Source organism: Streptomyces sp. URMC 129, assembly GCF_051386415.1.
In the GTDB taxonomy this organism is placed as follows: domain Bacteria; phylum Actinomycetota; class Actinomycetes; order Streptomycetales; family Streptomycetaceae; genus Streptomyces.
In genome coordinates this window covers 1-42,574 of record NZ_JBPQTQ010000039.1, presented here as the reverse complement: position 1 = coordinate 42,574, position 42,574 = coordinate 1, and the positions used below count along the sequence as shown (strand labels likewise).

Sequence of the window (42,574 nt, the reverse complement as noted above, 5' to 3'; positions counted from 1 at the left end):
CACCACCCCCACCGAACTCCTCACCGCACTCGACGCACTGGCGCGCGGCGAACTCCCGCACGGCGCCGCCACCGGCCACGCCACCGGCGGCCGGACCGCGTTCCTCTTCCCGGGCCAGGGTTCGCAGCGTCCCGGGATGGGCCACGAACTCGCCGCCGCCCACCCGCGCTTCGCGGAGGCGCTGGACGAGATCTGCGCCCATCTGGATCCGGCTCTCGAACGGCCTCTGCGCGACGTGATGTTCGCCGCCGAGGGCACGCCGGAGGCGGCGCTGCTGGACCGGACCGGCTTCGCCCAGCCCGCGTTGTTCGCGATCGAGGTCGCCCTGTTCCGGCTGCTGGCGTCCTGGGGGTTCCGGCCGGACGTGCTGCTGGGCCACTCGGTCGGGGAGATCGCCGCCGCGCACGTCGCGGGCGCCCTCTCCCTGCCGGACGCCGCCGCGCTGGTCGCGGCGCGCGGCGGGCTGATGCAGGCGCTGCCGCCCGGTGGCGGGATGCTCGCCGTCGAGGCGACCGAGGAGGAGATGCGCGCGGCCCTGGCCGACGCCGACGACGAGTTGGGCATCGCCGCCGTCAACGGCCCCCGCGCGGTGGTCGTCTCCGGTCCGCTCGACGCGCTGACCGGCTTCGAGCCGCTGTGGCGCGCACGGGGCCGGCGCACCCGGCGGCTGCGCGTCAGCCACGCCTTCCACTCCCCCCGCCTGCTGGGCCCGATGCTCCCCGGCCTCGCCGCCGTCGCCCGTGAACTGACGCCGGGGCAGCTCCGGATCCCGGTCGTCTCCAACCTCACCGGCCGGCCGCTGGACGCGCACACCCTCGCCTCGCCCGACTACTGGGTACGCCACGCCGAGCAGCCGGTCCGCTTCCTCGACGGCGTGCGGGCGCTGGAGGCCATGGGCGTCACGGCCTTCGCGGAGATCGGCCCCGGCGGCGTCCTCACCGCCATGGCCCGCGACTGCCTCGCCGCGCCCTCGGCGGCCCTGCTGACGCCGACGCTCGACGCCCACCGCCCCGAACCGCGCGCGCTGCTCGGCGCGCTGGCCGAGCTGCACACGCGCGGCGCGGCCGGTGACCTCGCCGGGCTCTCCGACCCGGCCGCCGCGCGCCGCGTCACGCTCCCCACCTACGCCTTCCGGCGGCGCCGCTTCTGGCTCGACGCCGCGCCCCCGCCCGCGACGGCCGCGCGCACCGCCGCGGCACCCGAAGCCCCCGCAGCACCCGAAGCCCTCCAGGCACCCGTGGCCGCCGAAGCACCCGGCACCGAAGAACCCGCCGACGCGCCCCGCGACATGCTCGGCCTGGTCACCGCCGAGGCAGCCGCGATCCTCGGCTACGACCCCGGCGAGGCCGTCGACCCCGACCGCACCCTGCTGGAGCTGGGCATCGACTCCATGGGCGCGGTCAGGCTCCAGCAGCGGCTGACCGCCCGCACCGGCCTCGACCTGCCGCCCACCCTCCTGGTCGACCACCCCACCCCCGCCGCGCTCGCCGCCCATCTGCGCACCCTCCTCGGCCAGGAGGCGCCCGGGGAGCCGACGGCGCCGCACCCCCGGCCGGCGGGCGGCGGCGGCACGTTCACCGAGCTGCTGCGCGCCGCCCACGCGCGCGGCGAACTCGCCGGTGCCCTCCCGCTGCTGACCGCCGCCGCGGCGTACCGCCCGGCGTTCACCGACCCGGCCCAGCTGCCGGAGCCGCCCGCCGCCGTCCTGGTCTCCGACGGACCGGCCGCGCCCGCCGTCGTCTGCGTGCCGTCGTTCCTCGCCGGCTCGGGCCCGCACCAATTCGCCCGCCTCGCCGCCGCGTTCGAACCCAGGCTCCGCATGTCCGCGCTGACCCTGCCCGGTTACGGCGGCCCCGGCGGCCCACCGCCGCCCGCGACCTGGCGGGCCGCGATCGACGCGCTCGCCGCCGGGGCCCTGGCCGCCGCCGAGGGCCAACCCCTCCTGCTCGCGGGCCACTCCATCGGCGGCGTCCTCGCCCACGCCGTCGCCGCCACGCTGGAGCGCGCCGGGCACCGGGTCGCCGGGGTCGTGCTGATCGACACCTACGAGCCCGATCCCGCGCAGCGCGCCGAGGTGTTCGGGTGGGCGATGGGCCACATCCTGGCCCGCGACCACGCCTACATCGACGTCAACGACGACAACGTCCTCGCCATGGGCGGCTATCTGCGGCTGTTCGACGGGCGGGCCACGGGCGCGGACGGGCGGCTCGACGCCCCGGCGCTGCTGCTGGCCGCCGCCCGCCGCCCGGACGCCCCCGGCGCCGGGCGATGGACCCTGTGGCGCGCGGCGGACACGGTCGAGTCCGTGCCGGGCGACCACTTCTCGCTCCTGGAGGACGACGCGGCGCCGACGGCGCGCACGGTCGAGGACTGGCTTCGAAAGGAAACACCATGCGACCCCTGGGACTGACCGACGTCGGGAGCTACCTGCCCGAGAACGTCGTGGCCCCCGAGTTCTTCCAGGACGAGGACGCCCCGCAGGACCCGCTCGCGTCCCTGCCGCTGTTCAAGGTGCCCGCGACCCGGCGCCACGTCGGCCCCGGCGACTCGGCCGCCGAGATGATCGCCCGGGCCGCCCGCCCGATCTTCGAACGCCTCGGCCGCGAGCCCGCCGGCCAGGTCGACGTGCTGCTCACCAACGTCCTGCTGCCGGACGAGCCGTTCATGGGCGTCGGCGCCCAGGCCGCCCACCGCCTCGGCATCAGCCCCGAGTGGATCGTCGACCTGCACAACGCCGGCTGCGCCTCGTTCATGTACATGGTGTCGCTGGCGCGGAAGATCATGGCGGACGGCTCGGCCCGCACCGCGCTCATCGCCAACGTGCAGAACACGGCGGGCCAGATGTTCGCCCAGCCCGGGGTGCGGAAGAAGCCGCACGCCGCCGTCCCGGGCGACGGCTGCGGCGTCGCCTACCTCGAACTCGGCGGCCCCACCCCGGTGCTGGGCGTGCGGACCCGGTCCGTGCCCGCCTGGTCCGTGGACCTCGGCGTCACCACCCCGGACGGCCGCAAGTACTGGGAGCCGGGTGCGGGCGAGATGGACATCCGGTTCGACGAGACCAGGACGACGGAGATCCTGGAGCGCGGCAACAGCCTCGTTCCCGAACTCGTCACCGAACTCCTCGACGAGCTGGGCGAGTCGCCGTCCGCGATCGACGTCCTGATCACCAACCAGCCGAACCGCGTCTTCCTCAAGAACTGGCGGGAGGAGCTGGGCCTCGACGCCAAGCGGCACCTCGACACGTTCGACACCCTGGGCAACCTCTACGGCGCGGCCGTGCCCGTCACCCTCGACCAGGCGGCCCGCGCCGGGGAGTTGCCCGACGGCGCCCTCGTCGTGATGGCGGGCTTCGCCCACGCCGGGGACTTCGCCGCCGCCGCGGCCGTCCGCTGGAACGCCGCGTGAGCGCCCCCGGAAACGCCGCACACGCCGGAGGCGGCGGAGCCCGGGAGGACTTCGACGTGGTGGTGGTCGGCGCGCGCTGCGCGGGCTCCTCCCTCGGCGCGCTGCTCGCCCGGCGCGGCCTGCGCGTCGCCGTGCTGGACCGGGCGGCCACCATCGGCTTCACCCTGTCCTCCAACATCCTCCAGGCCGACTCCCTCGCGTTCCTCGACCGGCTCGGGCTGACCGGCCGGTTGCGCGCGGCCGGGGTGCGGCCCATGGAGCGCGTCGACATGCGCCTCCAGGACGTCCGCTGCGTGGTCGGCTTCCCGCACCGCGCGGGCGATGTCGGCGGCGCGGCCTGCGTCCGCCGCGAGGTCCTCGACCCGCTGCTGGTGGACGCCGCCCGCGAGGCCGGCGCCGACGTCCGCCTCGGCACCAGGGTCACCGGCCTGCTGCGGGCGACGGACGGCCGCGTCACGGGGGTCGAGGTCGCGGAGCACGGCGGCGGCCGGGCCGTGCTGACGGCCCGGCTGGTGGTCGGCGCGGACGGCCGCGGCTCGGCCGTCGCCCGCCTGGCCGGGTCCCGGCAGTACCACGTCACCCGCAACGAACGGGACTACTACTGGACGTACTTCGAGGGCGCGGACACGGGCGACGTCCCGACGTTCGTCTTCCACCGCTGGGGCGACCGGCACATGCTCGGCGGGCCCGCCGACAACGGCCTCTACATCGTGGGCGTCTCGCCCGAGCGGCACGAACGGGACACGTTCCGCGACGACCTGGAGGGCTCGGTCACCGCGCACGCGATGAGCTGCGAGCCCATCGCCAAGGCCATCGCCAGCGCCCGCCGCGCGACCCGCGTCTACGGCATCCGCCGCTTCTCCGGCTACTTCCGCGAGGCGTCCGGGCCCGGCTGGGTCCTGCTCGGCGACGCCGGGCACTTCAAGGACCCGGCGGGCGGGCGCGGCATCGGGGACTCCTTCCACCAGGCGGAACGGCTCGCGCCCGCCGTCGGGTCGGCGCTCGCCGGGAGCCGTCCCGAGGCCGGACTCGACGCCGCCACGGCCGCGTTCGGCCGCTGGCGGGACCGCACCTACGCCGAGTACTACGGGCTGGCCGCCGACCTGGGCGTGGCCGGGCCGATCGCCGCCGTCGTCCCCGAGGTCGTCCGCCGGCTCCACGCGCGCGGCCGGGCCGATCAGGTGCTGGACCTGCTCAGCCACCGCGTCACCGTTCTCGGCGTCCTCACGCCCGCCCGGGTGCTGGCGGCCACCGGCCGGATGCTGCTGGACGGCAACGCCGCCGGTGGCGGCCGGCGGGCGCTGCTGGCCGAACTCGGCGGCCTCGGCGCCACCGAGATCCGCCGCCGCCGCGCGATGCGCAGGCCCGCCTACGCACCCGTGCCGCCGCACGCAGAAACGGAGTTGAGCGCATGACCACGACACCCGCACACCGGCTGCTGCCGCCCGGCGTCCAGCTGGCGTTCGAGCAGACCGTGCCGCGGGCCCTGGCGCACCGCCGCCAGATCGGTGAGGTGTTCGTCGCGGACTCCGCACAGGTGGGGGCCGACGACTTCTACCTGTCCTTCCAGATCCCCCGCGCGCACAGCCTCTGGTCCGACCGGCACCCCGCGTTCCACGACCCGTTCGCCTCGGCCGAGGCCGCCCGCCAGGCCATCTTCGTGTTCCTGCACCGGCACGTGGGCATCGCGGTCGGGCTGCCGTTCAGTCTCCAGCGGATCAGCTTCCGCGTCGAGGACCCGGACGCCTACCGCGACGACGGCCGCACCGCGCTGGAGGGCCATCTGCACTACCGCGTCGCGGAACGCGCCCACCGCGGCGCGGACGTGACGGGCATGACGCTGCGCGGCGCGATGGAGATCGGCGGCCGGCGCGCGATGACGCTCACCGCCCACCTGGCGTTCATGTCGAAGGCCGACTACGACGTGTTCCGCGCCTTCCAGCGGGCGCGGAAGCCGATCGCCACCGCGCGCCTCACCCCGGCCCGCCGCCTCGTGCCCGAGCTGGTCGGCCGGACCGTCCCGCGCAACGTCGTGATCGGCGTGCCCGAAACGGCCACCGGCGACGGGCCGTTCCTGCTCGCCGCCGACACCACGCACCCCGCGTTCTTCGACCACGACTACGACCACGTGCCCGGCCCGCTGATGGCCGAGGCCATGCGGCAGGCAGCGGTCGCCGCCGCGCACGCCGCCGGGGCCGTGCCCACGCCGCACGCCCTGCCGGTCGGCTGCGAGGCCGCGTTCCTGGACTTCGCGGAGTTCGAGGCGGACCTGGTGTGCGAGGCGAAGGTCGGCCGGGCCGCGGACGGCGACGGACGGCTCCCGGTCGAGGTGGTCCTGCGCCAGTTCGGCGCACCGGTGGTCGAGGGGCGCGTGGACGTGCTTCCCGACCCGCAATCCCCAGCAGCAGCACATGCCTCACAGGCGCCACGAGCGTGAGTAGGGAGAACTGACGGATGCCCATGGACGCAACACGAAATCGGCGGCGCGTCGCCGTGGTCGGGGCCGGGATCTCCGGGCTCACCGCCGCCCTCCGGCTCCACCTCTCCGGCCACGACGTGGAGTTGATCGAGGCGGACGAGACGCTGGGCGGCCGGTTCGGCGTCGGGCGGCTCGGTGACCGGCCGGTGATGACGGGCGGCAAGAACATCGGCCGCCGCTACCGCACGTTCCGCTGGTTCACCTCCGCACTCGGCGTCGACTCCTACGAGTCGTTCGGCTACAACGCCTCCCGCGTCAAGGACGGCCGGGTCCTGACGCTGGACAGCGAGAAGCGCGGCCAGACCCTGCGGAACATCCGCCGCATGGGCTCGGCCCGCGACGTCGCCCGGCTGGCGGCCATGGCGGCCCGCATCCGCATGGACGAGTCCAACCGCTTCCTCGGCTCCCGCTACTTCGGCACGATCTCCCGCCGCCACGACGACGCCCCGCTCGCCGCGTACTTCGGCCGCGAGATGACCGAGTCGCTGATCCGCCCGATGGTGATCCGCAACAACGGCGCCGAGCCCGACGAGGTGTACCCCGGCACGTTCGGCACCAACCTGGCGATGCTGCTCGACCACTACGACCAGCTCGCCGGCGGCATCCAGCCCGCGCTGGACGCGATGGCCCGGCGGGTCACCGTCCGCGCCGGAGCCCGCGCCGAAAGCCTCGTCGTCAACCGCCTCGGCCGCGTCACCGGGCTGCGGATCTCCGAGCGCGGCGCGCCCGCGCAGGTCAGCGAGTACGACGGCGTGGTGCTCGCCACCCCGGCCCACGCCGCCGCCGGGATCGTCGCCGGGGCCCGGCCCACCATGGCCGAACGGCTGCGGCGCGTGCGGTACTTCCCGTCCACGGTGGTCCTGGTCGAGTACGACCGGCCGGTCTTCACCAGCGAGGTCCGGGCGCTGGCCATGGACGACGGCCCGTGCAGCAACGCCGGCTCCTACGGCAAGGAGGAGCGGCACATCGTCCGTTACACCTACAGCGGGCGCGCGGGCCGCCTGACCGACCCCACTCCGGAGCTGATCGACAAACTGACCTCCGAGAGCGAGGACTTGCTCGTCACGTACCTCGGGGCGCCGCGTGCCACCCGCCTCAACATCCTGGTCAAGCACTGGCCCGCCGCCTACAGCGGCTATCTGCCCCACCACCCGGCCTTCCTGCGCGAACTGCGCGCCGACGTCGAGACGCTGCCGGGTCTGGAGCTGGCCGGTGACTACATCCAGGGCGTCTCCATCGAGGGGTGCGCCCGCACCGGCAGCGCGGCGGCGAGCCGCCTCGCCGCCCGGCTCGCCGGGGCCCCGGCATGAGCTGGGCGGTCGTCACCGGCGCCTCCTCCGGCATCGGGGAGTGGCTGGCCCGCGGCCTGGCCCGGCGCGGCCACAGCCTGTGGCTGGTGGCCCGCACCACCGACGCGCTGGACCGCCTCGCCAAGGAGCTGACCCGCGACCACCCGGGCGTCGAGGTCCGGGTCCGCCCCTGCGACCTCGCGGACCCGGTCGCCCGCCGCGAACTGGCCGGGGAGCTGGCCGGGTTCCCGGTCGAGGTGCTGTGCGCCAACGCGGGCTTCCCGACCTGCGGCGCGCTCACCGAGAACGACCCGGCCCGCGAACTGGCCGAGATCCAGGTCAATGTGGTGGCCCTGCACCACCTGACGCTCGCCGTGCTGCCCGGCATGCTGGCCCGCCGCTCCGGCCGCGTCCTGGTCACCGGCTCGACGGCCGGGCTCCAGCCCGTCCCCACCGCCGCCACCTACGCCGCCACCAAGGCGTTCGCCAACACCTTCGCCGAGTCGCTCCACGCCGAGCTGCGCGGCACCGGCGTCACCTGCACGCTGCTGTCGCCGGGCCCGGTGCGCACCAACTTCTACGAGACCGGCGGGATTCCGCGCCTCACCGAACAGCGGATCCTCGCCTGGCTGACGCCCCGGCGCGTCGCCGAAGCCGGACTGGACGCCATGGCGCGCGGACGCCGCGTCGTCGTGCCCGGTCCGGTCGCCAGAGTCCAGGCATTCGCCGGACGCAACACCCCGCGGGCGCTGCTCTTCCCTCTGCTGCGCACCGCGTTCCTGCCCCGTCTCAGAAAAGCGAGGAGCAATGGACGGTAGAAAGCACCGCTGGTTCATCCTGGGCGCGTCGGTGATACCGCTGATCGCGGTCTTCGGCGCCATGATCCTGCTGTGGAACTCGGTGTTCGGCTGGTCCGACATCGTGGTCCTGGTCATCATGTACGCCATCTCCGGCTTCGGCATCTCCACCGGCTACCACCGGATGCTGACCCACCGGTCGTTCGAGACGTACAAGCCGATCCGTGTCGCGCTCGCCACGGCGGGCGTCACGGCCGGTCAGGGCCCGCCCATCATCTGGGCCGCCCACCACCGCAAGCACCACCGCGTCGCCGACAAGGAAGGCGACCCGCACAGCCCGCACCTGGACTTCGAGCCCGGCTTCAAGGGCACGATGGCCGGTCTGTGGCACGCGCACCTCGGCTGGCTGTTCGACACCAAGCTCACCTCGGACCCGATCCGCTACTGCCCCGACCTGGTGCGCGAGAAGTCGATGCGCTGGCTGAGCGAGAACCTGCTGCTCGTCACCGCCGCCAGCGTGGTCTTCCCCGGCCTCCTCGCCTTCGCCATCACCGGCGGCGACTGGAAGGCGGGCCTCACCGGCATGCTGTGGGGCGGCCTGGTCCGCATCTTCCTGATCAACCACATGACCTACGCGGTGAACTCGATCGGCCACGTCTTCGGCCGCCGCCGCTTCTCCACCACCGACGAGTCGCGGAACGTCGCCTGGCTGGCCATCCCGTCGTTCGGCGAGGCCTGGCACAACAACCACCACGCGTTCCCGCGTTCGGCCCGGCACGGCATGAAGTGGTACGAGATCGACCTGAGCGCCATCCTCATCTGGTCCATGGAGAAGACCGGCCTGGCCTGGAAGGTCATCCGCATCGACCCCGAGCGCCTGACCATGCGCGAGGCCAACGTCAGCCGTGTCACCGGCTCTTCGCTCGACCGGCAGGAACTGCTCGCGAGCCAGCAGACGCTGGCCCCGATGGCGGAGCGGTCCAGGGAGAACGCCACCGCCTCCGTCGTCGACGTCGAGTAGTCCCCGCCGCCCGGGCACTTCTTCAGAAAACGGGGAAACCTCCATGCAGTTGTGGAACGCACTGACCAACGGCTCCTCGCACGGCACGCTGCACGTCTGGGCCGGCGAGGACTTCGAGCACACCCCCTGGCGGGACGTGGCCGCCGACGCCCACGGCATGGCCGCCGCCCTGCGCACCGCCGGGGTGCGCCCCGGCACGCGGGTGGCGACCATCCTGACCAACACGCCCGCCACCGTCCGCGGGCTCCTCGCCATCTGGCTGGCCGGCGGCGCGGTCGCGTCGCTGCCGCTGCCCACGCGCGGCCAGAGCACCGAGGAGTACGGGCGCCAGCTGACGGCGCTCTGCGCCCGCCTCGACCCGGCGCTGCTCCTCGTGGACGACTGGATCGCCCCGATGATCCCCGAGGAGCTGGCCCGCGAACTGCCCGTCCGCCCCTGGACGCCGGACGGCCTGCCCGCCCCCTCCGGCCCGTTCGAGCCGAGCCCGCCCGGCCCGGACGACCTGGCGTTCATCCAGTACTCCTCCGGCAGCACCAGCACGCCCAAGGGCTGCGCGCTCACCACGCGGTCCGTCGAGGAGCAGATGCGGATCATCCTGCACCTGACGGGAGGGCGGCCCGGCAACGACACCGTCACCTCCTGGCTGCCCCTCTCGCACGACATGGGCATGTTCGGCTGCCTGCTCTACGCCTGGTCCTACGACTTCGACTTCGTCCTTTCCACACCGGACCGCTTCGGCATGGCGCCCCGCACGTGGTTCCGGGACATGTCCGAGTACGGCTCGACGATGACCGCGGGCACCAGCACCGCCGTGTACCTCGCGGCACGCGCCCAGGGCCGGGCCGAACTCCCGCGCGGCCTCGCCTCGTTGCGGGCCGCCGTGATCGGTGCCGAGCGCGTCGACTGGGACACGCTGGCCGCGGCGACCGAGAAGTTCCGCCCCTACGGCCTGTCGGACACGGCGTTCCAGCCGGCGTACGGCATGGCCGAGGCGACGCTCGCGGTCACCGGCAAGCCGTGGGCGCAGGCCCCGCGTTCGGCGGTATTCGACGGCTCGGCGCTGGTCGACGGCACGGTGACCGAGGTGGACCCGGCCCACCCGCGCGCCACCCGCCTGGTGTCCAACGGCCTGGCGCTGCCCGGCGTCTCGGTCGACACCGGCACCCCGGGCACGGTGGCCGAGATCGTCGTCGGCTCCCCCAGCCTCGCCCGCGGCTACTACGGGGACCCCGAACGCACAGCCGCCCGCTTCCCGGACGGGCGGCTGCGCACCGGGGACCTCGGCTTCACGCACGACGGCGAACTGTACGTGGTGGGCCGGGCGGACGACATGCTGTCGATCGGCGGCCGGAAGATCTACGCCTCCGAGATCGAGTCGGCCGTCGACACCCACGCCCAGGTCCGCAAGGGCTGCGTGGCCGTGGTGGACGCCGGCACCGCCGGGCTGCCCCGGCTCGTCCTGATGCTCGAACCCCAGGGCAGGCCGCGGGACTTCCGGCCCATCGCCGACCACGCCGCGGCGGTGGCGCTGGAGAAGTCCGGGGTCGCGCTGTCCGAGTGCCTGTTCCTGCCGCGCGGGGTGCTGCCGAAGACCCCGAGCGGGAAGATCCAGCGGTTCCGCTGCCGCGCGCTGCTGGACGAGGGCCGGTTCGACCCGCTGGCCCGCGTCACGTTCGCCTGAGGAGGCACCGTCACATGAAGGCGCGGATCACCCCCGCCCCCGGCCCGGCGGCGGCCGGCGCCCCGCACGCCCGCATCCTCGGCGTGGGCGGCTACCGCCCGCGCCGGGTGGTGACCAACGACGAGGTGTGTGCACGGATCGACTCCACCGACGAGTGGATCCGCACCCGCACCGGCATCGTCACCCGGGCGTGGGCGGGGCCCGACGAGACCCTCGCCGACATGGGCGTGGCCGCCTCGGGCAAGGCCCTGGCGGCGGCGGGGATCACGGCGGACGCCCTGGACTGCGTCATCGTGGCCACGTTCACCCACCTGAAGCAGACCCCGGCCGTCGCCACCGGGATCGCCCACCGGCTCGGCGCCCACGCCGCCGCCGCGTTCGACATCTCGGCCGGCTGCGCCGGGTTCGTGCACGCGCTCGCCCTGGCCGCGGACACCGTCCGCGGCCGGGGCGGGCACGTCCTGGTCATCGGCGCGGAACGGATGTCGGACCTGCTCGACCTCGACGACCGTTCCACGGCCGTCATCTTCGGCGACGGCGCGGGCGCGGCCGTCGTCGGCCCGTCCCCGACTCCCGCCATCGGCCCGGTGATCTGGGGCGCGGACGGCTCCCAGTCGGACGCGGTCACCCAGACCGTGCCGTGGGACGCCCTGCGCCTGGACCGCGACCAGCGCTGGCCCGCCCTCACGCAGAAGGGTCAACAGGTCTTCCGCTGGGCCGTGTACGAGGTGTCCAAGGTCGCGCGCCGGGCGCTGGACGCGGCCGGTGTCGCCGTGGACGACCTCGACGTGTTCATCCCGCACCAGGCCAACGTCCGCATCATCGACGCGATGGCGCGGAACCTCGGCCTGCCGGAGCGCACGGTCGTCGCCCGCGACGTCAGCACCGCGGGCAACACCTCGGGCGCCTCCATCCCGCTGGCGATGGACGCGCTGATGGCCACCAACGACGTCGGCCCCGGCGACCTGGCGCTCCTCATCGGCTTCGGGGCGGGCCTGTCGTACGCCGCCACCGTCGTGGCGCTGCCGTGACGCCGCCGCCCGCCCCCGGCGCGAGGAGGCGCCAACGGGCGGCGGGCGCGGCCGTCTTGCGCCCTGGAGCGAAGATCGTCCCCGCGGTTACGCTGGCGAGATGGCCGACATGACAAGCACCGCGGCGCCGCCCGGCGGCGACCCGCCCCCCTGGCGGGTCCTGCTCGGGTATGTCCGGCCGCACCGCGGCGCGATGCTCCTGGGGGCGCTCCTCTCGCTCGCCACCGGCGCCACCGGGCTCGCACTGCCGCTGGTGGCCCAGGAGTTGATCCAGAGCCTGTCCGAGGACCGTTCCATATCGGGCGCGTTGCTCCTCATGTCCCTGCTCGTCGCGGGGAACGCGGGGATCGGCGCGCTCGGCGCGTATGTCCTCCAGCGCACCGCCGAGTCGGTGGTGCTGACCGCCCGCCGCACCCTGACGTCGTACCTGCTGCGGCTGCGGATCTCCGCAGTGGACGCCACCGAGCCCGGCGACCTGCTGTCCCGCGCCACGTCCGACACCACCCTGCTGCGCGCGATGACCACCGAGTCGCTGATCGGGTTCTCCACCGGCGGGCTCACGCTGCTGGGCACCCTGGTGATGATGGGCACCGTGGACCTGGTGCTGCTGGGCGTCACGCTCGGCGTCATCGCCCTCGCGGCCACCGTCATGGGCATCATCGTGCCGCTCATCCACAAGGCCAGCAAACGCGCCCAGGAGTCCATCGGGCAGATGGGCGCCGCGCTGGAGCGGGTGATCGGCGCGCTCCGCACGGTCAAGGCGTCCGGCGCCGAGGACCGCGAGCGGCGGACCGTGCACGCCGCCGCCGAGGAGTCCTGGCGGCAGAGCGTCCAGGCCGCCAAGTGGCAGGCCATCGCGGGGAACACCGCCGGGCTGTCGATGCAGGTCGCGTTCATCACCGTGCTCGCGGTCGGCGGCGCCCGGGTCGCCACCGGCGCCATCGGCATCGGCGCGCTCGTCGCGTTCCTGCTGTACGTCTTCTACTTGATGTCGCCCATCCAGCAAGTGGTCAGCGCCATCACGCAGTACCAGATCGGCGCCGCGGCCATCGGCCGCATCCAGGAGGTGCGGCGGCTGCCCAGCGAGCCCGCCGTCGTCCCCGCCCCGCTCCCGGCGCCCGGCGCGCGCCCCGCGACCGTCACGTTCGACAACGTCCGCTTCCGCTACGGGCCCGACCTGCCGTACGTGCACCACGGGGTGAGCTTCACGATCCCGGCGCGCGGCATGACCGCGTTCGTCGGCCCGTCCGGCGCGGGCAAGACCACCGTCTTCTCGCTCGTCGAAAGGTTCTACGACGCCACCGACGGGCGGGTACTGCTCGACGGAAAGGACGTCCTCGACTGGGACTTCGCCGAGCTCCGCGCCGCCATCGGCTACGTGGAGCAGGACGCGCCCGTGCTGTCCGGCTCACTGCGGGAGAACCTGCTGTTCGGCGCGCCCGGCGCGGACGACGACGCGGTGCGCGACGTGCTGCGCACCACGCGACTGGAGAGCCTGGTGGCCCGGCTGCCGGACGGCCTCGACACGCTCGTCGGCCACCGCGGCACCAAGCTGTCCGGCGGCGAGCGGCAGCGGGTCGCGATCGCCCGCGCCCTGCTGCGCCGCCCCCGGCTGCTGCTGCTGGACGAGGCGACGTCGCAGCTCGACGCGGTCAACGAGGCGGCGCTGCGCGAGACGGTGGCCGAGGCGGCGCGCGAGACGACGGTGCTGGTGGTGGCCCACCGGCTGTCCACGGTCACCACGGCCGACCGGATCGTGGTGATGGACGCGGGCCGCGTCCAGGCGGTGGGCACACACGCCGAGTTGGTCGCGGCCAACGCGCTGTACGCCGAGCTGGCCGCCACGCAGTTCCTGGCCGCGAGCGTGGAGTGAGGCGCGCCACGGGACCGGAGGGGCGAAGCGCTCTTCCTCCGTAGCCCCGTCCGTCACATGCTGGTTACATGCGTATTGGCACGCTTGCTCACGCCGCCGGCGTGACGACGAAGACGGTCAGGTTCTACGAACAGGCCGGCCTGCTGCCAGAGCCGCCGCGCACCCCGTCCGGATACCGGGACTATCCGCCGGAGTTCGCGGACCGGCTGGTGTTCATCCGGGGCGCCCAGGCCGCCGGACTGACTCTCGCCGAGATCCGCGACGTCCTCGCCGTCGGCGACAGCGGCCAGACCCCCCACGGCCCGGCGGCCGAGCTGATCGCGACCCGGCTCCGCGCCGTCGAGTCCCGGCTGGCCGACCTGGTCCGCACCCGCGACACCCTCCGCGCCCTCGCCCGCCCCGCGGAGACACCGGAACTGCCGGAAGGCGACCGCGTGACCTAGGCCTACCGGACCGTGCCGGGCGCGGACTCCGGCCCGCCGTCCGGGCGCAGCACCGGCACCCCGGCCGCCCGCGCGGTCTCCACCAGCGCGTGCGACACGTCGGGCCGCAGCGCCAGGAACGCCGTGGTGTACAGGCACGCGCGCACCGTCCGCTCCCGCCCCAGCAGGCCGCGCGCGGTGAACTCGCAGGCGATGTCCGGCCCGTCCGCCGCCGGCCGCTCGCCGGACGACCCGGCCGCCGCGCGCTCCCGGAGCTTCGCCACGAGCGTCTTCAGCCCGTCCGCGCCCTTGCCCAGCGCCCACTTGCGGCCCGGCACGGGCGGCAGCAGCCCCCGCAGCCGCTCGCTCTCGGCGTCGATGGAGTGCGCGGCCACGGCCGTGAACCCGTGGTGCAGGCGGACGTTGACGATCTTCTCCCAGGGAACGTCGTCCTCGCCGTCGAACCCCAGCTCCCCGGGCCCGATCCGGACCGAGCCCAGCGCGTCGAGCGCGCCCAGCGGCCTGGCCAGCGGACCGGGCACGCGCGGATGACGGGCGATCAGCGCGCCCACGCCGAACTCCCAGGGCTCGCCCACCGGTACGGCCACCGGCCCGGGGTAGGACGTCATCCGCTCCACCATCCACGCGCCCGAAGCGGCGGCGGCGGACCGGGCCGAAGCGCCCAGTCCGCCGATCCGTCTGCCGATCTCCACGCCACGGCCCCCGGTTACGGGGCGGGCGTCGTCACGGTGAACGGCACGCCGTCGCCCAGGTGCAGGATCGCCCGGCCCGGCGTCGGCTGCTCACTGGCCGCGCTGCGCGGCAGCTTGGCGCCGATCAGCTCGCCGTAGCGGTGGCTCGACGGCGACAGCAGCACGCCCCGGCGGCACTTCTTCGCGTCGACCTGCCAGCCGGAGAACCCGCCGCAGATGTCGCCCTCGTCACCGGCCAGCACCAGGTACCGGCCCAGCTCGGAGCCCTGCGTGATGATGTTCTTCAGCTCGTCGCCGCCGTCCGCGCGCCGCAGGTCCTCACCGTCGTCCACCAGGAAGACGATCGGCCGGTCCGGCGACGACGTGCTCACCGCCTCCCGCACCTCGGCCTCCGAGATGTCGTCCCCGGTGAACACCTGGATGACGCCCTCCTGCCCGGCCAGGTCGCGCAGCGGCGACGGCCGGGGCGCGGCGACGACCAGCCGGACACCCTGCCGCAGATACGACTTGGCGAGCATCAGCAGCACCGTGGACCGGCCCGACTTCGCCGGCCCGGCGATGATGAACGCCGGGGTGCCCTGCGCCAGGTCGGGGCCGTAGCCCATCAGCTCGTCGCCGCCGACGCCGACCAGGCCCCACAGCCGGGACTCCGACGCCTCCGGGTCGCGCATCTCCCAGGCGTCCGCGAACGTCAGGCGGCTCGGCAGCACATCCACCCGGAACGGCCGCTTGGCGCGCGGCACGGCCGCGTCCCGCTGGGTAGCCCAGTCCCCGATGGCCGTCAGCGCCGCCGCCTGCGCCTGGCCGGACAACTCCTCGGCCAGCACTGCTACCTGAATCTCCGTCAGGGCCTGGTTGCGGAACATCCGGCCGTCCGGGATCTCCTCCGGCACCTTGCGGGCGGGCATCCCGATGTTGGAGTAGTCGGCGCGGTCGGACAGGCGCAGCGTGTACCGCTCCTCCGTCAGGGCGCTGATGCGGCCCGACAGCACGGTCCGGTCACCGGTGATGACGAGGTGGATGCCGACGCTCGCGCCCTCGCGGAGGATCACGAACAGCTCGTCCGTCAGCGCCCCGTGGTCGATCTCGCCCAGGGTGCTGACCCAGCCCTCCCAGCGGTCGAGCAGCACCACGATGTGCGGCAGCCGCTTGTCCGGCTCGGCCGCCGCGCGCTGCTCCCCGATGTCGGCCAGCGCGTCCTGCGCCAGGATCTCCTGGCGGCGGTCGACCTCCGAACGCAGCCGCTTGATGAGGCGGCGCACGCGCTCGGTCTGGTTGCGGGAGACGACCGCGCCGCAGTTCGGCAGCTTCGTCAGGGCGTTGAGCGCGCCGTTGCCGCAGTCGATGCCGTAGAGGTGGACGTCGGCGGTGGAGTGGATCCACGCCAGCGAGCCGGCGATGGTCCGCAGCAGCTGCGAGCGTCCGCTGCGCGGCGCGCCGCCGACGATCATGTGGCCGAAGACCTTGAAGTCGATGGCGACCGACCGCCGCGCCTGCTGCTCCGGCAGGTCCTCCACACCGTACGGCGCGGCGGGCAACGGACCGGCCGGGACCGGGTGTTCGAGGTCGCGCAGCAGCACCTTGTCGCCGAGCGCGGGCAGCCACGGGCTGTGCTGCTTGGCGAAGCCGAGCTGCCGGTCGGCCTCGATGACGGCGTCCACCAGCACCTTGAGGTCGGTGATCTCCTCCTCGGCCGCCTTGGCGCCCGCCGGGCGCTTCAGCCGCGCCCGGCCCAGGTCGTTCCACTCCAGGCGCCCGGCCCACGGGCGGGCCACCGCCGGGTCGACGGCGCCGGGCCGGCGCCCGCCGACGCGGCCGGACTGGAACGGCACCAGCGACGCGTGGCCCAGCCGCACGTAGGCGCGTCCCGGCGTGGACTTGGCGATGAACCCGGCGTCCGGCGCGTCGATCACGTCCGACGACTCGCTCGCGTCGGTGACGCGCAGCGCGATGCGGAGGTTGGTGTTGGCGCGGATCTCCGGGGACACCACGCCGCTCGGCCGCTGGGTGGCCAGCAGCAGGTGGATGCCGAGGGACCGGCCGCGCTGCGCGATGTTGACCAGACCCTTCACGAAGTCCGGCAGTTCACGGACCATCGACGCGAACTCGTCGATGACGATGAGCAGGCGCGGCATCGGGACCAGCTGCCCCGGCGAGCGGCGCATCAAATCCTGGTAGTCCTCGATGTCCTTGGCGCCGACCCCGGCGAGGATGTGCTCGCGGCGGGTCAGCTCGGCGCCGAGGGAGGCCAGGGCGCGTTCCACCAGGTGGTTGTCGAGGTCGGTGACCATGCCGACGGTGTGCGGCAGTTGGACACAGTCCTTGAACGCGGAGCCGCCCTTGTAGTCGACCAGGACGAACGTCATGTTCTCCGGGGTGTTGGCCACCGCCAGCGACGCGACGATCGTCTGGAGCAGCTCGGACTTGCCGGAGCCGGTGGTGCCCGCGATCAGGCCGTGCGGGCCGTCGCGGCGGATGTCGATGGCGAACGCGCCGTCGTACGACTCACCGATGACCGCCTCGGTCGACTGGCCGCCCAGCCGCCAGCGGGCCGCGATCGCGCCCGCCGTCGGCGGCTCCATCTCGATGACGTCGAGGAGCCGGCTGGACGACGGCAGCGCCGCGTCCTCGGACTCGCCGCTGATGTCGCGGATCGGGGCGAGCGAACGGGCCAGCAGCTCGCACCACTCGGGCAGCACCCAGTCCGGCCGCACGCCCCGGATGCGCCAGGCGCCGGTCTGCTCCACGCGCAGCCGGTCCGCGACCTGCGCCGGCGCCGGGCCGGTGAACTGGCCCGGTCCGGGCGGGCCCCCGGGCACGGCGAGGAAGGTGTGGAAGCCGGTCGCGTAGCCGGGCTGCCGGGTGCCGCCCTGCCCGCCCGCGCGGTCCGGGTTGGGCTCGGCGATGACCACGGCCTGGCACTCGCCGGGCAGGAAGCGCTCCTCGTCGTCCAGGCAGAGCGCGAAGATCGAGGCGTCCGGCCCCTCGCGCAGCAGCCGGATCACGCCGGGCAGCGACCGCATCCGGCGCGAGCCGTCGAAGATGACGACGATGTCCGGGTCCTTGAACGTGGTGGTGCCCTGCGAACGGGCCTGCTTCGCGGCCTTCTGCCGGGCGTCGAGCAGCCCGGTCAGCTCCGCGATGCGCGCGCCGATGGTCTCCGCGTCGGTGCCGATCAGCGCGTTGATCTCGTGCTCGGGGGTGGGCCTGGCGTGCGGCAGCCACCGCATCCAGTTCCAGCTGTGCTGTCCCGAACCGTCGGTCAGCAGGAAGAACTGCACGTCGACCGGGCTGTGCAGGACGGCGATCTGGCCGACCGCCCAACGGGCCAGCGCGCGGGCCGAGTCACCGGGCCCGGCGAAACCGATGACGCCGAGCGTGCGGAGCGGCAGCGTGACGGGCGCGTCCGCGATCTTCCAGAACACCTGCCGCTTGTGCTCGTCCTGTTCCGGGTCGGTCAGCACGACCTCGGAGTCGAGCTCGGTGGTGCCGACGCGGAGGAGAAGGTGGTCGTTGTCGGTGCGCCTGCGCTCCCACAGCCGGGTGCGCGGGCCGGTCGCCTGCGCCAGCACGGTCGCCGGGTCGGGCGCGGCGTGCCGCCGGGCGAAGCGCTCCGCGATCAGCGCGTCCCGGGCGTCCTTCTCGATGCGGGCCTTGCGCTCCTCGTACTCCTCGACCTTCTTCGCGTGGGATATGCGCCCGCGCTTCTTGTCCATCATGTAGTTGGACAGCATCATGACCGGGCTCATGAACGCCATCATCAGGAACAGCCAGCGGCCGGTGATGCTGGCCATCGCGACGGCGCCGACGACCGGCAGGATCGCCATCAGCCAGGGCAGCGGGCGCTTCTCGCGCTCGCCGGGCGGTCTGGGCAGGATGAACTTCGTCTGCCGCTCGGGCGGCAGCAGCCGCGGCGGCCGGTTGTAGTCCAGCCCGGCGCCGTCCTCGGACACCTTCAGCGCGGCGTCCGGCGGGAAGTACGGCGTCAGCTCGAACAGGGAGTCACCGATGGCGAGTTGCTTGCCGAGCTTCCAGTCGCCGCGGTCGCCGTCGTTGTGCGTGAACGGTTCGCCGTCGAGCAGCGGCTGCGTCTCGCTGTAGACGGTGACCTTGCAGGTGCCCTCGGCGGCGACGCGCAGCGTCATCGCGTGCTCGGGGAGCGTCGGGTCGTCCACCCGGATGTGGACGTTCTGCCCGCTGCCGATCTCCACGCGCCCCACGCCCATGCGGTGCACGGCACCGGCGGCCGGCCCGCCGACGACGCGCAGCTCCACGATGCCGTTGGGCTCGCCGGGCCAGCAGCCGCTGGGGTTGTGCAGGCTGACGACGCTGCCCTCGCGCAGCGGGGACTGGGCGATCGTGAGGGAGGGGTCGATGTACTCGCCGTCGACGAAGAGGTGCGCGCCGCCTGTGGGTACGGACTCGGTGGGCATGCCCTGCCCGGCCATTGCGGCGGGCTGGCCGAAACGGCTCCCCACCAGCCGCGTGAACTCCGGCGCCAGGTCCCCGACCAGCGTCTCAGGCGCGGCATCGATCACGGTGTCGGCACTGAGACCCCCGACCGGGTCGACGACTGTCAGCGTCAGGCGCACGCTGTTCCTCCCGTTGTGACACAGCAAAGTGCTTCGCTGGACATGACCATAATCGCATCTTGCGCGGGTGTGACAATGGGTGCTGGGAGTTGGTGCAACCGCAACGTGACCACCGGCGTCCTAGGGTCTGCCGAGGCAGGCGGGAAGGGGGTATCGCCCTCCCCCGCCACGGCCGTAGTCTGAGTGCGCGTGGCCACTGTGCCGGTTCACGAGGGCCACGCCCACACGGAATCCAGCGGGGGGACCGGCCCTCCGCCCCACATCAGAAGGGGGATTCGTCATGGCCGATATCAATGTGACATATGACGACATGCGGGAGGCGGGCGACCGGCTCATCTCCGAGTACGAGACCATGGATGCGAAGCTCGAAGAGCTTCAGAGCTACATCGATGGTCTGGTGGCGGACGGCTATGTGACCTCGCGGTCGTCGCGTGCCTTCGACGAGTCCTACCGGGAGTTCACCCAGGGTGCCAAGAAGGTGCTCGAGGGTCTCCAGGGCATGGGCCAGTTCCTGAAGACCGCGGCCGACACGATGGAAGAGACCGACACCGGCCTCGAAAGCGCCATCCGCGGCGGCTGACCCCCGCCCGCACAGCGCGGGGCGGTGCCCGGTGGGCACCGCCCCGCGTCTGTTTCCGGCCATGTGCGGATCCGGCAAAGGTTCCGCGCCCTTTGCGTCAGCGCATCAACCCACGCACGAACGCGTCCCACGCCCCCGCCGGGACAGCCAACGCCGGACCGGCAGGATCCTTCGAGTCCCGGACCGCCACAACGGTCCCCGGCCGCCACTCGACGCAATGACCGCCGTCCCCGTTGCTGTAACTGGACTTGACCCACTCCATAGCGTCAGCCCTTGATGTAGTGGACGAACGCGTCCCAGGCGCCGGCCGGGACAGCCAACGCGGGCCCGGCAGGATCCTTCGAGTCCCGGACCGGAACGACACCGGACGCAGCGGCCATGCCAGGTGCCCACTCAAGGCAGAGACCGCCGTCTCCGCTGCTGTAACTCGACTTGACCCACTCCATGTGTCATCCCTTGATGTAGTGGACGAACGTCTCCCAGGCCCCCACTGGGACAGCCAACGCGGGCCCGGCCGAGTCCTTGGAGTCCCGGACCGGAACGACACCGGACGCCACGGCCATCCCCGGCGCCCACTCGACGCAACCGCCGCCGGCCCCGTTGCTGTAACTGGATTTGACCCACTCCGCGCCGGAGAGGTCAGGGGTGTTCCTCATGCGGGCAGTGCCTCCATGACGTTGCGGATGAACGTCGCCGTCTCGCTCGGTGGCAGAGCGTGCGACCTGAGCTGATCGTATGCGCGGATCCGGGCATTGACACCCGCCGGATCCTCCAGCAACGTCCCAGTCGTGATGCTCTCCTCATAGGCGTAGGTCGCACCGTCCTCCAGGCCCATCAGGGTCAGCGTCCCGCCCAGCAGACCGTGCTCCCCATGCCCGAACGGCAGCACCTGCACCAGCGTAGAGGGCGTGTCCACCACATCGAGCAGGGCGGCCAACTGCTCCCGCATCACCTTCGGCCCGCCGATCGGTCGCCGGATCGATGCCTCGTCGAGGACCACCGAGTAGTCCAGTGGCGAGCCGGGCCGCAGCAGTTGCTGTCGGCTGAGCCGGGCCTCGACCTTCTGCTTGATCTCGTCCTCGGTCGCCTTCGGCATGCTGACCCGGAACAACGCGGCGGCATAGGCCCTGGTCTGCAACAAGCCGGGCACGATCAGCCCCGCGTACTCCCGGATCACATGGGAGAGGGCCTCCAGCTCCATCCGCCGCCGGAACTGCTCCGGATGGATCTCTTTACGTACCAGTCGATACAGCCGGGAAAAGTGCCCGTCCGTCCCGAAGACCCGGTCGAAGTGCTCCGACAGTCCCGGCGGGGGCATCGACTCGGCCGTCTCGATCCGGGCCAACTGGCTCTTGCTGCACGGAACCTCACTGGCGAGCCTGGCGAGGGACATCTCGGCCTTTATGCGGAGGCGCCGCAGGTCGGCACCGTAGAAGTGCCGTACGGACCGATCCGGAGTCAGTTCGTTGGGCTCGAACGTCATTTCGTCCTCCCTGTCCCTCTCACCACCTGGGACGGCGCCCCTCTGTCAAGGGGGGTTCCCGCCACGCAACGCTAGAGACACGACAAGTAGTTGAGCAACCCCGGAGGGCGACGCGATGACACCGTACGAAGAAGCGTTCGAGGCTATGCGGCGGCTCAAAGCCGCGCTGCGGGAGCGGAACATCGTGCTCCCGGCGCTCGACGTGGATCTCTACGGCCGCCCGCTGGTCGAACTGGGCCGCTGCACGGTGGAAACGGCCCGCAAGCTGACGGCCGCGCTGAGCGAGGAGACCGCCGAGTGAGCACGCCCACCCGCCCCGCCTGGGAACAGGCCGTGGTGATCGTGGCCCACCAGGACCTCGCCGCCGTCGAGGCCGTCTCGCTCCCCCTGGCGACGCCGGACGAACTGACCTTCTACGTCTGCGTCCTGAAGCGAAGCCTGTGCAACGTCCTCCAGCTCATCGCCGACATGGAAGGCCACGACCGATGAACCAGCAGGCCGGCGTGATGTCCCCGGTCGAGATCGACGCCACCACGGCACGCCGTGGCGACCAGCTCATGATCGGCGGCCATGTCTTCACCATCGAGGACATGACCGCACTCCCGACCGGCGGCAAGCGCCTGACGTTCACGACGGGCGAGTGGTTCACCCTCCACCCCACCACCACTCTCTGGGCCACCCGCCGCATCTCCCCCCGCCTCCGCCGCCGGTCATGATCGACGGCGTGCCCTGTGGATCGGGCTCAGGTGTCCGCCCCGACTCCGAAGGTGGTCCTCAGGTAATCGAGGTATTCGATTTCCGAGCCCTGGAGGGACCTCACATCCAGTTCTGTCAGCGGTGACAGGGCCTCCGCGGTGATGGACGCGCTCTCACCGAGTTCCGTCAGTGCGTGCAACTGGCTCTCCCGGCATGTGGGGTCCGCCTCCACCGTGGCGGCAGCCGCCACCACGCTCGCCACAACGGCCGCTTCCGTCGGGCTGAACGCACTGACCCAGTCGGTCACGGTCCCGCAGGCTGCGTCTCTTGTCTCCGGCACGGAGGCAGTGAGCCCGCGCAGCAGGTCGATCAGGTGGCGGTTGCCGATGGCCACAGCTACTCCTTCGGATGCCCCATGGCTCTTTTCAGAGGCCAGGGAATGCGGATGGCCAGGGAATGTGTGTGTCGTTGGCGGCGGATGGATTGTAGTTCGGGCTCGCCGGGTTGTGCACACCACTGGGGTAGAGATTCCCGACCTCGTCCTGGTACCTCTGCCCGAACTGGATGCGGTAGGTCTCACCCGTGGCGGAGTTCGACCCGGCAGGGGCCGTTCCATCCGGGCCGTGGGCCCGAAGACGTACGGTCCTCCCTTGAGAGTCCACCCACTTGAATTCCAGGCCGTATTGAGACCCGCCGTTGGGGTGCGGAGTCAGTTCGCGGATCTGTGCGTTGTCGGGCACCACTTCCATGGGGTCCCTCCCCCTCATGTCCCAAGGCCCGGGTCCCGCAGGCGAATCGACTCCGGGGTGGGCGGCGAGACCGAGCGGATCGGCCCAGGTGTGCGGATTGGATACGTAGCTGTACTGATTGGGAGCGGGATCGAGGCCGAGAGGATCGGGAGTGGTGTATCGAGCGATATGCGGGTCGTAGTGCCGGTGAACGTTGTAGTGCCAGCCGGTTTCCGGGTCGATGTACTGCCCCGGGAAGCGGAGAGGTGTATCGGCCGTACCGTCCGAGTTCGCCGTCCCGCTGCCCCAGACGGTCGTCGCGTTGGACCGGCTCCAAACGATGTCCCCGTCCTCATCGACGAGTTCTGTCGGGGCCCCGACAAGGTCGGTGACGATGGCGTAGAAACGCCGGTCGTACTCGCTCTGGGAGGCCCGCTCGACCTGCGTCAGGGGACGCAGGCCGCTGTAGTCCCAGGTGAGGGTCAGCGAAGGTTGTTCGCCGGCACTGACGACGGTGGCCTGTTCGATCAGCGTCGTGCCCGACCAGGTGAAGACCACCTGCTCAACGACGGATCCCCTGTCGTCCAGACGTGCCTTCGCGATGCGACGACCGAGCGGGTCGTACTGATAGGTCCAGTGGGTGCCGTCAGGGGTGGTCACCTGGGTGAGACGGTCCTCTGCGTCCCATCGGTAACGCCACGTGTCCGGTTTCTTCGAGAGGCGGGATTTCTGCCGGAGGACCGTACGACCCGCTCGGTCGAACTCGTACCGCATTCGGCCGGCACGCGTGATGCGCGTGCCTTCACAGAAGCGCTCCCCCACCGCATCCGAATCTTCCGCTCCCACCCAGAAGGCCGAAGTCTGATTCCCGGCGGCGTCGTATGCGTAGGTCTCAGTCCATTCCGGCCCACTGACCCCGATGATGCGGCCGACCGGGTCGATATCGAAGGAGGTCGTCACACTGTCTTGATCGCGGACAGCGGTCAGGTGATGGTCAGCACGGTAGGTGTAGCTCCGACTCCGGAGGTTGCGGACACCGTGCGCCAAGTGCTGGCCAGCGGGGCGCCCTGCCGCATCCCAGGCGTGTGTGATGACGACATCCGTGCCGATCCGGCGGCGGATCTCCCGCCCGATCGCATCATGTTCAAAGGTGAGGGTGTGGCCGCCGGTGACCAGGGCAGTCGCGTATCCCGCGTCGTCATAGGTCCAGGTGCTCGTGTGCCCGCTGGGAGTCGTGCGGGTCAGGGGACGGCCAAGCACGTTGTAGGTGGTGCGTACTGTCCGTCCGTTGACAGTCTCTGCCACGACGCGTCCCACGCGGTCGCGGTCGATGACCACCTCCGCTTCAGGGCTTGACGCACCGAGGAGCCGACCCGCCAGGTCGTACGTGTACTGGGTGCTCTGGTCGGCTGTGCGCTTCTCTGAGATGTTCCCGAGAACGTCACGGATGTAAGTGACCTTCTGGCCCAGGGCATTGGTGCGGGAGAGGAGTCGCCCTGCCGCATCGAGTTCGTACGTGAGGGAACGACCATCGAAGTCGGTCTCCGAGATCAGACGCCCAGCGGCGTCATATTCGTAGGTCCAAGCCGCCTCTTGGGCATTCAGGACCTCGGTCACCCGCAGCTCGGTATCCCGACGGAACTCGTACCGGGCACCATCGGCCTCGATGCGCACCGTGGGGAGGTCGAAGGCACCGTACTCGAAGTGAGTGACGGAACCGGTCTCGTCAGTGTGCGCGAGGAGATTGCCTTCAGGATCCCAGAACCAGGTCTGCACTCCGCCCAGAGCATCCGTATGCCGCAACGGCCGCCCCTCGACGGTTCGCTCCATGTGCCTGACTGCGCCGAGAGGGTCTGTCACCCGAACGACCCGACCGAAGGGATCGCGGCCCACGACGGTCCTCTCGCCCGTCACGTCGGTAATGGCGACCGGCAGACCGGCCGCGTCGCTCTCGATCAACGTGACGCGGCCCAGCGGATCGGTGATCGACACGAGGCCGCCGTGCTCGTCGTAGCTGTAGCGTGTCCGGTTCCCCGCGGGGTCCATGAGGACGGTGCGATTCCCAGCCCCGTCATACGTCTGTCGCCACACGGATCCATCCGGCTGGATCACCTCAGTGGGCAGGCCCAGTTCGTTGTACTCGGTCCGGATCTGGTGGCCGTCGGGCCGGACGACGACGGTGGGGTTGCCGTGCCCGTCGTACTCGTACCGGGTCGTGCGGCCGAGGGGGTCGGTGATGGTCAGGGCGCGGTCGTAGCGGTCCCAGGCGCGGTGGGTCGTGTTGCCGAGGGGGTCCGTCTCGGCGATGAGCTGGTAGCTGTCGTTGAACTGGTAGACCGTGGCGTGGCCGAGGGAGTTGACCGCTGTCGTGCGGTTGTTCTCGGTGTCGTAGGCGTAGCGGTATTCCAGGACGCGGTCGGTGCCGGTGGTGTACACGCAGCGGCCTTCGGCGTCGTAGTCGTAGGAGTACCAGTAGCCGTTGCGGTCCTCCCACCGGGCCAGGCGGAAGTGGTCGTCGTAGAAGAACTTCAGCGGCAGGCCGGAGGAGTTGTACACCTCGGAGAGCAGGCCGGCGTCGTCGTAGCCATAGCGCAGCAGGACCGGCTCGGCGGGGTCGTTGAGCAGGCGCAGGGCGGTGACGCGGCCGCCCGTCGTGGTGATGCCGACGTGGTAGCCGCCGTCGTGGATCGCGTCGGTGGGGGCGCCGGTCTCGTCGTACTGGAAGCGGATCCGGTTGGTGTTGCGGTCGGTGATCGCGGTCAGGGCGAGTTCGCTGCCGGGGCGGCCGGGGACGGCGGAGAAGTGGAGGGTGCGGCCGGTGTGGCGTTGGTGGACGGTCAGCGGGGAGCCGGGCTGCCCGTCCCAGGACAGGCCCCAGCGGGGGCCTTCCACCGGCATGACCTGCTCGCCGGGGATCGGGCGGGGATAGAGCAGCGTCATCCCGTCGGCGGTGAACAGCCGGGCGCCGTACTCGTCCAGCAGGAGGCGCTGGTCCAGCGTCGAGGCCCACGAGGTGCCGAACCAGCGGCCGTACCGGTAGGTCGAGATGTGGTGGCGTTCCAGGATCAGCGGCAGGACGCCGGGCAGTTCGACGTCGGTGGCGGACATCACCAGCTCGCCGGTCGCCATGTCCACCGGGTCACCGCACAGGTTGCGGCCGTCCATCTCGGTCGCCTGGCGGCGCGTCTGGCGGCCGAGCCGCAACGCGCCCTGCCGCAGGCCGCGCATGCCGGTGGTGGCCAGGGAGCGCATGCCCCGGGCCAGGCCGCCGAGGGTGGTCAGGCCCTTCATGCCCGGGATGCAGTCCAGCGCGGCGAAGGCGACATCGAGCAGTGTCGCCTGTCCTCTGGCGTACTTGACCAGGGTGTCCGCGAGCACGACCAGGGCGGCGGCCAGCACCACCCACGCGAGCGGCCCGCCGATGATCATGACGACGACGCCCAGGACGGCGACGATGACCTTGCAGACCTCCACGATGGTGTCCCAGTTGTCCCGGACCCACTTGAACGCCTTCTCCCACCACTTCCGGTTCTGGATCCCCGCGTCCGAGGCGTCGTCGATCCCGGAGGCGCACTCCCGCGCCGCCTCCTCCCGCATCTCCCGGGCCTGCTCGGCCAGTTCACGGGCGGCGGACAGACGCTGCTCCGCATCATCCACCCGCGACCGCGCCGCGCCCGCCGCCGCGTCGGCCGCCTGCCGGTCCCGGACCGCCTGCCGCACCTCCTCCTCATCGGGAGGCTCCGGCGCGTCCCCCTCACGCTCCAGCCGCTCCGCCTCGTCCCCCGCCCGCGACACCCAGTCCTCGGCATCGGACAACGACGCCTGCGCCGAAGACAGATCGGCCTGCGCCGCGACCGCCCGCTCCAGCGCCCGGTCCGCCATCCCCTGCGCGTTCTGGAGCCTGGGCCAGTACCGCGCCAGCGCGTCCGCCGCCATGTCGTACGACGTCTGCAACTTGGCCAGGTTCTCCGGCACCCCGTCGAACTCCGCACGGAACGCGTCCGCCGACAACCCCGACCAGTCCAACACCGCCCGGTCCGACGCCATCCCCCGGATCTTCCCCAGCGCCTCCCCCACGTCATCCGCGAACGTCTGCAACTCCTCCGCCAGTTCGCGGACCTCGTCAGGACTGCCGGGCGTCGGGTCGGAGTCCATCCCGACAGGACTCCAGTCAGACGGACGCGTCATCGTTATCCCCCCGCTAAAAGAACTACGATCCGCAAATCGTAGGGACTCAGCGTGACGCCGTCCATGTGTGCCGGACCACCGCAGACGCCCGCGCGACCCGGCCGGTCTCCGAACCGGCAGGGGCACGTCAGGTGCGCGTTAGGGTGTCTCACCGACCACACCGACCACACGACCCAGCAGAACGGAACGACGTGGCGACGCCCCTCCTCAGACCCCTGCGCCGATGGGTCATGGACACCCACCCGGCCCGCATGGTGGCCCTCGCCTTCGGCGTCACCGTCGTCATCGGCACCACCCTGCTCGCCCTGCCCGTCGCCACGCAGGACGGCACCACGCCGCCGCTGCTGACGGCGCTGTTCACGGCGACCTCGGCGGCGTGCGTGACCGGGCTGGCGGTGGTCGACACCAGCGGCTACTGGAGCGGCTTCGGCGAGGGCGTGATCCTGGTGCTGATTCAGGCCGGCGGCTTCGGGATCATGACACTGGCGTCGCTGCTGGCACTGCTGATAGCGGGGAAGCTGCGGCTGCGGATGACACTGCACGCGCAGGCCGAGACCAAGATCGGCATCGGGGACGTCCGCCAGGTGCTGCTGCGGGTCGGGACCATCACCGTGGTCGTGGAGTCGGTGACGGCGCTGATCCTCACGCTCCGCTTCCACTTCGGGCACGGGGATCCGTTCGGCCAGTCCGTCTACCACGGGATCTTCCACTCGGTCGCGGCGTTCAACAACGCGGGCTTCGGGCTGCGCGCGGACAACCTGGTGCACTACGCCGAGGATCCGTGGGTGCTGATGCCGGTGGCGTTCGCCGTGATCACGGGCGGGCTCGGGTTCCCGGTGATCATCGAGCTCCTGCGGCACCGCGCGCGGCGCCGGGCCACCGGGCGGCGCAACTGGTCCCTGCACCTGAAGCTCACCGTGCTGATGACGGCGGTGCTGCTGGTCGCGGGCACGCTCCTCACGCTGGGCCTGGAGTGGGGCAACCGGGGCACGCTGGGGCCGCTGGCGGTGGACGACAAGGTGGTCGGGGCGTTCTTCCACTCCACGGTGAGCCGCACCGCCGGGTTCAACGCGACCGACATCGCGGCCATGGAACCGGCGACGCTCCTGGGGACCTCGGTGCTGATGTTCATCGGCGGCGGCAGCGCGGGCACGGCCGGCGGCATCAAGGTCACCACGTTCGCGGTGCTGGGCGCGGCGATCATCGCGGAGGTGCGCGGCGAGCCCACCTCCGGCGCCTTCCGGCGCAAGCTCGCCCCGCACGTGCTGCGGCAGGCGCTGACGATCGCGCTGCTCGGCGTGGGCGTGGTGATCGTCTCGACGCTGGCCCTGCTGACGCTGGTGGACGCGTCGACCGACGCGGTGCTGTTCGAGGCGGTGTCGGCATTCGGCACGGTGGGACTGACCGCCGGGCTGACGCCGACCCTGCCCGGCGGCGCGCAACTGATCGTCATCGCCCTGATGTTCATCGGGCGTGTCGGGCCCATCACCATGGTCTCGGCCCTCGCCCTGCGGGAACGGAAGCGGCGCTACCAGCATCCGGAAGAACGTCCGATCATCGGTTAGGCACACCACACAGTCGGGACGACCATGAGCAACTACCTCCACTCCATCCGGCGCCGCCGCGACAAGCGGCTCGCCCAGACCTACGCCCAGCGCGACAGCGGCGACCAGCGGATCGCCGTCATCGGCCTGGGCCGCTTCGGCAGCTCGCTGGCCGTGGAGCTGATGCGCCGGGGCTGGGAGGTGCTGGGCGTGGACGAGGACGAGCGGATCGTGCAGCAGCACGCCGACGCCCTCACCCACGCGGCGGTCGCCGACTGCACGGACAACGAGGTGGTGCGGCAGCTCGGCGTGCACGAGTTCCCCAGCGCGGTCGTCGCCATCGGCACGGACATCGAGGCGAGCATCCTCGTCACCTCGAACCTGCTGGAGGACGGCGTGCCGAACATCTGGGCCAAGGCGATCAGCCGCCAGCACGGCAAGATCCTGGAACGGCTCGGCGCCCACCACGTCGTCCTGCCCGAGCACGAGATGGGCGAGCGCGTGGCCCACCTGGTCACCGGCCGGATGCTGGACTTCATCGAGTTCGACGACGACTACGCCCTCGCCAAGACCGTCGCACCGGACGTCGCGACCGGCGTCCCGCTCGGCGTCAGCGCGGTCCGGACCAAACACGGCGTGACCGTCGTCGGCATCAAGCGGCCGGGCCAGGACTTCACCCACGCGACGGCCGAGACGGTCGTCGAGCCGGGTGACGTGATCATCATCACGGGGCGGACGCAGGCGGTGGAGGCGTTCACCGACCTGGTGTGACGGCTACCGGAGGGTTACCAGGGGTGACCGGCGCCACGGTGAGGGATCGGGCCATACGGGGTACGGTGTAAAGGCGGCGTCAAGATCTCGTCCCTGATGCCGAAGGTGCGCCGGGAAGTCTGGTCGGCAACGGAACGTGACCACGTTCCGCCCGTTCCCGACGAAAGGCCGCCCCTCATGACGCCGCCGAACCGGTCCCGCCAGCCGCTGCCGCCGCTCCGCAGCGCACAGGACCCTCAGGCCGTGGCGGCCCGCGACCGCCGCTCGGTCGCCGAGTTCCTGGGGCTGGAGACCACCGGCGGCATGCTGCTGCTGGTCGCGGCGACCCTCGCGCTCCTGCTCGCCAACTCCCCGCTCGGCGACGCATACGTCGACCTGCGCGACCACCACCTCGACATCCCGGCGCTCGGCCTGGAGCTGTCCGTCGGCCACTGGGCGTCGGACGGGCTGCTGGCCGTCTTCTTCTTCATCGCGGGCATCGAGCTGAAGCGGGAGCTGGTCGTCGGGGAGCTGCGCCGCCCGGCCGCCGCCGTGCTGCCGGTCGTCGCGGCCATCGGCGGCATGGTCACGCCCGCCCTGGTCTACGTGGCGGTCGCGGGCGCCGGGGGCGGCGATCTGAACGGCTGGGCGGTGCCGATGGCCACCGACATCGCCTTCGCGCTCGGCGTGCTGGCCGTCGTCGGCCGGCACCTGCCCTCGGCGCTGCGCACGTTCCTGCTCACCCTCGCCATCGTGGACGACCTGATCGCGATCGTCGTCATCGCCGTCTTCTACACCTCCGGCCTCGACCCGTGGGCGCTGCTCGGTGCCCTCGCCGGGTTCGCGGTCTTCTGGCTGCTGCACCGGCGAGGCGTGCGCGGCTGGTACGTCTACGTCCCGCTGGCGCTGGCGACCTGGGTCCTGATGTACAACAGCGGCGTGCACGCGACCGTCGCGGGCGTGGTGCTGGGCATGCTGCTGCGGACCAGGGCGGGGCCGCTGGAGAAGGAGTCCCCGGCCGAGCGGGTGGAGAACGTCGTGCACCCGTTCTCCGCCGGGATCGCGGTGCCGGTGTTCGCCCTGTTCGCGGCGGGGGTCGAGGTCTCGGGGGACACCTTCGGCGCGATGGTCCGCGAGCCGGAGGCGCTGGGCGTGACGCTGGGGCTGGTCGCCGGGAAGGTGATCGGTGTTTTCGGCGCCACCTGGCTGACCGCCCGGTTCACCCGGGCCCGGCTGAGCCCGTCCCTGACCTGGCCGGACGTGGCGGGGGGCGCGATGCTGGCGGGGATCGGCTTCACGGTGTCGCTGCTGATCGCGGAGCTGGCGTTCGCGGAGGCGCCGCACCTGTCGGAGCACGTCAAGGTCGCCGTGCTGCTGGGCTCGGTGCTCTCGGCGCTGCTGGCGAGCCTGATGCTGGGGCTGCGCGGGCGGCAGTACCGGCGGGCGGCGGAGGCGGCGGCGCTGGCGTCGGCGGCCGAAGACGTTCAGAGCAGCTCCCCGTCGCGGTAGAGCAGCACCCGGTCCGGGCGGGGCACGGCGCGGGCGGCGGTGCCGGGCGGCGTGGGCACGTCCTCGGGGACCACGACCTGGACCGCGCCGGCCGGGCCCTGGAGGGTGACGAGCTGGGCGCTGCCCAGGTTCTCCACGACCGTGACCTCGCCGGGCAGGCCGCCCTCCGGGGCCGCCGGGTCCGTTCGGCCCGGCACGTACGTCAGGTACTCCGGCCGCACCCCGTAGACCACCTTCTCGCCCGGGGCCGGGGGCGCCCCGGGATTCCCGGCGGGCAGCGGGACGCCGCCGACGCCGACCCGCCCGTCGGGCAGGACCACGCCGTCCAGCAGGTTCATCGGGGTGGAGCCGATGAAGGAGGCGACGAACGTGTTGGCCGGGCGGCGGAACACCTCGGCCGGGGTGCCGATCTGCCGCACCCGCCCGTCCTCCAGCACCGCGACGCGGTCCGCGAGCGCCAGTGCCTCCGCCTGGTCGTGGGTGACGAAGACGGTGGTGACCCGCAGTTCGCGCTGGAGCCGCTTGAGGAACGTCCGGGCCGACAGGCGCATCCGGGCGTCGAGGTTGGACAGCGGCTCGTCGAGGAGGAACGCGCGCGGGTGGCAGGCCATCGCGCGGGCCAGCGCCACCCGTTGCTGCTGCCCGCCGGACAACTGGGCGGGGCGGCGGTCGAGATGGCCGCCGAGGCCGAGGGCCGCGGCCGTCTCCGCCGCCCTGGCCCGCCGCTCGGCGCCCGGCACCTTCCGCACCCGCAGCGGGTAGGCGATGTTCTCGCTCACCGACATGTGCGGGAAGAGGGCGTAGTCCTGGAAGACCATGGCCACTTCGCGGCGTCCGGGCGGCAGCGCGGTGACGTCCTCGCCGCCGATGCGGACGGTGCCCGCCGTGGGCTCCTCCAGACCGGCGACCGTGCGCAGCAGCGTGGTCTTGCCGCAGCCGGAGGGGCCGAGCAGGGCGAAGAACTCCCCGTCCGCGATGGACAGTCCGACCCCGTCGAGGGCGCGGACGCCGCCGGGGTGGACCTTGGTCAGACCGGCCAGTTCGATCGTCGCCATCAGTGCTTGATCCCTCCGTGGAACCGGAACCCGTACCGGGACGAGACGAAGAGGAACATCGCGACCACCGGCAGGGAGTAGAGCAGGGAGAAGGTGGAGATCAGGGCCAGGTCCGGCTGCCCGCCCTCGGTGTAGAAGGTGTACATCACCACGGCGGCCGGGGACTTCTCGGGCGAGCGCAGCAGCAGGAAGGGGATCAGGAAGTTTCCCCAGACCTGGGCGACGGACCACACGGCGACGGTGGCCAGGCCGGGCCGGATCAGGGGGGCGACGACGTGCGCCAGGATCTGGAGCGGACCGGCGCCGAAGACGCGGGCGGACTCCTCGTACGAGCGAGGGGTGCCGTCGGTGAAGTCCTTGAGGATGAAGACGGCGGAGGGCAGCAGCCCGCCGGACAGCACGAGGATGACGCCGAGTTGGGAGTCGATGAGGCGCAGCTCGTGGGCGAGGTTGAACAGCGGGACCATGGCGGCGGTGCCGGTGACGATGGAGGACAGCAGCAGCAGCGCGTACAGCAGGCCGTCGCGGCCGGGCAGCCGGACGCGGCTGAGGGCGTAGGCGGCGAAGGCGGCCAGGGTCACCGTCAGGGCGCCGGTGCCGGTGGCCAGCAGCAGCGAATTACGCAGCGAGCGCAGGGCGTTGTCGTTGCCGAGGAGGTCGCGGAAGCTGTCGAGGGTGAACGCGGGCAGCGACGCGGAGATGCCGGGATCCCGGTCGAACGGCGCGGACGCCAGCCACAGCAGCGGCAGCGCGAAGAACGCCAGCAACAGGCAGACCACGGTGTAGCGCCCGACGACGCGGGCCGCCGCGCGGGCCGCCTGCGCCGCGTTGCCCGCGTTGGCCGCGGGGCTCATCGCGCCGCCTCCGTGTCCCGGCGCCGCAGCAGCCGCACGTAGGCCAGCGCGATGACGAGGTTCACCAGCAGCATCAGCACCGACAGGGCGGCGCCGTAGCCGAGTTCGCCGCCGAACAGGGCCGTGTTGTAGATGAAGACGGGCACCAGCTCGGTCGCGTCGCCGGGGCCGCCGCCGGTCAGCAGGAACGGGGTGAAGTCGTTGAACGTCCACAGGCTGATCAGCAGCAGGTTCGTCAGGACGTGGCCCCGGATCGCGGGCAGCACGACGTCGCGGAGCTGCCGCCACCCGGAGGCCCCGGCCAGCCGGGCGGTCTCCAGCCGGGAGGGCGGCACGGTGCCCAGCGCGGCGGCGTAGAGCATCATCGAGAAGGCGGTGCCGCGCCAGATGTTGAACACGACAACCGACGCCATGGGGTGTTCCACCAGCCAGGCCGTGCCGTCCGTGCCCAGCAGCGCGTTGAGCGTGCCGTCGTCGCGGTCGAGGAGCGCGATCCACAGGAACGCGACGACCGAGCCGGGCAGGATCCACGCCACCAGCACCAGCGTCTCGACCAGGCGGCGCAGCGCGCCGCGCCGCTCGCGCAGCAGCCAGGCGATGGCGAAGCCGAGGACGGCCTGCCCGAGGACCGCCGACCCGACGACGAACTGGAGGGTGAGGCCGAGGGAGTGGCCGAAGCCATCCTCGTCCACGGCCCGTTCGAAGTTGTCCAGCCCGGTGAACTCCGGGTCGGCGGCGGCCAGTCCGGTGAGCCGGTAATCGGTGGCGCCCAGGTACAGCGTCCACAGGGCGGGGAAGACGAGGAACGCCGCGATGAGCAGCAGCGCGGGGGCGACGAACGCGGCGGCCCGCGCCCGTCCCAGGCCCGCCGCGTCAGCCGGCACCGCCGGTGACCTCCTCCAGTCCGTCCGCGAAACCGGCGGCGGCGTCGGCCGGTTCGCCGTCCCCGGAGGCCACCGCGCCCGTGGCCTCCTGGAGCAGCACGGAGACCGCCGGGTACTCGGCCAGCGGGGGCCGGAAGGTGGTCAGCGGCAGCACCTCGTCCGCGATGAACGACAGCATCGGATCCCCGGCCAGGACCTGGTCGTTGACGTCGGAGCGGGCGGTGACGCGGGCACTGCCCTCGACGGCGGCCGTGACGGCCTCCGCCGAGTTCATGAACGTCAGCAGCTCGTAGGCGAGTTCGGGATGGTCGCTCGCGGCGTTCAGCGCCCGGACGCTGCCGCCCGAGGTGCTGACGAAGTCCTGGCCGCGCACGCCCGCGCCCGGTTCGGCGGCCGGGATCAGGGCCCAGCCGACGGCCTCGTCGCGGTCCTCACGGGGCGCGGTACCGCCGTCGGGGTTGATGACGCTCCGCCAGAAGTAGTCGCTCTCCAGCAGGATGCCGATCTCCCCGGCGGCGAACCGCTCGAACGACTTGTCGCGGCCCTGCGCCTCCTGCTGGAGCACGGGATCACCGAGCCCGCCGCCGTACACGTCCTCGTAGAAGCCGAGGACCCGCTCCAGCCCGGGGCTCGCGCCGGTCCAGCCGGTCCCGTCGTGGATCTCCTCGCCGGTGCCGGCCAGCAGCGGCAGCACGCCCTGCATGGTGGTCGCCTCGCCCATCGCCGTCCCGGCGTTGATCTGGAGGGGCGTGACGCCGTCCAGCCGGGCCAGCGCCCCGGCGGCGTCGAGGATGTCGGCCCAGCTCTCCGGCTGCCAGTCGTCGGCCGGCAGTCCGGCCTCGGCGAACAACTCCCGGTCGTAGAACAGGACCCGGCCGTCCGTCCCCCACGGGATGCCGTACACCTCGCCCTCGTACGCGGCCAGTCCCCGCACGGCCTCGGGGATCTGCCGCCAGCCGTCCCAGTCGTCCCGGGGCAGCGGCTCGATGTACCCGGCCTGGGCGAACTCCCCGATCCAGATGCCGTCCAGGGTCAGGACGTCGGGGCCGGATCCGGCCTGGAGGTCGAGCGCGAGTCGCGTCTTGAACTGCTCGTCGTCCACGCCGCTGGACTCGAAGGAGACGTCGACCGCCACGCCCCGCGCGCGCTGCTCCTCCTCGAAGGCGGGGATGACCCACTCCTCGATCCACTCGGCTTCCTCGGTGTTCTTGCCGCCGCTGACCGCGTTGGCGGAGATGGTCAGCTCCACCGTGCCGTCGCCGTCGCCGCCCGATCCGCCCCCGCACGCCGCGAGGACCAGCCCCGCGCACAGGATCCCCGCCGGTAAGGCGACACGTCCGCTCAGCTTCCGCATCAGCCATCTCCTCGCCGAGATGTCGAGACGTCGATGCGGGAGATGTACCCGACGAACGGACGGCCGTAAAGACACCTCGGCGGACGCACGGGCGCGCGCTCCCCCGCCGGGGCTCAGGAACCGGGCCGCAGCATCCGGGCGTAGCTCCCCAAGGACCGCTGGTAGCGCGGCAGATGCGCCGCGAGCGCGCCCAGCGCCACCGCGACGGCCTCGCGCTCCCGCCCGGCGTCCACCAGGGCCAGGGAGAGGAACGCCCGCACCACGTCGTCGAGTTCGTCGGAGCCGGCGGCCAGCTCGCCGGTCAGCAGCTCGACGCTCTCCGCCGCCCGTCCGGCGTCCCGCAGCGTGCCGGCCAGCGCGATCACCGCGCGCCGCCGCCGTTCGCCGGACAGGCCCCGGTCGAGAGCCCGCCGGAACAGCGGCTCGGCGAGGGCGGGTCGGCCGGTGGCCTCCAGCGCGGCGGCCCGCTCGAAGAGCCCGACGGCGCTGTCCGGCGGCAGTTCGGCGGCCAGCTTCTCGATCACCGCCACGAGCCCGTCCGCGCCGTGCCGGTCGGCGGACGCCCACGCGTCGGCCAGCCGCCGCTCCCACTCCGATCCGTCCACCGGTCCGTCCACCGGCCCAGCCTCGCACACCCCCGCCGCGCCGGCGGCGGAGCCGACCTTGAACGCGAGCCACACCGTCTTGCCGACGGCGTGCTCCGTGTAGCCGTACGCGTCGGCCAGCTCGGCTATGAGCGCCAGCCCGCGCCCGCCGTCACCGTCCGGCCCGAAGGCCCGGGGCTCGGGACGGCCGCCGCCGGTGTCGCGCACCGCGATGCGTAACCAGTCGGCGTCCGCGTCCAGCCGCACGCTGAACTCCCCGCCCGTGGGCGCTCCGTGCAGCAGCGCGTTGGTCGCCAGCTCGGACACACACAGCCTGGCGTCGTCGCGCCGGTCGCTCAGCCCCCACTCGGCGAGCGTGGCGGACGTGAACTCCCGCGCGGCGCGAACGGACGTGAGGTCCTGTGGGAACGCACGTCGCCGTGATCGGGACCGTGACAGGGACACGGTGCATCACCGCCTTGCCAATGGGCGTTTACCCGCGTAGAAACCGTACCGCTCTTCGCGAAAGGCAACAAGGGCGGGCGGCGTAGTTGATACGAAGAGCGGGTCGCCTACGGTGTATGACGCAAGGACGCACCAGCGCACGGGACATGCGGGAGGACGCCGTGAGCAGCAGCGATTGGGTCAGCACCTCCGCGCCGTATCTGACTCCCCGGCAGGGGGGCCGCGACGCGTGGAGCGAGGAGACGGCGGCGCGCGGGCGGCGCGGCCGGCAGAGCATCCTCCACGCCGGGGAGGTCCCGGCGCCGGCGGACGTCGCCGGGCTGCTCGGCGCCGCCGCGGGGCAACCGGTGGTCGTGCGCCGCCGGATCATGTATCTGGACGACTGGCCCTGCGAGTTGACGGACACGTACTATCCGGCGCACATCGCCGCCGGCACCCGGCTGGCCGGAACGGCGAAGATCCCCGGCGGCGCCGTGACGCTGCTCGCCCAGCTCGGCCACGTGGGCGCGCTGGTGCGCGAGGACGTGACGGCCGGGATGCCGAGCGACGAGGAGCGCCGCCTGCTGCGCACCGGCCCCGGCGAGCCGGCGTTACGGCTGACGCGGCTCACGCTGGACGGTGGGGGACGCCCGATCCAGGTCGACAAGATGACCATGCCCGCGGGGCGCCAGCGGCTTCGCTACGAACACCGGATGGGATGACCTTGCCCAGGACCACTCCACGCATCGAGGCGGACGCGGCCGACCCGCGCTCGCTGCACGAGCGCATCGCCGCCGACCTGCGCGACGAGATCATGAGCGGGGACCTGGCGCCCGGTGCGAAACTCCCGTCCACGGCCCAGCTCACCAGCCGCTTCGGCGCCTCGAACGCCACCGTGCAGAAGGCGCTGGCCCTGCTGAAGGAGGAACGCCTGGTCGTCGGCCGCCCCGGCGCGGGCGTCACCGTCCGCGAGCACCGGCAGCGGACCATGCGCCCCGCCGCCTACATGGCCCCGGCGGCGGCCGGGGAGCCGTACCGGTGGCTCGCCGAGGCCGAGCGGCGCGGCCTGCGGGCGCGCGGCGAACTGCTGGCGGTGGACGAGACCGTGCCGCCCGCCGACGCGGCGGCGGCGCTGCGGCTCGGGCCGGGCGAGCGGGCGCTGCTGCGCAGCCAGGTGCTGCTGCTGGACGACGAGCCGGTCGAACTGGTCAAGTCCTACTACCCACTGGAGATCGTGCGGGGCACCGCGCTGATGGAGCACCGGCGGATCAGGGGCGGCACGCCGACGCTCCTGGCCGAGCTGGGCTACCCGCCCCGGCTGAGCGTGGACCGGGTCTCCGCCCGCATCCCGACGCAGGAGCAGTACGCGCTGCTGCGGCTGCCCGGCGACCTGCCGGTGCTGCGGACGCTGCGCGTGGTCTACAGCGACGGCGACGTCCCGATCGAGGCGTCGATCCTGGCGAAGGCGGGCCATCTGTACGAGCTGCGCTACGACTTCGGCCCGTCGTCACCGTGCGCTGAAGACGTCCCGTAGCGCGTCGGTGGCCGTCCGCAGCACGTGCGGCGGCAGGTCCGCGAACACCCTCTCGTGCGCGGCCGAGTTCGCCAGGACGGCGGCCTCGGCCAGCCGCCTGCCCTCGGCGGTGAGGCGGATGAGGGTGCCGCGCCCGTCGGCCGGGTCGTCCTCGCGCCGGACGAGGCCGCGCGCGGTGAGGCGGTTGACGATGTTGCTCGTGCCGCCGGTGGAGAGCAGGAGCGCGCTGCTCAGCTCGGTGGGCCGCAGCCGGTAGGGGGCGCCGACCCGGCGCAGGGTCACCAGCACGTCGAACTCGCCGGTGGTGAGCCCGAATTCCGGCAGCACGCCCCGGGTGGCGGCGGACAGCTCGTTGGCCAGCGCTATCACGCGCTTGATCAGCTCGGCGGCCGGACCCAGCACGTCCGGCAACTCGGCCCGCCAGGCCGCGATCAGCTCGTCCACCGGATCTTTCACGTTCAACAGGGTAGGCCACGCACCGATGACCTAACGGGAAGGCTTTCCCTGATTTCCGTTCCCCGTCATGGAACTTGTCGCTCATGACGCACTCCCCGGCGGCGCCGTACGGGCGTGGCTCAGCGGCGCCGCACGGTTCGTACCGGCTGTCCCGGGCGCCAGAGCTGGATCACCAGTTCGTCGCCCTCGACGGTGGTGCGGACCACCTCCGCCACGTCGGCCCGGAAGAGGTGGAACGGCTCCGGCGGCTCGGCGTCCGCCGCGTACCGTGCCACCGCCTCCGGCTCGGTGACCTCCACCGCCCGGCCCGAGACCCGCACGTCGCCGCCGTCCATGCCGGTCCCCGGCCCCGGGTTGGCGTGCAGCGCGAACCGTGGATCGCGCCGCAGATCCCGGGCCTTCCACGATCCGTGCATCATGCCCAGCCACATCTCCCCGGACCGGAAGTCCACTTCGAGCCCGCTGACCCGGGGTGCCCCACCGGTCCGCAGCGTGGCGAGCACATGATGCCGGTACGCCCCGAACCGCTCCCGCACCACCGTCGCGAAGTCCCGCTCCGCCGCCTCGAAATCCGCCCACGTCGTCGTCATGGGCCCATGCGACCACGGAAACCCGACACCTTCCGTCAGGTTTGGCGCGGCGCCGCGCGACACCGGGACCGGGGCGCGGTGAGTCACCCGCCCCGGCCCCTCCCGCGGCGACGGTCAGCCGGCGTTCAGCGTGTCCGTGCCCGGGCCGCCGGAGAGCGTGTCGGTGCCCCCGCCGCCCCACAGGGCGTCGTCGCCGCTGTTGCCGTAGAGGACGTCGGGATCGGGGCCGCCGTGGAGTTCGTCGTTCCCCGTGCCGCCGCGGATCTCGTCCCGGCCGCTGTTGCCCCAGACGTAGTCCCGGGCCCCCTCCGCGAGGATCAGGTCGTTGCCCGCGCCGCCGTAGACCGTGTCGGCCCCGGCGCCGCCGCGGATCGTGTCGTCGCCGGTGTCGCCGAAGGCGTAGTCGCCCGTCACCAGGGACAGGGTGTCGTTGCCGGACCCGCCGTGCATCTCGTAAGCGCCGCTGAGCGTGTCGCTCCCCTCGTCGCCCCAGAGGAGCAGGTACGGGCTGCCGCCGGTCCCCAGCGTGTCGGCCCCGGGGCCGCCGCGCACGTCGCCGTTGCTGGTCGCCCGGATGTCCGCCCGGTCGTTCCCGAGGCCGAGCGCGATGTCCAGTCCGGGGCCGGAGGAGGAGGACACGGTGACCTCGCAGGCCGCCACGGTCGGATCCCGCTCGTCGGGGCGGAAGCAGGCCACGCCCGGCGCGATCGGCACCACATCGTCGAAGACGACGACATGTGCCGCCTCGTCCACCGTGACGACCAGGTCGTTGGTCCCGTCACCCCCGGTGTAGGTGAACTCGTACGGGAACTCCGCGTCGTTGCCGGAGACCGTCGCCCCCGTCGCCGCCGCCCCCGCCGGGGTGGTGGCGAGTCCGAGGGCTCCGGCCGCCACAAGGACCGCGGTACTCAGGAAAGTGCTCGTCTTCCGCATGATTCCCCCCAGGAATCGGTGAGTCGGCGGATCAGTCCTGGTGGATCCGGTCGGTCCCCGGGCCGCCGGAGAGCGTGTCGGTGCCCGCGCCGCCGTAGAGCACGTCGTTGCCGCTGTTGCCGTAGAGGACGTCCGGATCGAGGCCGCCGGAGAGCGTGTCGTCGCCCGTGCCACCGCTGAGGGTGTCCCGGCCGCCGTTCCCGTAGACCTTGTCGGCCCCGCCACCCGCGTAGACCACGTCGTGGCGCGGGCCCCCCGTGATGTCGTCGGGACCGGGGCCGCCGTGGACGGTGTCGCTGCCGTCCTCGCCACGGGCCTTGCCGCCGGTGGCCGACGTGATGACGAGGGTGTCGTCACCGGTGCCGCCGAGCATGGTGCCGCCGTGGCTGATCCGGTCGTTGCCCGCGTCGCCGTACATGGTCTGGTAACTCACGCCCGTGAGCGTGTCGTTGCCGGAGCCGCCGCGCACCTCCCCCAGCGTCGGCTCCTCGATCCGGAACCGGTCGTCCCCGTCGCCCAGGTCGACGGAGACCCAGGAGGTGTCCGGGGTCTTGCTGATCACGCACCGCACGACGTACGGGTCCTGGGCGTCGGGATGCTCGCAGCCCTCCCCGGCCACGATCGGGACGCGGTCCTCGACGGTGTAGTGCCACCCGTCCGTGGTGGTGAACGTGACGTCGTTCCGCTGCCCGTCCCCGGCCACGTACACGATGCCGTTCGCCAGGTCCTCCGAGGACACCGTCGCCCGCGTGGCCGCCTGCGCCGGGGCGGCGAACCACCCCTGCCCGCCGGCCGCGAGGGCGGCGACGCCTAACGCGATGACGCGCTTTCGCATGAAATCCCCCCATCTCTTCCCGCATGGTCGATGAACACCTGTTTGACTTCCCGGCCGGACGGATGGTTGTACGGCCGGCCGGGCCGGAACGGCGGTGGGGCCGGGGGAGTTGGTCAGGAGCGCGCCGACGCCGGCCAGACCGGGGTGAAGCCCCGGCGGCCGGCCGCCAGCACGTCGTAGTCGTGGCGGGCGATCGCCCGCAGGATCTCCTCGTAGTACGTGATGCCCATCGTCCACACCACCTGGATCCGGAACGGCAGCGCGGGCAGGGCCGCGCGGGCCTGGGTCCACAGGGCGTGGGCGCGCTCCGTCTCGAAGCGGATCAGGGCCCGCACGGGCCGCGTCGCGCGCGGGCGGCACAGGTCGGCGGGGGCGACGCCGAAGCGGGTCAGGTCCTCGCCCGGCAGGTAGACGCGACCGAGGCGGCGGGCGTCGTCGCCGGTGTCGCGGATGATGTTGGTCAGTTGCTGGGCCCGGGCCAGCGTCACGCAGTGGTCCCGCAGCCGTTCGGCGGGGAGGTCGAGGACGCGCAGCAGCCAGTCGGTGAACGGGACGGCCACGTCCACGACATACCGGTCGAGGTCGGCGTGGGTGGCGTAGCCGGTCGCGGTGAGGTCCGTGCGCAGCGCCGTCAGCCAGTCCAGATACGCGGCGGGGTCGATGCCGCAGGTCCGCATCGTGTGCAGCCAGGCCCGTGCCACCGGGTCGGCCGCGCCGCCACGGGCGACGGCGTCGCGCACCAGCGCCGTCCAGGCGTCGAGGTCGGCGCGGCGGACGGCGACCGGGCCGTCGGTGTCCAGCAGGTCGTCGGGGCGGACGACGGCCTGGACCCACGCCCACAGGTGCGGGCGGCGGGCGGCGGGCACCAGGCCGGCGCCGAGGCCGAACAGGTCGCCCTCCCGGGACAGCGTCATCCGCCGGCAGTACTCGTACGCCGCGTCCAGGGCCGGGTCGTCGACGCCGGCCCGGATCAACGACCAGCAGATGTCGGGGATCACGCGGACGCACCGGGCAGCCGGCCCCGGGTCCTGGTGCGGGCCGCGTAGGTCTCGATGGCCCGCCACAGGTCGCGGCGGTCGACATCCGGCCAGAGCGCGTCGAGGAAGACCAGCTCGGCGTAACTGGCCTGCCACGGGAAGAAGTTGGAGGTCCGATGCTCCCCCGCGGTTCTGATCATCAGGTCCACGTCGGGCAGTTCGGGGACGCTGAGGTAGCGGGCGAAGCACCGCTCGTCGATGTCGTCGGCCGCCACCCGCCCGTGGTAGACGTCCTGGGCCAGCGCGGTGGCGGCGTCGGTGATCTCCGCCCGGCCGCCGTAGTCCAGGCACACGGTCAGGGTGAGCACCGCGTTGTTCCGCGTCCGGTCCTCCAGCCGCCGCAGGGCGTCGGCGACATGGCCGGGAACGCGGGACCGCCGCCCCGCCCACCGCACGCGGACGCCCAGGTCCGCCAGCTCGAGCTGGCGCGAGACGGGCAGTACGCGGCGGGCGAGGGTCACGAAGAGGTGCCTGACCTCGTCGCGCGGCCGGCCCCAGTTCTCCGTCGAGAAGGCGTAGAGCGACAGATGGGTCACGCCCGCCTCGATCGCGCCGTGGACCATGTCCCACCCCGACCGCGCCCCGGCCTCGTGTCCCCGGGCACGGGGCAGGCCGCGGCTGGTCGCCCAGCGGCCGTTGCCGTCCATGATGATCGCGACGTGCCGGGGCAGCCGGTCGGCGGGCACCCGCGGGGGACGGCCGCCGGAGGGGTGCGGGTCGGGGCGGCGCACGGGGGCGGCGCGGGATGAGGTGGCGTCCACGGAAAAGGCTCCTTTCTGACCGCCTACCCCTCCAGGCTCACCGGAATATGCCAGAGCGCATCAGGGCGCGAATCGTGGCACGCGAGGCCGACGGCGGCACCCGCCGGGCGCGCGCCGGGCGGCGCGCCTCGCCGTCACGCGCCGACCGCCGAAGAATGCGCCGCCGAAAACCGGACACGCTCCGGATGAGGAAGAAACAAGGAGGGAATCCGGGGAAAAGGGAAAGACTCGGACGCGGACTCCCGCACTTCCGGCACCTCACGACCGGCTCCCTTCACCCCGGACCTACGCGGCATCCACCTTTCCCCATATCCGGCGCCATCCACCCACACAGTCCGCACACATGAGGATGGCCGAAATCTTACGGGAATTGGCGGTCATTCAGGGAATCACCACGGCAGGCCACGCGTTATGCTCTGGCCAGGGGCTGGGGGGCCGCTTCGCCACCGGAATCGCGGTGGGAGGCGGGGGA

The 42,574-nt window shown here is 72.6% G+C and carries 39 protein-coding genes; 20 read left to right on the top strand and 19 right to left on the bottom strand.

Features of this window, described 5'->3' with window-relative positions:
- From ACSNOC_RS11030 to ACSNOC_RS10980, 11 genes are all read left to right on the top strand, one after another.
- Positions 1–2,410 (top strand): alpha/beta fold hydrolase (locus ACSNOC_RS11030; RefSeq protein WP_436747158.1); only part of this gene is annotated, 2,410 nt, incomplete at its 5' end.
- A complete protein-coding gene (locus tag ACSNOC_RS11025) occupies positions 2,392–3,405 on the top strand; it encodes a 3-oxoacyl-ACP synthase III family protein (RefSeq protein WP_436747157.1) in 1,014 nt (337 codons plus the stop codon). The genes ACSNOC_RS11030 and ACSNOC_RS11025, both read left to right, overlap by 19 nt.
- Complete coding sequence (locus ACSNOC_RS11020) at positions 3,402–4,820, top strand: NAD(P)/FAD-dependent oxidoreductase (RefSeq protein ID WP_436747156.1); 1,419 nt, start codon at positions 3,402–3,404, stop codon at positions 4,818–4,820. The genes ACSNOC_RS11025 and ACSNOC_RS11020 overlap by 4 nt, the downstream gene beginning before the upstream one ends.
- Positions 4,817–5,842, top strand: coding sequence for an AfsA-related hotdog domain-containing protein (locus tag ACSNOC_RS11015; RefSeq protein WP_436747155.1), 1,026 nt, complete (start codon positions 4,817–4,819; stop codon positions 5,840–5,842). The genes ACSNOC_RS11020 and ACSNOC_RS11015 overlap by 4 nt, the downstream gene beginning before the upstream one ends.
- A 17-nt stretch (positions 5,843–5,859) precedes the next feature.
- On the top strand, positions 5,860–7,194 hold the full coding sequence (locus tag ACSNOC_RS11010) for a protoporphyrinogen/coproporphyrinogen oxidase (protein WP_436747154.1): 1,335 nt from the start codon (positions 5,860–5,862) through the stop codon (positions 7,192–7,194).
- Positions 7,191–7,991 carry an SDR family NAD(P)-dependent oxidoreductase gene (locus ACSNOC_RS11005; protein WP_436747153.1) on the top strand — a complete coding sequence of 267 codons (801 nt, stop codon included), beginning with the start codon at positions 7,191–7,193 and terminating at the stop codon, positions 7,989–7,991. The genes ACSNOC_RS11010 and ACSNOC_RS11005 overlap by 4 nt, the downstream gene beginning before the upstream one ends.
- Positions 7,981–8,991 (top strand): acyl-CoA desaturase, encoded by a 1,011-nt coding sequence (locus tag ACSNOC_RS11000; RefSeq protein WP_436747152.1) that lies wholly within the window; start codon positions 7,981–7,983, stop codon positions 8,989–8,991. The genes ACSNOC_RS11005 and ACSNOC_RS11000 overlap by 11 nt, the downstream gene beginning before the upstream one ends.
- 43 nt (positions 8,992–9,034) lie before the next feature.
- A complete protein-coding gene (locus tag ACSNOC_RS10995; RefSeq protein WP_436747151.1) occupies positions 9,035–10,672 on the top strand; it encodes an AMP-binding protein in 1,638 nt (545 codons plus the stop codon).
- Between the two features lie 14 nt (positions 10,673–10,686).
- A complete protein-coding gene (locus tag ACSNOC_RS10990) occupies positions 10,687–11,703 on the top strand; it encodes a beta-ketoacyl-ACP synthase III (RefSeq protein WP_436747150.1) in 1,017 nt (338 codons plus the stop codon).
- Positions 11,704–11,812: 109 nt separating this feature from the next.
- Positions 11,813–13,576: an ABC transporter ATP-binding protein gene (locus ACSNOC_RS10985; protein ID WP_436747159.1), complete on the top strand. Its 1,764-nt coding sequence runs from the start codon at positions 11,813–11,815 to the stop codon at positions 13,574–13,576.
- A 101-nt stretch (positions 13,577–13,677) separates the two neighbouring features.
- Positions 13,678–14,019: a MerR family DNA-binding protein gene (locus ACSNOC_RS10980; RefSeq protein ID WP_436747149.1), complete on the top strand. Its 342-nt coding sequence runs from the start codon at positions 13,678–13,680 to the stop codon at positions 14,017–14,019.
- A gap of 2 nt (positions 14,020–14,021) precedes the next feature.
- Here the strand turns inward: ACSNOC_RS10980 and ACSNOC_RS10975 are convergent, their stop codons facing one another.
- The gene (locus tag ACSNOC_RS10975) at positions 14,022–14,711 is read right to left on the bottom strand and encodes a hypothetical protein (protein ID WP_436747148.1); all 690 of its coding nucleotides are present in this window, start codon (positions 14,709–14,711) and stop codon (positions 14,022–14,024) included.
- Between the two features lie 14 nt (positions 14,712–14,725).
- Positions 14,726–19,303: an FtsK/SpoIIIE domain-containing protein gene (locus tag ACSNOC_RS10970; RefSeq protein ID WP_436747147.1), complete on the bottom strand. Its 4,578-nt coding sequence runs from the start codon at positions 19,301–19,303 to the stop codon at positions 14,726–14,728.
- Positions 19,304–19,583: 280 nt separating this feature from the next.
- On the opposite strand from ACSNOC_RS10970, the gene ACSNOC_RS10965 reads away from it, so the two are divergent.
- Positions 19,584–19,883, top strand: coding sequence for a WXG100 family type VII secretion target (locus ACSNOC_RS10965; RefSeq protein WP_436747146.1), 300 nt, complete (start codon positions 19,584–19,586; stop codon positions 19,881–19,883).
- 97 nt (positions 19,884–19,980) lie between these two features.
- Here ACSNOC_RS10965 and ACSNOC_RS10960 read toward each other — a convergent pair whose 3' ends face one another.
- Genes ACSNOC_RS10960 through ACSNOC_RS10945 form a run of 4 tightly spaced genes read right to left on the bottom strand, consistent with a single transcriptional unit; the run spans position 19,981 to position 21,366 of the window.
- Positions 19,981–20,145: a DUF397 domain-containing protein gene (locus ACSNOC_RS10960; RefSeq protein WP_436747145.1), complete on the bottom strand. Its 165-nt coding sequence runs from the start codon at positions 20,143–20,145 to the stop codon at positions 19,981–19,983.
- A gap of 4 nt (positions 20,146–20,149) precedes the next feature.
- Positions 20,150–20,329, bottom strand: coding sequence for a DUF397 domain-containing protein (locus ACSNOC_RS10955; protein ID WP_436747144.1), 180 nt, complete (start codon positions 20,327–20,329; stop codon positions 20,150–20,152).
- A 3-nt stretch (positions 20,330–20,332) separates the two neighbouring features.
- A complete protein-coding gene (locus ACSNOC_RS10950; protein WP_436747143.1) occupies positions 20,333–20,539 on the bottom strand; it encodes a DUF397 domain-containing protein in 207 nt (68 codons plus the stop codon).
- Positions 20,536–21,366: a helix-turn-helix domain-containing protein gene (locus tag ACSNOC_RS10945; protein ID WP_436747142.1), complete on the bottom strand. Its 831-nt coding sequence runs from the start codon at positions 21,364–21,366 to the stop codon at positions 20,536–20,538. Before ACSNOC_RS10945 ends, ACSNOC_RS10950 begins: the two co-directional genes overlap by 4 nt.
- Positions 21,367–21,511: 145 nt before the next feature.
- On the opposite strand from ACSNOC_RS10945, the gene ACSNOC_RS10940 reads away from it, so the two are divergent.
- The 3 genes from ACSNOC_RS10940 to ACSNOC_RS10930 are packed head-to-tail and all read left to right on the top strand — an operon-like array spanning position 21,512 to position 22,082.
- On the top strand, positions 21,512–21,667 hold the full coding sequence (locus tag ACSNOC_RS10940; RefSeq protein WP_436747141.1) for a hypothetical protein: 156 nt from the start codon (positions 21,512–21,514) through the stop codon (positions 21,665–21,667).
- Positions 21,664–21,855 carry a hypothetical protein gene (locus tag ACSNOC_RS10935; protein ID WP_436747140.1) on the top strand — a complete coding sequence of 64 codons (192 nt, stop codon included), beginning with the start codon at positions 21,664–21,666 and terminating at the stop codon, positions 21,853–21,855. Before ACSNOC_RS10940 ends, ACSNOC_RS10935 begins: the two co-directional genes overlap by 4 nt.
- Positions 21,852–22,082, top strand: a complete 231-nt coding sequence (locus ACSNOC_RS10930; RefSeq protein ID WP_436747139.1) for a hypothetical protein — start codon at positions 21,852–21,854, stop codon at positions 22,080–22,082. The genes ACSNOC_RS10935 and ACSNOC_RS10930 overlap by 4 nt, the downstream gene beginning before the upstream one ends.
- Positions 22,083–22,108: 26 nt before the next feature.
- Here the strand turns inward: ACSNOC_RS10930 and ACSNOC_RS10925 are convergent, their stop codons facing one another.
- Positions 22,109–22,456 (bottom strand): hypothetical protein, encoded by a 348-nt coding sequence (locus tag ACSNOC_RS10925; RefSeq protein WP_436747138.1) that lies wholly within the window; start codon positions 22,454–22,456, stop codon positions 22,109–22,111.
- A 31-nt stretch (positions 22,457–22,487) separates the two neighbouring features.
- Positions 22,488–26,945, bottom strand: a complete 4,458-nt coding sequence (locus ACSNOC_RS10920) for a polymorphic toxin type 30 domain-containing protein (RefSeq protein WP_436747137.1) — start codon at positions 26,943–26,945, stop codon at positions 22,488–22,490.
- Positions 26,946–27,169: 224 nt separating this feature from the next.
- On the opposite strand from ACSNOC_RS10920, the gene ACSNOC_RS10915 reads away from it, so the two are divergent.
- The 3 genes from ACSNOC_RS10915 to nhaA all read left to right on the top strand — a co-directional run bounded on the left by ACSNOC_RS10915 (position 27,170) and on the right by nhaA (position 30,781).
- Positions 27,170–28,543, top strand: a complete 1,374-nt coding sequence (locus tag ACSNOC_RS10915; RefSeq protein WP_436747136.1) for a TrkH family potassium uptake protein — start codon at positions 27,170–27,172, stop codon at positions 28,541–28,543.
- 24 nt (positions 28,544–28,567) lie between these two features.
- The gene (locus ACSNOC_RS10910) at positions 28,568–29,293 is read left to right on the top strand and encodes a potassium channel family protein (RefSeq protein WP_436747135.1); all 726 of its coding nucleotides are present in this window, start codon (positions 28,568–28,570) and stop codon (positions 29,291–29,293) included.
- 177 nt (positions 29,294–29,470) lie between these two features.
- Positions 29,471–30,781: a Na+/H+ antiporter NhaA gene (gene nhaA, locus ACSNOC_RS10905; RefSeq protein WP_436747134.1), complete on the top strand. Its 1,311-nt coding sequence runs from the start codon at positions 29,471–29,473 to the stop codon at positions 30,779–30,781.
- Here nhaA and ACSNOC_RS10900 read toward each other — a convergent pair.
- The 5 genes from ACSNOC_RS10900 to ACSNOC_RS10880 all read right to left on the bottom strand — a co-directional run bounded on the left by ACSNOC_RS10900 (position 30,757) and on the right by ACSNOC_RS10880 (position 35,977).
- Positions 30,757–31,836, bottom strand: coding sequence for an ABC transporter ATP-binding protein (locus ACSNOC_RS10900; protein ID WP_436747133.1), 1,080 nt, complete (start codon positions 31,834–31,836; stop codon positions 30,757–30,759). The two genes, nhaA and ACSNOC_RS10900, sit on opposite strands and share 25 nt — an antisense overlap.
- Positions 31,836–32,690, bottom strand: a complete 855-nt coding sequence (locus ACSNOC_RS10895; protein ID WP_436747132.1) for a carbohydrate ABC transporter permease — start codon at positions 32,688–32,690, stop codon at positions 31,836–31,838. Before ACSNOC_RS10895 ends, ACSNOC_RS10900 begins: the two co-directional genes overlap by 1 nt.
- The gene (locus tag ACSNOC_RS10890; RefSeq protein ID WP_436747131.1) at positions 32,687–33,574 is read right to left on the bottom strand and encodes a carbohydrate ABC transporter permease; all 888 of its coding nucleotides are present in this window, start codon (positions 33,572–33,574) and stop codon (positions 32,687–32,689) included. Before ACSNOC_RS10890 ends, ACSNOC_RS10895 begins: the two co-directional genes overlap by 4 nt.
- Positions 33,564–34,928 (bottom strand): extracellular solute-binding protein, encoded by a 1,365-nt coding sequence (locus ACSNOC_RS10885; RefSeq protein WP_436747130.1) that lies wholly within the window; start codon positions 34,926–34,928, stop codon positions 33,564–33,566. The genes ACSNOC_RS10890 and ACSNOC_RS10885 overlap by 11 nt, the downstream gene beginning before the upstream one ends.
- A 113-nt stretch (positions 34,929–35,041) precedes the next feature.
- Positions 35,042–35,977, bottom strand: coding sequence for a tetratricopeptide repeat protein (locus ACSNOC_RS10880; protein ID WP_436747129.1), 936 nt, complete (start codon positions 35,975–35,977; stop codon positions 35,042–35,044).
- A 161-nt stretch (positions 35,978–36,138) separates the two neighbouring features.
- Between ACSNOC_RS10880 and ACSNOC_RS10875 the strand changes: the two genes are divergently transcribed.
- Both ACSNOC_RS10875 and ACSNOC_RS10870 read left to right on the top strand, forming a co-directional pair.
- Positions 36,139–36,678: a GntR family transcriptional regulator gene (locus ACSNOC_RS10875; protein ID WP_436747128.1), complete on the top strand. Its 540-nt coding sequence runs from the start codon at positions 36,139–36,141 to the stop codon at positions 36,676–36,678.
- Positions 36,675–37,490 carry a GntR family transcriptional regulator gene (locus ACSNOC_RS10870; protein ID WP_436747127.1) on the top strand — a complete coding sequence of 272 codons (816 nt, stop codon included), beginning with the start codon at positions 36,675–36,677 and terminating at the stop codon, positions 37,488–37,490. Before ACSNOC_RS10875 ends, ACSNOC_RS10870 begins: the two co-directional genes overlap by 4 nt.
- Here the strand turns inward: ACSNOC_RS10870 and ACSNOC_RS10865 are convergent.
- The 6 genes from ACSNOC_RS10865 to uppS all read right to left on the bottom strand — a co-directional run bounded on the left by ACSNOC_RS10865 (position 37,464) and on the right by uppS (position 42,102).
- A complete protein-coding gene (locus ACSNOC_RS10865) occupies positions 37,464–37,946 on the bottom strand; it encodes a MarR family winged helix-turn-helix transcriptional regulator (protein WP_436747126.1) in 483 nt (160 codons plus the stop codon). The genes ACSNOC_RS10870 and ACSNOC_RS10865 overlap by 27 nt on opposite strands.
- A gap of 119 nt (positions 37,947–38,065) precedes the next feature.
- A complete protein-coding gene (locus tag ACSNOC_RS10860) occupies positions 38,066–38,536 on the bottom strand; it encodes a pyridoxamine 5'-phosphate oxidase family protein (RefSeq protein ID WP_436747125.1) in 471 nt (156 codons plus the stop codon).
- Between the two features lie 114 nt (positions 38,537–38,650).
- Positions 38,651–39,469, bottom strand: a complete 819-nt coding sequence (locus ACSNOC_RS10855) for a calcium-binding protein (protein WP_436747124.1) — start codon at positions 39,467–39,469, stop codon at positions 38,651–38,653.
- 31 nt (positions 39,470–39,500) lie between these two features.
- On the bottom strand, positions 39,501–40,304 hold the full coding sequence (locus ACSNOC_RS10850) for a calcium-binding protein (protein ID WP_436747123.1): 804 nt from the start codon (positions 40,302–40,304) through the stop codon (positions 39,501–39,503).
- A 113-nt stretch (positions 40,305–40,417) separates the two neighbouring features.
- On the bottom strand, positions 40,418–41,302 hold the full coding sequence (locus tag ACSNOC_RS10845) for a phytoene/squalene synthase family protein (protein ID WP_436747122.1): 885 nt from the start codon (positions 41,300–41,302) through the stop codon (positions 40,418–40,420).
- Positions 41,299–42,102 (bottom strand): polyprenyl diphosphate synthase, encoded by an 804-nt coding sequence (gene uppS / locus ACSNOC_RS10840; RefSeq protein WP_436747121.1) that lies wholly within the window; start codon positions 42,100–42,102, stop codon positions 41,299–41,301. Before uppS ends, ACSNOC_RS10845 begins: the two co-directional genes overlap by 4 nt.
- Positions 42,103–42,574: the final 472 nt, after the last annotated feature.

Excerpts from the sequence above, each read along its gene's own strand:
- ACSNOC_RS11025 (WP_436747157.1), top strand. The coding sequence starts at position 2,392 with ATGCGACCCCTGGGACTGACCGACGTCGGGAGCTACCTGCCCGAGAAC.
- ACSNOC_RS11015 (WP_436747155.1), top strand. The coding sequence starts at position 4,817 with ATGACCACGACACCCGCACACCGGCTGCTGCCGCCCGGCGTCCAGCTG.
- ACSNOC_RS11010 (WP_436747154.1), top strand. The coding sequence starts at position 5,860 with ATGCCCATGGACGCAACACGAAATCGGCGGCGCGTCGCCGTGGTCGGG.
- ACSNOC_RS11005 (WP_436747153.1), top strand. The coding sequence starts at position 7,191 with ATGAGCTGGGCGGTCGTCACCGGCGCCTCCTCCGGCATCGGGGAGTGG.
- ACSNOC_RS11000 (WP_436747152.1), top strand. The coding sequence starts at position 7,981 with ATGGACGGTAGAAAGCACCGCTGGTTCATCCTGGGCGCGTCGGTGATA.
- ACSNOC_RS10995 (WP_436747151.1), top strand. The coding sequence starts at position 9,035 with ATGCAGTTGTGGAACGCACTGACCAACGGCTCCTCGCACGGCACGCTG.
- ACSNOC_RS10990 (WP_436747150.1), top strand. The coding sequence starts at position 10,687 with ATGAAGGCGCGGATCACCCCCGCCCCCGGCCCGGCGGCGGCCGGCGCC.
- ACSNOC_RS10985 (WP_436747159.1), top strand. The coding sequence starts at position 11,813 with ATGACAAGCACCGCGGCGCCGCCCGGCGGCGACCCGCCCCCCTGGCGG.
- ACSNOC_RS10965 (WP_436747146.1), top strand. The coding sequence starts at position 19,584 with ATGGCCGATATCAATGTGACATATGACGACATGCGGGAGGCGGGCGAC.
- ACSNOC_RS10960 (WP_436747145.1), bottom strand. The coding sequence starts at position 20,145 with ATGGAGTGGGTCAAGTCCAGTTACAGCAACGGGGACGGCGGTCATTGC.
- ACSNOC_RS10955 (WP_436747144.1), bottom strand. The coding sequence starts at position 20,329 with ATGGAGTGGGTCAAGTCGAGTTACAGCAGCGGAGACGGCGGTCTCTGC.
- ACSNOC_RS10950 (WP_436747143.1), bottom strand. The coding sequence starts at position 20,539 with ATGAGGAACACCCCTGACCTCTCCGGCGCGGAGTGGGTCAAATCCAGT.
- ACSNOC_RS10945 (WP_436747142.1), bottom strand. The coding sequence starts at position 21,366 with ATGACGTTCGAGCCCAACGAACTGACTCCGGATCGGTCCGTACGGCAC.
- ACSNOC_RS10940 (WP_436747141.1), top strand. The coding sequence starts at position 21,512 with ATGCGGCGGCTCAAAGCCGCGCTGCGGGAGCGGAACATCGTGCTCCCG.
- ACSNOC_RS10930 (WP_436747139.1), top strand. The coding sequence starts at position 21,852 with ATGAACCAGCAGGCCGGCGTGATGTCCCCGGTCGAGATCGACGCCACC.
- ACSNOC_RS10920 (WP_436747137.1), bottom strand. The coding sequence starts at position 26,945 with ATGGACTCCGACCCGACGCCCGGCAGTCCTGACGAGGTCCGCGAACTG.
- ACSNOC_RS10910 (WP_436747135.1), top strand. The coding sequence starts at position 28,568 with ATGAGCAACTACCTCCACTCCATCCGGCGCCGCCGCGACAAGCGGCTC.
- nhaA (WP_436747134.1), top strand. The coding sequence starts at position 29,471 with ATGACGCCGCCGAACCGGTCCCGCCAGCCGCTGCCGCCGCTCCGCAGC.
- ACSNOC_RS10900 (WP_436747133.1), bottom strand. The coding sequence starts at position 31,836 with ATGGCGACGATCGAACTGGCCGGTCTGACCAAGGTCCACCCCGGCGGC.
- ACSNOC_RS10895 (WP_436747132.1), bottom strand. The coding sequence starts at position 32,690 with ATGAGCCCCGCGGCCAACGCGGGCAACGCGGCGCAGGCGGCCCGCGCG.
- ACSNOC_RS10885 (WP_436747130.1), bottom strand. The coding sequence starts at position 34,928 with ATGCGGAAGCTGAGCGGACGTGTCGCCTTACCGGCGGGGATCCTGTGC.
- ACSNOC_RS10870 (WP_436747127.1), top strand. The coding sequence starts at position 36,675 with ATGACCTTGCCCAGGACCACTCCACGCATCGAGGCGGACGCGGCCGAC.
- ACSNOC_RS10860 (WP_436747125.1), bottom strand. The coding sequence starts at position 38,536 with ATGACGACGACGTGGGCGGATTTCGAGGCGGCGGAGCGGGACTTCGCG.
- ACSNOC_RS10855 (WP_436747124.1), bottom strand. The coding sequence starts at position 39,469 with ATGCGGAAGACGAGCACTTTCCTGAGTACCGCGGTCCTTGTGGCGGCC.
- ACSNOC_RS10850 (WP_436747123.1), bottom strand. The coding sequence starts at position 40,304 with ATGCGAAAGCGCGTCATCGCGTTAGGCGTCGCCGCCCTCGCGGCCGGC.